Here is a 57,671-nt window from a genome sequence, read left to right on the forward strand (position 1 = left end):
CTGGACGAATTCCATTCTACTGCAAACCTGTCTGCCCGGGCTAAGGGAGCTATCATTGCCTTCCTAGCTACAGCTTCAGCGCTTGCCACATGTACGGGGTTAAATAAAATTCAGCAGGCTCTCGGTGCCACAACCCCTTCTGAAGATCTGGCCAGGATAATTTCCGGATTCGGGGCCATAACAGCGGCTGGTTCCGTAGCCATAATTGATGCTTCAGCCAGAACAACAATGGGTGCCGGGACATTGGCAAAAACTGTAATCACCACAGCGACCGTTGCCATGACTGCCACACTCACCGCCAAGGTTATAGCCAGATTTGGGGCAAACAACGGTGTATCAGCCACCCCATTCTTCACCCGTTTCGGTAAGGCAAGCTTTACGGCATTAACTTTTGCCCTGTTCAGCAGCCTTGCCAATTATGCGGTCTATGAGTTGCCTGTTGGAAAGACTTTATCAGATATTAATAAAACATTGTGGATGAATTTTTACGTGCCTTTAGAGTATCTGAATTCTCTATTTCGGTAATTTCCCCACTATAACCGAAGCTGCCAGTTTTTTATTCAAGACGTGAAACAGCGTCCTGAAGAACTTGCAGCAACTCGGGGTCGTAGCCTTGACTATCCTTGCCTATCAGCAAGTTCTGAAGCTCAGCCAAACCGATTCTGTCAGGGTAGTTATCTAAAATAAACTTAACAATTTCAGTCCTGTTATTCCTTACGGCTGCACAAAATAACGACATGGTGCTTGAACGAGGTTTTGTGTTGAGTAATTCAGGTTTTTTATTAATAATTTCTTTAAATTTCTCAAGTTCACCCATAGCACAAAATACACGAGCACTATCTGCTTCGCTTAATCCCGCTTTCCAATCCAGCTCAGCACTGAACATGGGTCGTTTGATACAAAGGCCAACAACTTTCTCTGCAATATAAGCGGGTGGCTTTGAGTCAATCAGTAACCATGGATTGAATAGTGATTCTTTTAACCAGATTCCTTTCTGATAGAACAGGACAGCTGGCAATATAAAAAAGAAGAGCCTTCCGTTCCCGTCCAGAATGGGATGGCGCCTTTGTATTTCACAACATACACTCACAACCTCCTCAATTATTTCCAGCATTTTATTTTTATCCGTTACGGATTTGTAATAATTTTTTAGTAACTCATCACAATCCGCCTGTTTATTTTTGCTTTTGTATTGAAGTACGAATGAAAGCCAGTTTTCGTCTGTACATTTTCCTTTAAAAGTGAATTTAAAGTAGGGAAGTGCTTCATCATGCTCTGGTACATTTTTTTGTATGTCTTCAATAGAAAAATCATTATTCCCATTTTTTTTCATTTCATCTTCAAAGAAATTATTCAAAAGACATTTAAAATCACTATCAGACAAATTGCTTTCATTGTATATTCGCCCCTTTTTTAACATATCTAGAAAGAAAGCATTGTCTTCATTTTTATTGATACTCACTGGATAACAGCTAACTGGACAGCAGACTGCTGAGCCAATAATTCCAGCAGCCTTATTAAGCAAAGCCATATTAATTTCTCTATCAGGCTGCATTGTTAATTCGTTAATTAAAAACATAAAAGCACTACAGCACCGATCCAGGTAGCCCACTTCATCATTTAAAGAAAACCAGCCTACATTACCTTGACGACGTACTCCTTCTATCATGAGATGGTGCATTGATGTATAAAAGGGTTCTGTTGATGTGCATTCTGCTCCTTTTTGCTCCCAATGACTAAAAACTGCTTTCTGTTTTAAGTAGACAGAAGCGCTTTTAAAAAAATCATCGATTATTTTTTTATGGAACTCACTGTAGATATGGCTTTCGTTAAATCTTTTCACAACGAGTTTCAATATTTGATCCTTTTCCTCACTGTTCAACGCCTCATCACTCAGTAAACACGTCAGTGTCTTTGATGCAAACCGACAAAAATAACGGCCTTGACTTTCAGGACTCAAGTAAGGAAACAGACCATAGGTTGAATAGGAATTTAAAGGTTCCGCTGTTTTAATCAAAGCATTGAAGTAACCAAACAAGTCATTGGCTTTTTCAATAACCTTCTCTGAGTATTTACAAGTGGACGATTCTACAGGTGTTTTTGCCCCGCTAGTCGTGGATACAGACGCTCCCTGAAAGGTTGCCTGCCCTGACATTCCGGATGACTGATCAATCGGACTGCGAGGAATAATAGCCGGAACGGAGAGTCCCCGCACTTCCGTAGAATGGCCGGAGACAGAACATTTCTCATCGTCGCCGTCGGACTCCGAATGTTCTACTGGCTCCTTAGGCCTTATCATTGCTGATTGACAAGAACTGTCACGGTTAGAATTAATCATATTTGTTACTCCTGCGGAAGTACCTGGACACAGGGTTCTCTGGTGGAGCATCCCTTGTTTGAGTGGGCAGTGCCGTTTTGTTGCCTGGTAATATGGGCTTGCCTCTGGCTTTTACCGGACATCATTAAATGGCCGCTTTCGTTTCAATGAAATACGTGGAATAGCGTTCTGGATAACGTCTACCAGTTCGGCTTCATAGTTCTTGGAATAATAAGAGTTCAGCAAATTATGCAGTATATTCTGGCTCGTTTTTTCAGGGTAGTTCTCCAAAATAAACTTAACAATTTCAGTCCTGTTATTCATTGCAGCTGCCTCTAATAAATACATATTACTTGTCCTGAGTTTTGCATTGAGTAACTCAGGTTTTCTATTAATAATTTCTTTAAATTCTTCAAGTTCACCCATAAAACAAAATACACGGGCTCTTTCTTCTTCGTTTAATCCAGCTTTCCAGTCCAGCGGACTACTGAAAACAGGACGCTTGATACAAAGGTCAACCAGCTTAGCAGCAATATAACCGGGCGGTTTTGAGTCAATCAGTAGCCATGGGTCATAAAGTGTTTCTTTTAACCAAATACCTTTCTGATAGAGCAGGACGGATGATAATATAAAAAAGTAGAGCCTTCCGTTTCCATCTCCAATTGGGTGTCTCCTTTGTATTTCACAACATACACTCACAACCTCCTCTATTATCTCCAGCATTTCATTTTTATCCGCTACAGATTTGTAATAATTTTTTAGTAACTCATCACAATCTGCCTGTTTATCTTTACTTTTGTATTCCATTTCGAATGTAAGCGATTCTCTGTCTATATTGTTACTGCTTTCTTTAAAAGTGAATTCGAAGTATGGAGGCTGACTATTATATTCAGGTTCATTTTTCAATATATCATCAATGCAAAAATAACTACTGCCATTTTTTTTCATTTCTTCTTCAAAAAAAATACTCAACAAGCTTTTAAAATCTTTATCAGATAAATCACTTTTATTGTATAATCGTCCTTTCTTTAACAGTTCAGCAAAGAAAGTATTGTCTTCACTTTTATTGACATTTACAGGATAATGGTTTTCGTTAACACATACTAAAGAGCCAATAATTCCAGCGGCTTTATTAAGTAAAGCCATATTGACTTCTATATCAGGATGCATTGTTAATTCATTGATCAAAAACATGAAAGCACTGCAACAGCGATCCAGGTAGCCAACTTCGTTATTAAAACAAAACCAGCTCGTATCATCTTCATGCTTATCTCCTTCGGTCATAAGCTTATGCATCGACGTATAAAAAGTAGCTGTTGATGTGCATCCTGCCCCTTTCGATTCCCAATTGTTAAAAACAGCTTTTTGTTTTAAGTAGATAAAAACACCTTCAAAAAAATCATTGATCATCTTTTTCTGAAAGTCACTGTAGTTAGAGCTCTCATTAAATCTTTTCACAACGAGCCTCATTGTTTGATCCTTTTCCTCGCCGTTTAACCCCTCATCACTCAGTAAGCAAGTCAGTTTCTTTGATACCACCCCACAAACCAGACTACCTGGCCATTCAGGACATAAGTAAGGAAACAAACCATCGGTAGAGTAGGAACTTAGAGCTAATACTTCAATTTCAGTCAATTTATGGAGGCAATCAAACAAGTCGTTGGCTTTTTCAATAACCTTCTCTGAGTATTTACAAGTGGACGATTCTACAGGTGTTTTTGCCCCGTCAATCGTGGATACAGACGCTCGCTGAACGGTTGCCTGCCCTGGCATTCCGGATGGCTGATGAACCGGACTGCGAGGAATAATAGCCGGAACGGAGAGTCCCCGCACTTCCGTAGAATGGCCGGAGACAGAACATTTCTCACCGCCGGGCTCCGAATGTTCTACTGGCTCCTCAGGCCTTACCGTTATTGCCTGAAAGTGACTGCCACAGTCAGAATTAATCATATTTGTGACTCCTGTAGATGCGTTATTGCATAGTACAAACGGAAGCCACTGAAGTTAAAAACAAAGGGGTTAGCAAGGCTAACAAAATGCCGACGACAGTCCCGCCCCCTTACCGGAGTACGCATAATATACTGTTACTGAATGGTGGTTTTTCAGGCATTATCACCCACAAACGACGTTTACTATAGAGATTGCACCGTGTCTGAAAACAAGGACTATTCTGGCTTCAATGCCGCTTTGATGGCATTTTCAGTCTGGGGGCTGATCCCCCTTTATTTCAAACTACTTGCCCATGTTCCTCCCTTAGAAGTACTTGGACACAGGGTACTCTGGTCCACTATTCTGCTGTTCGGCCTGTTGGCAGCAAAACGACAGATGTCCCAATTTATGGACATTCTGAAAAATCCGAAGACGATGGCATGGTTGTCACTGTCTGCCATTCTGGTGGCCACAAACTGGTTAACCTTTATCTGGGCTGTCAGTAATAACCGCCTGCTGGAAACAACGCTTGGATACTTTATTAACCCATTGGTCAGTGTTTTTCTGGGCTTTGTTTTCCTGGGTGAACGCCTGAAAAAAGCTCAATTGCTGGCTGTTTCTCTGGCAACCATTGCCGTTGTGATCCAAACCGTTATGCTGGGCACTATCCCCTGGGTTGCGCTTACGGTTGCCTGCAGCTTTGGCACTTACGGACTGGTTCGAAAAAGAACCGTGGTCGCTGCGGCACCGGGACTGGCCTTTGAAACCCTGTTTCTATTACCGCTAACCCTGGTGTATTTTGCAGTAAGCTATCAGTCTGGAAACTACCACTTCCGTATGGACGATCTGAACACCTCTGCACTACTTAGCCTGGCTGGACTTGCAACAACCTTCCCACTGATCTGCTTCAATATAGCGGCCAAAAAACTACCCCTGTCGACCCTTGGCCTGATGCAGTACATTATTCCCTCCATGTCATTCCTGATTGGTGTATTTTTATTTAAAGAACCTTTCACAAGTGCGCAGCTGATCTGCTTTGGACTGATCTGGGTGGCACTGGTGATCTTCAGTACCGACAGTCTGCGGAAGTATCACCGGGCTAAACCTGAAATCATCCGTTGAGAACCCGTTTCAGACGACAGAGACAGATAAAAGAAGTGGCAGTGAAGCTCAGGATGGATGGGGAATTTGATGGTATTTTCTCAACTGCCTGTTCTTAGTTTTTACAGTACATGCCTTAAAATTTTGCCCAAACCCGATTTAGGCAGAGTGTTCCTGAACTCGACAAGCGAAGGCACTTTATAGGCTGTCAGATACTTTTGGCAGAAATGAATGATGTCTTCCACAGAGAGAACCATGCCACTTTTTTTTACAACGTATAATTTAATCGCCTCCCCGCTTTTTTCACTGGGTACGCCTACGGCAACAGCTTCGGAAATATATGGATGCTTTAAAGCGACTGTTTCAACCTCGGCAAGATGAATTTTAAATCCGGATACATTCACCACATCATTCTTGCGATTGACAATTCTGATGTAATCATCCTCACATAACTGAACCATGTCTCCAGTCAAAAGCCAGTTATCGTCACTGATGACTTTTTTTGTTTCTTTTTTTTTCTGCCAGTACCCTTTCATAACTTGGGGTCCCCGGATCACCAGTTCGCCAACCGAGCCATGAGGAACATCTTCCCCATTGTTATCAACAATCCGAAAACAAGTTCCTCTGAGTGCTATACCTACCGTACCTGGATAGAGGTTGTCAGGAGGGTTCATTGAAATCACAGGGGAGGCCTCAGTCATTCCATAGCACTCGACTGGCACACACCCGGTAATACTTTGCCAACGTTCTGCGATATCAGCAGGCAGAGGCATGCCACCGGACAATGTTATCTTTAAGTGAGAAAAGTCCAAACCAGTAAAATCATCACTTTGACAAAGCTGATTGAAGAGCGTGGCAAGGCCAACCAGACCCGTTACATTAAACCGTTTAAATATGTTCACGACAGCATGGGTATCTCCCGGCTTATCAATAAGCAGGCTGTGGCCACCCGCCGCTATCAATAACATGCAGTGCTTTGAAAAGCCGTAAATATGGTATAAAGGCAAAGGCGCAACAAATTTTTCTGAACCAAAATCAATGATTTCACTCAGGTGGTAAAGCATTTGCTGAGTATTCGAAACGATATTCCGATGTGTCAACATTGCTCCTTTTGGTACTCCTGTCGTGCCACTCGTGTATTGCAGCATCAGTACGTCGGAAGGATCTGCTTTATCGGGTGTAAAAGGTCGCTTATAACGCAAGGCCAATACGTTATGGAAATACACAGGGCCGGGTATAGCAGGAGGAAAAGTTAATTTTTCAGATGAACAGGAAAAAGAATGCTCTGCCTGTTGAGAGCTTAACGGGCAAGGGCTAAGTTCATCAACAATAACTGTAAGCCTGACATCAGTACCAGTACTGATACGCGTAAAAGAATTAATGCCGTTCACTGACGTTACCAAACCTCTGGCCCCGGAGTCTTTTAACTGACGCTCCAGTTCCGGCGCAGTGTACCTCGGGTTGATGTTGACAAGTATCATTCCGGCACGGAGTACACCAAAAACAGCCACAGGGTAGTACAGAGTATTGCTGAGCTGGACAGCAACCCGATCTGAAGCATTAAGATCTGGACACTCTTGTAAAAACTGGGCAAAACAGGCACTGAGGCGATCAACATCACCATAAGTTAGTGTCTGCTCCCGAAAGGTAAAAGCAGGATTATCCCGGAAACGGGAAAAGGAGACCTCGAGCAATTCCGGAAAAGTATCTACAGTCAGCATGTTTGCTCGCTCATGTCTCTAAATGACTGGCTGGGAATAGCGGCTACAATAGGGGAGCCTTTTTTTGGTCAGGCTTATTTAGGGTACCCAACCAGATACGTATGCCATCCTATAAACTGATAGGTACCTGCCTCCCATTCGTAGTGAGCTGAACCTTCAATAGCATTCACCATCTCCAACAACTCCGATACTGTGTAGCAACGCAACACAGAGACAAAAGAGTCCCATGTAATCAATAAAGGCATTAAAGGAATAAGATAGGTGTAAAAAAGACGTTTCCAGGAAAATGGCTTTATAAAAGGGGTTACCAATAGAGTAATAATTGGCATAAAAATGACAAAAGCGGCTGAGAGCCAGTCTCGCCTCAAACATTCGAAAATGATAATTGACTGTCCCTGATTGACCGCATCCTTCAGAATAGCTCTGGCCTCATAAGGTTTAAAATGATGAAAACTGTTAAGCAGGGTACGAATGCCTTTTAGACTGGGAGGAACAGCTAAAGCGTCAACAGGTTCCTGATGGTAAAACATATTCTGTGGCCATTCGATTGCACATGAGATAGTTTTGTCTGCAAACTTATCAGTTAGTATTACTTCGACCGGGTGTTTCATTTCACTTTCAAGCTGTTTTTGAAGGTGATGCCACCCCCCTCCTCCTCCTGAGCAAAGATCAATTATTTTTTTATTACGGTTCGCTTTAATTACTTGCACAATTAAAGCCAGCTTTGGTTTGTAAGGTTTACTCCAATTCATAACCTCTCGAATAAAATCAGTGATCATATGGCGAAAAACCGACGGACATTGAGGTATGTCTGTGAATTCAAAAAGATGTACTCTCTTCATCACAAAAAGCTTCCGAAGCAAAGTTATGAAAAAATGGTTTGCGACGATTCATCATGAAGTAAACATGATGCATCTGCACTTTTCCATCTCGAAGGCGGCTGCCCGACAGCCACACTGCCCCATCGCAAAACCATGGCACGGCAACTGGAGACACTGCCCACTGAATAAATTAAAATAAGATCATCTTCATAAACCTTTCTTTCATAAAGTGCGTGATAAAGATTCACGGCAGGCAGTACAGGGCCTATGTTTCCATATAATGGATAAGTATTCAGCGTTTTGTCATAATCGAGTCCTAAATATCGAACACAATAAGCGGGATACCAGGCTAAAGGGCTACTGAACAAGCAAAATTTTATATCTTCCAACGCCACTTCAGACTGCTGTAATGCAGAGTTTACACAAGCCTCAAAGATTTTTCCCATCGTTGCACCGAGGTGTTCACGAGCACTCTTACCTACTCTCAAACGACGGTATATTTTCCCGTCGACGGGCTCTAAATCAAACCGGACGGCACCGTACGTGTGGCCAGTATGAACTCCATGAGTTCCCATCAACTCCGTGGATTCATTATCTGATACGATAACGCAGGCCGCCGCAGCATCTCCGACCCCCCAGCTTAACGGAGAGGCCAAGTCCACTGTTTTCGAGTATCCGCAAGAGGCTACAACCAATATGCTCTGATATTGCCCTGACTGAATCAACCGATGAGCTGTGATAAATGCGACCGCCCAGCCTGAGCAGGCACTTTCAATATTCCAGGCGTCACCTTTAGAACCTATGTCTGCAGCGATAAGTGATGCGTTTCCGATAACCGCCTCGTCAGGGGGGAAGGTGGCACATAATACAAGATCAATGTCGTCTGGTGATAAGTTTGCCAACTCGATTGCCTCAGCGGCAGCTTTTTTTTCTAGTGTTATCAGTTTTTCATCAGGTGGCAGGAAGCGACGAAATTTGGCCCCACGAAAGGGATCTTGCATGTAAGGAGCCATTTCTGCTTCAAACTCATTCAAGCATCTATCAGGAACATCACCAGACTTCCACATCCAGTTATTTTGCTCCGCCGTTTTAACCGTTTGCGGGTAATTCTGAAGCCAGAAGTCATTCGAAATTTCTTTATCAGGCATAGATATTGTAAATGACAAGGTTCTACTTCCAAACATAACAGCGTTCTCACAAAATTAAATCACGACTCTGCTTTACGGAGACTCTCAATTCGACTTAAAAGGGAGGGACTCATGGCAAGATCAATCTTTACGTCTAACACAAAAGGTTCTTTGGCTCTCATGGCTTCTTTGATTGAATCAGATATACTGTCCGCGCCTGTAATGGTTAGGCCGTTTCCACCCTGTGCTCTGGCCATTGCAACAAAATCCACTTCGTCGAAATCCATTTCTTCATCAATAAGACCTAACTGGGAAAATCCCGATCTGCAGATTCCGTACCCTGCATCATTCAGAACAATCCAAACGACAGGTACTTTATATTTAACGGCTGTCGTTACTTCGTTATGCATCAGGAAAGATCCATCACCAACAACAGCAACTGTTTTCTTCTGCAGTGCCAGGGCTGCCCCAACAACGCCAGCACTAAAGTGACCCATTGCCCCGAAAAAAGAGCTGGTTCTGTAGCGGCGGGGCTCAGAAAAACGAAGGTGGTGGTTCATCCAGAGAAAAGCATTGCCACATTCACTCATTATGAGGGCATCACTGCCATCGACTATCTCTTTTTGTATCGTTGACATCAATCGCAGTGGGCTTACTCTGGCAGGTGAAGCTGATGCCTCTGGTGAGGAAGAACGTGCTGTGTTTACCATCGTATAATTGGTAACAGACGCAATTTTACGACTTTCAAACCATGATGGCTCAAGACGATCCATCAGCATTTGCAAAAAAAGAGCGATTTCAGACTGAATCGCCACTGTCTGACATTGAGGAAAAGCACTGCCCAATACCTCTCGGTCAATGTCTACCTGAATAAAGCCCTGACCAGGCAGCATTCGGTGATCCCAGAAAGAGGTCGCCTCACCAAGGCGGGAACCCAGCACCAGCACCCAGTCAGGTCGTTCATTGACCATATAGTCAATGACGGATTCGTGTCCGCCAATGCCCGTTACGCCAAGATATAAAGGATCATTTTCAGGAAAAATCCCTTTTGCTCTGCAGGAGCTGAAGACTCTGGCTCCGGTCATTCTGGCGAGGCGAATGCACAGTTCCGTATCATTGACTGCTCCGTAACCAAGCCAAATGGCAAAAGTTTCATCCCGGAGCCTGGCTGCACACTGTTCAATCATGGAAGCACTGGCGCAAATGGCGGGTGCTGGCCCATAGTCTTGTTGCCATTGCGTTGAATCAACTTCAATTGATGCTGTTTGTATAGAAGCCGGGAGAGAGATGCGAGCAATAAATCCACCCGGCCCACTCAGCCCGGCAGCCAGACGATGAAAAATAACTGCCAGCTCTTCAGGTGACTCAACCTGCACAGACAGGTCAAATAGCCCGCCACCCGAAAGCAGCCCTGAACAGGGGTAGGTAAAGTGACTGGTTTCCTGGATAGGCCATTTTCCACGCTGGTCAGGACTACTTGCCGCTGACAGCATAACCACTTTGGCTCCCTCCCATTTAGCCGCACAGATACCAGTCAGTGCATTCAGCAGTCCGGGGCCGGTAGTGGTAAAAACAACGGTTGGTTTGCCTTCAGAGAAATACGCTTCTGTCGCCGCAAATCCAGCACCACTTTCATGACGGAACTGGTGGAGCTTTATAGCGCTCTTAATAATACTGTTGTAAAAATAGGCAATGCCTCCACCCACAATACCAAAAGCTCGTCTGACCCCCATACTATGCAGCTGTTCAACAACAAAATCGCTCACATTCATTACAGCGCCTCTTTAGCTTCAACTGTCTGATGAACACCTATGATATTTAAAACACTATTCACAACAGTGATTTTATCACTTATGGAGTATCCGGGCGTTCATTTTACGCAGGCAAACTCCAATGTCGGTTCTTAATAAAAGTCAGCACCGCATGAAGCTCTCCATCGAGAGCCCGGTCTTCCTCTAAAAAAGGACTTACAGTACGGACTGACTCAAGGACACCCTGAATATCCGGGCTGATTTGCTCCAGAGATAACTCTTTCTGGCGAAACCTCAGCTCCAAACCCTGACAGCATACAAGAAGAGAGGCACTGGCCACTTGCTCGGTCAGCTGTAAAACTCTCAGGCAGTCCCGCGCAGCAATCGTTCCCATACTAACCTTATCCTGATTGTGGCATTCCGTTGAGCGGGAAAACGCGCTGGCTGGCATGGTTTGTTTGAGAGCCTCAGCGGTCCAGGCTGAAACAGCGATCTGAACGGCCTTAAATCCGTGATTAACAGCAGCACGTTCACCTTGAGCGCCTTTGAGGTTTGCGGGCAACCCATGATTCAACTTGGGGTCAACCATTTGTGCAACCTGCCGATCCAGTAAATCAGCAATATTCGCCATTACACTTTTCAGAGTGTCCATCGCCAGAGCAATATGACCTCCGTAAAAATTTCCGCCATTAAACAATTCTCCCGTATCAAGAGATACGACAGGGTTATCACAAACGCTATTAAGCTCTGTTTCAATCAACTGTCTGAGCCAGGGAAGAGTATCTTCCAGTGTACCAATGACATGGGGAGCACATCGAATGGAATACCGATCCTGAAGGCGATTGAGATTTTTTTCAGGCACACCACATCTGAGGTCATTGCGCAGCCACCGGGCTACTTTCCGCTGCCCCGGATGAGGTTTGATCTGAAACAGGAAATCATCAAAATGATGAGCATTGCCCAAGGTGACCAGAAGAGCCATAGCACTCAACATGGCTGATAACCTCGACAGGTAGCTGGCTCGCTGAAAAGCCATGCAGGCAAGCCCTGTCATAACAGCGGTGCCATTCATTATGGCAAGAGACTCTTTAGTCGAAAGAATCAGGGGCGTTATGCCCAACGCCTGAAAAACGTCTGTTGTCTTTTTTATTTCCCCATCATAAATAACCTCTCTTTCACCACAAAGCACGGCTGCCACATAAGACATAGGGGTTAAGTCACCACTGGCACCAACAGAGCCTTCTTCCGGGATTAGGGGTACAACACCACTATTGAGCAAACACTCTATTTTTTCCAACACCTCCATACGCACTGCAGAATGGCCGTATGACAAGGAGACCATCAACACAGTAAGGATCGAGCGAGCTGTTTGGGCGTCAAAAAAGGCACCCATGCCACAGCCATGATAAGTATACAGATGCACTGGCAGGTCATTGAAAAGATGCACAGGTACAAGCTCGTTACAAGAATCGCCTAGTCCGGTATTGACTCCGTAAACGAACTGCCCATCAGAGAGAAGCTGACCAAAAAGTACCCTGCCTCTCTCTATGCGTGAAATGAACTGTTCGTCAGAGCTCAGGTTCAGTGTTTCTTCGCCTTTAGCAATCTGTTCAACAGCCTCAATACTCAAAGGTGTGCCATCAATAATAATCACAGTATCACCACCAGCTAAATCGATTCTTCTTAACTTGTACAATAACCATCATCAGATTCTTCAGACTCAGACTCAGACTCATCAGACTCTTCCGAACCAAGAAGCGCTCTTAAGAGAGGAGTACCTGTAACTGCACACCCATTACCTCTATTCTTTTGTTCCCCCAGAATGCACCTGAATCTCGCAATGTAAACTATTGGAATATCCTTATTGGCTTCCATAAATGCGGTCATTGCTTCTTTCGTATTGAGCAACCCTGCAGAAAAAGCAGATCGTAGTCGCTTATAGTAATCTTCTTCATTCAAGTTTATATATAAGTCATGCCTAAACTTCTTTATTGGAGGTTCATCATCATCTTCATCATCATCATCATCATCTCTATTCCTGCGTCCGTTACAATTCAATACTGAATCGCTTGTGGTAATGAAAATGCTGACAACTGGTTGCTGATTGAAAGAAGATTGTACGTCATTCAAAAAAGAAGCCTTTAAAGATAAGGCTTTAGTATTGGCGGTTATTGTAGATAAATCAAAACGTTTTTTAGAGAAAACCTGTTCCGCCAGACTCTGCTCATACAAACGTCCACCTGATAACAAGATGTCTTTACTATCTGAACTTTCATTTAAAAAGCCTATTATAATATTGTCACATACAAGAAAAATGGGCGCTATTGACAAGAGAAGTCGAAAAGAACCTGATGTTAATCCAATTTCGATTTCATTTCCTGAAGCATCAAGAGCCGCCAGAATCAAAAGTAATGAAAATATCGAAGACCTTAACAGACCAAAAGACATGATTTCTTATCCTCAAGCTTATTAAACTTTTTAGTTGAATTTGCTGATAAGGAAGATAACCGATAGAAAGTTTATATTCACAACGCTACTTAAATCATAAGAACAATATAGTAGATATTTTTGAGTCCGCTAACTTTCTTGTTACTCATCAAAATCCATAATAAGACCAGTCACAGAAAAGCAAATTTCCAGTTAAATACCAGATAAAGAGTTCTTCACTGGTTCACTTTTGTAGTAGCGGTCTGTTCCAGCATCTCATCACTAAATGAACGACTATGTTCATGTAAAACAAGAGCAGTCGGCGTCAACTGGTGCAACAGCCGCAACCCGTCAGTCAATTCTGATCTCTCAGCCTAAAAGCATTGGCAAATTCATCGCTTTAAGCGATGATGCGCTTCTGCCATCACCTATTAAACACTGATTCACTTATGACGCTTACACACAGCCAGTCTACACAAGCTTTGCTAACCATTGCCGCAGTGGTCGTTATTCTTGCGGGCATCCGCCTCAGCAGCGATATTATTTCACCGCTGTTGCTGGCTTACTTTATTTCGATGATGCTAAATCCTGTTATCAGCGGACTGGAAAGACTGTATCTGCCAAGAGCTCTGGGAGTTTTGCTGGTGATTTCACTGCTGGTGCTGCTCTGTGCGTCACTGATGGGAATGGCAGGTCATGCTGCCCAGGAGTTTTCCAGAGTTCTGCCGGGTTATCGTCAGGACCTGCTGGAAATGATCACGCGTTTTCAGGGGTCGTTGCTGAAAAGAGGCATCACTGTGGATTTCAGCACTCTGTTTAATACCCTTGATACTCAGTGGCTGTTTAATCTTGCCACCTCGCTTTTTTCCCGCATGAGCAGTGTCACCAGTTACGTCGTGGTGATCTTACTGACCGTAGTATTCATGCTGTTCGAGGTGCCTCTGCTGCAAGGCAAACTTCAGCGTGCGCTGCCCGACCCGGAGCGGCAACTTCTGGATGTTGAACGTTTTGTTTCCAGCGTCAATCGTTATGTGGTTCTGAAGTCCATCCTCAGTGCCATCACCGGTCTGTCCGTGGCAGTAATGTTGCAGATGAAAGGGGTTCAATTCTACGTGCTGGCCGGACTGGTGGCATTTTTTCTTAACTTCATTCCCAATATTGGTTCTATAATCGCCGCCATACCGGGCATCCTTATCACCCTGCTGCAACAGAGCCCCGGCGACGCTGCGCTGGTCGCAGCCGGTTATGTCGCTATCAATATGGTGATCGGCAACCTTGTGGAGCCGAGGGTTCTGGGCAAAGGGCTTGGGCTGTCATCCCTGGTCGTTTTTCTGTCACTGGTATTCTGGGGCTGGCTGTTGGGGCCCATTGGTATGCTACTCTCTGTCCCTCTGACCATGTGTATAAAAATTCTGTTGGAGTCGTCTCACCACAATGGCCTTGCACAATTACTGGGGGCGGGTGACGATATAAGTAATCTTCAAGAGGCATAAGCTATGCAGCAGGATCATCAGGAACAGCAATGGCTTGACTGGGTAGAACAACTGAGAGCCATTGCCCAGAACGGGCTGGCTTATGCTGATGGGCATTTTGATATCGAACGCTACCACCAGCTACAAACAATCGCCCATGATATGACAGCTCACCTCAGTGGTGCCCCCAGGTCTAAAGTTGATCAATACTTTGTCGGAGAAAATGGTTACACCACCCCCAAGCTGGATATACGGGCTGGCGTGTTCAAAGACGACAAAATTCTTCTGGTGAGAGAACGTTCCGATGGTTGCTGGGCATTGCCCGGAGGTTGGGCAGATGTCTGCGAATCACCCGCCCAGGGTGCTGAGCGGGAAACTCTGGAAGAGTCCGGGTATATCGTCAAAGCGGTGAAGCTGGCTGCCGTACGGGATACCCATCGCCACCCCTATCATCCACGCAATGCCCACCATCTTCTGAAACTGCTGTTTCTCTGTGAACTTCAGGGCGGAGAGCCAAAAGAAAACATCGAAATTTCCGAGATTGATTTTTTCGATGTTAAACAGCTGCCGCCCCTCTCTCAGGGCAGAACCATTGCTGAAGATGTTGCCCTGATGGTAAGGCATAAAGAGCACCCGGAACTGCCAACAGAATTTGACTAAAAAGCAGCGTTAAAACTGACAAGCTTTTAAATAAATTTCATCTATCCTGAAGCCCACCTGTAATATTTTAATAAGGTGGGCTTCTTGAAAAACAAAAATTTTAATAAAAACACCATAAAGGTGCTGCTTATTTTTCTGCTGCTTTGGCAGACTGAATTGTGGGCAGGCTTTAGGCGGATTGATGAGACTCAAATTGAATATGATGACCCTAATGAATTCAAGAAAATTTTAATTAAATTTGATGGCTATGTACCAGCTGCCATTCTTGCGAACAAAGCAAAAGAAGACGCTGAATCAGCTGCATCATCAGTTGCATTAAAGTATCAGGGAAAAACCTTGACTGTTCGTGCCAGAGGTAGCAAATTCACGTTTGCTGTTATACCTAAAATTTATACGATTGAGGCCATAAGGTTTCACAATGGAGATACTGGGTTCCTTATACATACAAGGGATAACAGGCATTTCCTGATTCTGGATATTATGATAAGACAGAGATTAGCGCTTGCTATACCTCCACATCATCCAATGCAGCAATTCACTCAACAAGGCTTTCAGGGATTATATGAAACAGGGGCTTTACCAGTTGATACATCAAGTTATTATATGTCTTTTAATCATAATCCGGATTTACTACCCACAGTATTACAGAGTCTCCGTGAGTCAGGAATCCACACCACCGAAAGAGATCTTGATATTCGCTTGAGTTACACTGTACAAGTTCATCAAAACGTCGAATGGCATCCCTCTGAGAACCGTTTTGAGCTTCCTGGTCTTGACTCTTCCAGAGATCCTGACAGCTTCAGGTATACAAGATTAGAAACACAAGCTCTACAGTAACATCATACTTCATTTTCATTAGCAAAAATCAGCCGGGAGTTATCTGACATCCCCATCCTCATAAGAGGCAGCTGAGCATATTGGCGCTCAGCTGCCTCTTATGAATCAGGCAGTACCACCCACCGTAATGTCATCAATCTTCAGGGTTGGTTGCCCCACCCCAACAGGCACCGACTGTCCATCTTTGCCACAGACACCAATACCTGTATCCAGCTCCAGATTGTTACCCACCATGGAAACCTGATTCATAACATCGGGTCCGTTACCGATCAGCGTGGCACCTTTCACCGGTGTGGTTATTTTACCCTTTTCAATCAGGTAGGCTTCACTGGTTGAGAAGACGAATTTACCAGAGGTGATATCCACCTGTCCGCCGCCCATATTACTGACATAGATGCCCCGGTCTACACTGGCGATAATTTCATCAGGGTCATGGGCCCCTGCCAGCATGTAAGTGTTAGTCATTCTGGGCATTGGCAGATGTGAATAAGACTCCCGACGTCCATTACCTGTAGGAGCAACACCCATCAGCCGGGCGTTGAGCTTATCCTGCATGTAGCCCTTAAGAATGCCGTTCTCAATCAGTACCGTACTTTCGGTAGGAACCCCTTCATCATCCATGTTCAGTGAACCACGACGACCACTCAGGGTACCGTCATCGACAATGGTACACAGGGGCGAAGCCACCCGTTCACCAATACGACCAGCGTAGGAAGAACTGCCTTTACGGTTAAAGTCGCCTTCAAGGCCATGCCCTACCGCTTCATGCAACAGAACACCCGACCAGCCAGCAGCCAGTACCACCGGCATACTGCCTGCCGGAGCGTGAACCGCTTCCAGGTTCACCAGAGCCTGACGCACGGCTTCACGGGCAAAACCTTTAGCAGTACCATCCAGCAGAAACTGCTGATAGTCACCCCGGCCACCACCACCGGCGGAGCCTCTTTCGATACGCCCTTCATGTTCGGCAATAACACTAACGTTCAACCGTACCAGCGGGCGAATATCGCCAGCCAGAGTGCCATCGGATGCAGCTACCATCACCACTTCATGGACTCCCGCCAGACTCACGGTCACCTGTTTAACACGGCTGTCCATTGCCCGGGCTTCCTGGTCAACTGCTTTCAGCAAAGCCACCTTGTCTTCCCGGGTCATGGAATCCAGCGGGTTCGCGGCAGGATAAAGTGCCAGCGGCTGGCTACGTCCCCAGGCCTGAACCTGTTGCTGTTGCCCTTGTCGGGCAATGCTGCGAGCAGCACTGGCTGCCTGCTCCAGGGCAGGCACTACAATTTCATTGGAATAGGCAAAGCCGGTTTTTTCACCGCTGATGGCCCGTACACCCACGCCGCCATCAACATTAAAGCTGCCCTCTTTAACAATGCTGTCTTCCAGAACCCAGGCTTCATGGCGGGTGGACTGAAAGTAGAGATCGGCAGCATCAACAGTGTGCCCAAGAATACTGTCCAGCACCCGGGACAGATCTCTGGCTTCAATATTGGCTGGCGCCAGCAGGTGATTCTGCGCCTGTGAAAGAATATCAGTCATAGATTGCTCAGGCTGGTTATGAGTAGGTTTTATAGTACTGCTAATTCTACCTTGAAAAGCGACCTTCAGGCACTAAACTTCTTCCGTCCGGGGAATGCCTCATTGAACAGGCTCTCGATAATTTGCCGTACATACTTTGCAGGCATTTTCCGATCATGACTGCCTGGGAATTGATCATGATATTAAGACGCCGCTGTTTTTTTGCTTACATCATGTTTCTGGTCTGTGTTCTGGTTTCATTTCCATCCCACAGTGCTGAGGAAGAGTTTCGATGGTTTACAACCCCGCTGAAGCCATCAGATGATAGCGGCAATGATAGCGGCAACGATACCGACAACGACAGCGACAACGACAGCGACAGCGATACCGATAACGGCTATTCACCTGACTCTGGAGAACATTATAATAACTTTGTGGTTCGAGGAACCGTAGCAGATGACTCATACGACGCCAATAACCTTATTCCTGAAAACCAAATAACCAATCTGCTGCATGTTTTATCGTATGCCTTAAGCCTCAGACCTGCCAGCGTCGCTGACCGCGATCACCCGTATGAGGAGTTTGCGCCGCTTATGTCAATGCACATGCAGCTCACTACCTTTAATATATTCCCAATGCATAAGCATATTGAACATGCCGATAGCGGTTTAATTTTCGACAGAGTTCATGACGATGTAAAGAACTCCGTGTATGTCAACCTTGGTGCTGCACCGGTCGGGGCAACCGAGCCTTCATTTGAAATGGGTGTAATTTTAAACAGAAGACGAAAGTCAGGAGCCCAGACCTTCATCGAAGCCTCTGAGGAACAGATAGCGCGATGTTATTACAGGCCCCCCAGTTATGAGTATCGTTTGATCGTGACAAGGTACCCATTAACAAGTCATGAAGACGTAGAAAGAGTCATAAATAATGAACACACCTCACATGATCGCGCCCCCATCGAGCTGATATTTGACAATAGTCGTTTGCATGCCGCTATAGGATTGCAAAACGTCAGAGTAATTGGGGATGGAGCAGCCACTGAAGTTCGTCGACAAGAGCCAATACCACCACTAGAGCCAATACCAGCACCAGGGCCAGGGCCAGCTATCAACAATGAAGTACTAATACCTGTTATAAGATCGACTTTTACGGGAAGTTCCGGGATTTTTTAGCCCACGAAAGAGTTGACGACAATATAGTTGACGACAATATCGTTGACGACAATATAGTACAAAGCACCTGCCTACAGGGATGTACACAAACAAGACTTCCAGAGAAAATACCGAACACATTCATACGGTATTCGTCGTTTTATAGATCTCCGGAACCCGACTTTTTAGCATTACCGGAGAATAGCTGGTTCAGGGTAACCGAAGGCTCATCAAAACTGCCGGTAATCCGATAACGAATACTGGCTAACTGGTCAACCTGCCGTCCAAGCAATTTGTCCACCAGGTAGATGACACCCGCCACCTGAGGAGCCGTTCCAAACAACACACTGAGAACAGGCAGGTTTGAAGTCACCGGCAGTGTCACCACCAGGTTGAGGTCCATAACTTCATCCCTCATGTTGACCAAACCATCCAGCTTGAAATCCGATGACGGACCTTCAACGAGCAGGGGGTCTTTAAAGGTAATGATACCATTATCAAAGTCCAGCAGCCCTGTTACCGTATCGAAGCTCACACCGGATGAGTAAAGGTCAGAAAAATCCAGCATTAACCTCCGCTGCAACGTTTCAGTATTAAAGATACCAAAGACCTTAAGCGCCCCTCCCGCGCCACCTTCCAGCTGTTTCAGGATGCCGTTTTTATGGCGCAGTTTTAAAGAACCGTTAAGGGTACTCATATTGACCTCAAGAGGAGACCCCTGCCACTCAAGCGAGGCTTCAATCCGGGTGTCTTTAGCTTCCACCAAAACCGGCAACCCAAACGACTCTTGCAGTTTATCTATATGCTTGCCCCGCAGCGATCCCTGATATCGGGTCTGATGCTGACCATTAATGTAGAGCCAGTCCACGGTTCCGGTAAAGTTATTGCCTTCAATGCGAGACTTTATATCGCTGATACGCTTACCGTCTGGTGCCGGCTGTATAATAAACGACAAATCACCTAAATCACGAGGCCCGACTTTCAGCGAATCAATTCTGACAATCGCTGAAGGTAGCTCTCTGGGGTCGATACTGGTCAACCAGTTTTCCTCTTCCTCTTGCTCTTTCCCTTCCTCCTGTTCGGACAGTTCAGGAAGGTGCAAACGGTTCAAGTCCAGCGTAAAGGGCAGAGATGGACGACTAGGGATTAATAATTGCCCGTCAACAGGTTCACTGTTTACGGTAACCTCAGTATAATTTGCGCCCGGTTTGACCCTGAGCAGTAAGTCATCCCAGGAATATTCGTCATAAATGAGTTTATCGATTTTGACATTATCCATTTCCACCTGGGACAACAGATTAAGCTCGTCTTCACCGGGTGGCTGCCCATCAAAAATGTCAAACCATGGACCAATATCCAGTTCTGGAATAGAGCCCGATACCAGAATTTTATCCGGCTCTATTACTGGTAAAGCACCGTCTTTGCCCAGATGAACCGCAGCGGCTTTGAAGTCAAACTCCGGATCAAACAGAAAACGGGCTTGTCCTACATCACCCAGCCGGGCAAATAACTCATTTCGGTCCCTGAAGACATTCAACCTGATATCCATAGGGTTCTTGTCTTGTGCAGCAATACCCAGAGGCGCTGGCAACTCAATTTCCAGACCTTCGAGGTCACTCTGAATAGAGAGTTGTGCCTGCAGGTCTCCGGAATTTTGCAGTATCAGGCTGCCAGTGTAATCAGCAGCGCCTTCCAGCAGGCTGAGAAAGTCCAGTTCCAGCCAGCTCTGCAGGGAATCGGTAGCCATCTTCCCTTGCCAGTTCAGCTCCATGGTTTCATTGCCCCGATAATCAATGGTTGAAGCAATAGAGCCGCTGACTTTGTTCCCCAGGAATCGGGCTTCTATCTGATCCGCCTGAAGGCCGTTTTGTAAATCATACGAGAATGCACCACGAATCTGGTCAAGCTGCACATCCGGAGATCTTGTCGCAAAGTAACCATTACTGGTTTCCAGACCGATCTGAACACTGACCTTTTCAACATCCTCGATGGGTAAAGCAAGATTGAAATGACCTGAAAAGTCACCATCCATTGCCCAGCCCCTGGCGCTATCATCGGCGTATTCCGCCAGCGGTGTTTCAGTCAGAAGCCGTATAATATCTTTACCCGGTCCCTGAACCTTGCTGTCTAAATGCAGTGTCATCAGCTTATCGTTCAGGTCGAGCGATACTTTTGCCTGCTCCAGCGTCGTATCAAAGGTTTTGCCACGCTCTGCCTCAATCAGGACTTCATCGTCATCAACAAATATCCGTCCCTTCAAATCAGTGACAGCAGGCCAGTCCGGATCATAGACAAACTCACCTTCTTCAACATCGAAAAACAGGTTCCATAACAAAGGTTCTTCTGAATCGCTGTCCAGCGGGCCTTCCATGCTGAAACCACCCTGATGGATAGTTGCACCGACGATGGCGGTTTCCAGCCACTCTGACAGGTCTTTGTCGAGTATATGTACAGGCAGGTATTTTTTAGCAAACCGGGCATCACCATCGGCAATACCTATATCAATATCCAGATAGTTAGGCTCGTTCGCCTTACGACCAAAAGGTATGTCCAGCAACATTTTGCCATTCAACGAGCCTTCGTCGCCGACCACCGAGATATCATCACTCTTCAAACGATAGATGTCGTCCACAACATCCCAGTAGAGCCTGGCTTTGGCTGAATAAAAGGTCCACCCGTCATGAAACAGCTCAGGAAACCCAAGTTTGAAATCTTTGGTTTCCAGATCAAAATAGCCACTCAGGGTATTCATGTGCAGCCAACCAGACACATTGCCCGCCGATGGCGCACCTTCCCAGGCACCCACAGCGACATTGCCCAGTCTGGCTTTAGTGACGATGGAGCCGTCTGCCAGAGGGTCCCGGTCAGGCAGATAACGAATCGTAATATCCCGAAGCGTTCCCGAAGGGTCCAGAGTACTGACCAGGTCAGCCGCTGATTCAGGCAGTAGTCCAGATTCAAGTGCCAGATGTTTAACCGGTACCAGGTCAAGCGTTTTGACGGCAAGATTGATGGTCGTTTCACCCTGATGATGACCACGAACTTCAGCGTTCTTAATCAATACCTGATTCTCACCCTGAGTCACGCGGGTATTATTAAACTCTGTACTCCAGTCCGAAACCACCTGTCCCTGGCTGTAACCCATTGCCTTTAGCTCTGTACTGAAAGAAGCCGGAACTGTAGAGAGTTGCCCATCTGTGCCATAAAACAGGTTCGTTAACGCCAGATCGCCATCAACCTGCCAGTGACCGGTCTGAAAACGCCACTGGCTGTCAGCGTCCAATCGGGCATCCAGCAGCCCATACTGGCTACAATCGTCGGTCAGCAGGCAAAGCCTGGAAAGGTCTGCATCCTTAACAGCCAGCGCACCTGACCAGTCAGAATTCCAGCGATTGGTTCCATTGCCATAAGCCGTAAACTCAACCGAACCCTCACCTATCTTTAGCAGCCACTCCAGTTGCTTCTGCCCGGACTTTTCACTTAATGACAGGTGATGAGTGTCAAATACTACCGGTGCCTGACCGTAAGGGAGCAACTCCAGCTTAATATTGGTCAGGTCGACATAGCCCTGCATGCTGAGCCAGTGCATCGTCGTCTGGAGGTCGAAGAATCTGGACGGCTCCTGCTCTTCTTCCAGTTGCCTGATGCCAAACAGCGACCAGTGTTTTCCAGCATCACCTTCCAGCACAACACTGATGGCACTGGCTTCCAGGTGATCTGCAATCGGGGTGAAATTGAGAAAGGACGCCACGGTGTTCAGTTCCACATTCAACCGTTCGACCAGAAAAGCCGGTCGGTCGGCTTCATGTCCCTGTAAACGTAAGCCTCGCAGTGTCAATGTCGGGTTAATGCCGTCCCATTCGGGTTCGAGAACATCAATAACAAAATCGGTATCCAGCTGATCATTCAGGTAACTGACAACGCGCTCATGAAACAGGGGCAACAGGCTAAAACTGACGCGCACACCAAGCGCCAGCAGAGCCAGTAACAGCAAGCCAGCCAGACTAAGCCTCAAACTCCAGCGTAAAACAGGTTTCAGAAGGGATAGCATCAACTATAAAACCTGTCGTAGTTCATTCTTTGTCTTTCTTTCATACACTCAAAAATGTGTGGCCGATATCGACATAGATAAACCTGACATCGGCCCAGTACGCTTTATTTATCTAATTCAGACAAGAATGACATCAAACTGTTCCTGACTGTACATAGGCTCAACCTGGAAACGAATAGTTTTTTCAATAAACTCTTCAAGGTCAGCCACATTGCTGGACTCTTCATCCAGCAGGCGATCCACCACTTTTTCAGAAGCCAGCACCGTGTAGCTTTTACTGTCATAGGCACGAACCGCCCGGAGAATCTCCCTGAAAACTTCGTAACACACGGTTTCTGCCGTTTTCAGGCTACCCTTGCCATCACAGGTTGAGCAGGTTTCACACAGTACGTTTTCCAGAGACTCCCGGGTGCGTTTGCGGGTCATTTCCACCAGCCCAAGCTCGCTGACTCCGGTAATGTTGGTTTTCGCATGATCTTTCTCCAGAGACTTTTCAAAGGAGCGCTGAACCTGACGCTGATGTTCCTGGTGGTCCATATCGATAAAATCGATGATGATAATTCCACCCAGGTTGCGAAGGCGCAGTTGGCGGGCAATGGCAACGGAGGCTTCAAGGTTGGTCTTGAAAATCGTCTCTTCCAGATTGCGATGACCGACAAATGCACCCGTGTTCACATCAATCGTCGTCATCGCTTCGGTCTGGTCAATAATCAGGTAGCCACCGGACTTCAGCTGAACCTTGCGGCTCAATGCCTTATTAATCTCATCTTCTACCCCGAACAGGTCAAAGATAGGACGTTCGCCCGGATAATACTCAACCCGTCCATCCACCTGGGGGACCAGTTTTTTCACAAACTTGTGGACTTTAGTGAAGGTTGCTTTGGAATCAATTCGAATTTTTTCAATGTCTGGATCCACCAGGTCACGCAATGTGCGCAGGGAAAGCGGCAGGTCTTCGTAAATAACCGCTGGCGCGCGGCTTGCTTTGATGGTTTCCAGCGTGGTGTCCCACAGCCGGTGCAGAAACTGGATATCGGCCATCACTTCCTTTTCACCAATGCCTTCAGCAGCGGTACGCAGAATAAAGCCACCCTTGTCCTGACAGTTTTCCTGCTCAATACATTTTTCTACCAGCTGCCGCAGGCGTTCGCGTTCATCGGCGTCTTCAATACGCAGGGAAATGCCCACATGGTTGTTCTGTGGCATCAACACAAGATAGCGTGCCGGAATGGAAATATGGGTCGTCAGGCGCGCTCCCTTGGTACCCAGAGGGTCTTTGGTCACCTGCACCACCAGCGACTGACCTTCATGCACCAGTTCACCAATGGGGCGCTCCACCTGTTCGTCGGTCCTGTCACTGTTGCGTGGCGCAATCTCACTGGCATGAATAAACGCAGCCCGCTCCAGACCGATATCCACAAAAGCCGCCTGCATACCGGGCAAAACCCTGACAACCTTGCCTTTATAGATATTGCCCACAATACCGCGACTGCGGGCTCGCTCTATATAGATTTCCTGAAGGACTCCATTTTCTACCAGCGCCACCCGCGATTCCATCGGCGTGATATTCATCAGAATTTCTTCACTCATTCCCTTCCCCTTAAGCTGGCATGGCAGTACACATCCAACGCTGTACCGATACCAGAAAAATCAAAACCAATAAAAAACATTACAGGGAATGCCAGGGAGTGATGCCAAATTCGCTTAAAACGTCTGCGGTTTCCTGTAGTGGAAGCCCTACTACACCTGAATAGCTGCCTCGAATCGATTCAACCAGGATAGCTCCGTACCCCTGAATACCGTATGCACCTGCCTTATCTGCAGGCTCACCCGTGGCGACATAGGCTTCAGCCCGTAGCCGGTCGAAAGGTGTCATCTGCACCTGAGTGGTAGAAAGTCGAACGATGGTCTTATGCCCATTGGTTACCGCTATGGCCGTCATCACTGCGTGACAGTTTCCACTTAATGACAACAGCATATCACAGGCCTGTTCAGGATTATTGGGTTTACCGAGTATTTTCGATCCCATGACAACGGAGGTATCGGCCGCCAGCAGGGGTATTTCCGGCAAACCTCTGGCCTGCACCTCCACCCATCCGGCCCGGGCTTTTTCCCCTGCCATGCGGCAAACATAATCCCCCGGGGCTTCATCGCCCCCGGGGGTTTCATCAATTTCAGACACCAGCTGCTGAAAGGGTATGCCAATCTGTTGCAGTAATTCCTGTCGCCTTGGGGACTGGGAGGCCAGATAAATCATATTGCACGCTCAAATTACACGCTCAAATTACACGAAAGTAACGCCGCAGAAATCTCAACACCCCGGACACCCAGGGCCATAAGGCCGCACTGCTGACCGAAGGCAGCAGGTACCATAAAGAGGGAGGCGTTCCACCGAGCAGGACTCGCATCCACAGGTTGAGCATCTGGTATAGCCCGATGATAACCAACACCATGAACGCTTGTTGCCACCAGGGGAACATTCGCAGCCGCCGATGCAGACCCAGCCCGATGACGGCCACCAGTAGCAGTCCCATAGAACTCTGCCCAAAATACGTTCCCAGAAAAACATCAAGAACGATGCCGGTCAGAAAGGCGAACAACAGACCAAAGCGTTCCGGCAGCGCCATGATCCAATATAAAATCACCATGGGAATCCACGCTGGCCGGGCAATGGATAACCAGGCAGGCATCGGCAATATGCTCAACACATATGCCATCAGCAGGCTAACCCACACCACCCAGTGAGCATTGGCTCTCTGTACACTCATGAACCTTCTCCCTGCTGCTCGCCGGTCGTTTGCCCGGTATTTTCCTCTGGCGCTTCTTCCACCGACTGGCCTGGTATTGACTCATGGGGAGTACGGAACACCAGCAGAACAAAACGGCTGCGATTCACTTCTGCCAGCAGCTGAATTTCTACGCTGGCAAACGCATCACCGGGGTTATGGGTGACCTTGCGGACTTTGCCCAGGGGGTAGCCGGCAGGATAACGCTGCCCAAGCCCGGAACTGGTTAACAGGTCTCCTTCCCGTATATCTGCAGTATCAGGAATATGCATCAACTCCATGGAGTCCGGCAGCCCTGTGCCAGCGGCAACAGCCCTGTAGCCCGTCCGGTTGACCTGTACCGGTATCCGGCTGGAGTTATCGGTTACCAGAACCACCCGACTGCTCAGCGGTGTGACTTCAATTACCTGCCCCATAACACCATGGGCATCAACAATCGCCTGCCCTTCAAACACGTCGTTTAAAGAGCCTTTATTGATGGTAACTATATGCCTGAAAGGGTCCGGGTCCACCCCGACGATCTCAGCCACCAGCACCTGTTCATCCACCAGTTCGGAGGAATTCAGCAACTCGCGCAGGCGAATATTCTGTGCCGTCAGGCTGGCCAGCTTCTGGACCTTCTGTTCCAGAATCAGGGTTTTGGCTTTGAGACGGGCGTTATCTTCCATCAGGTCACTGCGGGAAGTCACAATTTCATCGGCCACGCCCCAGACCCGGGAAGGGATATCTGCAAGAAACTGAACCGGTGTTGCAGCGGCCGTCATCCAGTTACGGACAACGGATAAATAATTAAAACTGTGATCAACAAACAATAGCCCCAGAGACAGGAGCGTCAGCAGTACAAAGCGCGTTGCCAGTGATTGTTGTTGGCTGAATATCGGTTTGATAAAAGTGCTCCTTTTATCATCAAAAGCATGAAAGGCATCATGCCATTAACGCACTATTTTTCCTTAACTCCGTTAAACGCGAAAAGGCCAAACAAGCAATCCTGTTTGACCTGTCGCAGGCTGGACAGCCATTCAGGCTTCCAACAGCTTCGGATGGGAAACCCACTCCGATTGTGGAGTCGCCATCAGTCAGTAGACAGCAGATCCATACGATGCTTATCCATCATTTCCAGCGCACGGCCACCACCACGGGCCACGCAGGTCAGAGGGTCTTCAGCAATCAGAACCGGCAGCCCTGTCTCTTCACTGATCAGCTTGTCCAGGTCGCGCAGCAGTGCGCCACCTCCGGTCAACACCATGCCACGTTCTGCAATGTCTGAAGCCAGTTCCGGTGGAGACTGCTCCAGAGCACTCTTGACCGCCTGAACAATAGCACTGAGGGACTCCTGCAGTGCATCCAGAATTTCAGCACTGTTCAGCGTGAAGCTGCGCGGAATACCTTCTGCCAGATTGCGACCACGCACATCAATTTCCAGCAGTTCATCACTTGGGTAAGCAATCGCAATTTCCTGCTTGATGCGTTCTGCCGTGGCGTCACCAATCAGGCTGCCATAATTGCGACGAACATAAGTCACAATGGCATCGTCAAAGCGGTCACCACCAAGACGGATAGACTCGGAATAAACAACACCGCTCAGGGAGATAATAGCGATTTCAGTGGTACCACCACCGATATCCACCACCATGGAACCGCTGGCTTCTTCAACGGGCATACCAGCACCGATGGCTGCCGCCATTGGCTCCTCGATCAGGTATACCTCACGGGCTCCGGCACCCATAACGGATTCGCGGATAGCCCGTCGTTCAACCTTGGTAGATTTACACGGCACGCACACGAGAACCCGTGGGCTTGGTTGAATAAAACTGTTCTCATGCACCTTATTGATAAAGTGCTGGAGCATTCGTTCACACACGTCAAAGTCGGCGATAACGCCGTCTTTCATAGGACGAATCGCTGTGATATTGCCTGGTGTACGACCCAGCATGCGCTTGGCGTCAGCACCAACCGCTACCACACTCTTTTGCGATCCCAGATTGCGAATGGCCACAACCGATGGCTCATTCAGGACAATGCCCTTTTCACGGACATAGACCAGTGTATTGGCGGTTCCCAAGTCGATCGACAAATCGCTGGAAAACAGACCCCGTAACCTTTTCAGCATCTTGTGAGTTACCTTGACTCAAGGCTTTCTTTAAAATGGCGCAAACTCTATCAACGCATGATATTCAGAGCAAGCATCAAATCCTAGCACTTCTTTGTTCTGACAGGGTATTTATCTCATAAATCAGTCTGGTTTTGTATAGAAAACAGCCAGTAGCATGAAGCGCACCTGCACAGTGGAACGGACTCAGGAGGATATACACACTCTCCGGGAACCACTGGATAATTCGCCGTATCCGATCACCAAAAACCAAAGGCATAGTTAATTAACCCTGTCTTAGGAGTCTATCGGACTTAAGTCCGATAGACTCCTAAGGTAAAAGTTACCGGAAAGTTGCTCATGTGAAAACCACTTGGGTCAATAGTTACAAAACGTTTATGTCAGCCTGACCAATTTCTTCGTTGAAGGGCTTATTTCAGAAGGGTTTTAGCAAAAAAATGAACTTTTTTTGCTTTTCCAATTCTAAGGGGTTATCTGAAAATATCTCTATTTCTACCGAAAAGGACCGAGTCAGTGACAACGAAACTATCTTTTATCCTTCTGTTTGCAGGATTTTATGCTGTTGCTTCACCATTGATACCAGAAAATCCCATATCCTTTGCCAATGATATAAGCGACGAAGATTTCAAAAGCAGCTGCAATGGGTACATAACGAACAGTGTTATGGATGATTTTCAAAAAGAAAATTTCTGTTCAGAAATGTCATACCAAAGAAGAAGACTCAAGCACGAGCCTGACTCGACCTATTGGAAGCCTCATAATCGGCTAACGTTTAACCTCAGCTATCGCGGACAGATCTCTGGCAAATACTATGAAGCAAAGATATTTCGAACTAATGAACATAAAAAACTTATTGGTTACATTAAGAAGCTAACTGATGATTATCAGTCAAAAGATAAGCAGGGTTTGATATCGGATCTGAATAAAGCCGGGATTTACTTCTTATTTCCGGTCTTGACCTATACCCTGGACTACCCGGAGCAGTCTGTAGCTATCAGTAGTGGCGACGTACCAGGCACCTACGCAGATGATATAAAGGGATCACTACACTACTCAGATGTCGATGTATTAATCAATATTCAAAGGAATTTTTTTACCAATATAGGTGAAATGGTGGCTATTCTGGACAAACATGTCGGAGCGAACTCACCGGGTGAAAGGTTCGATATACCAAATTTCATTTCATCACAACATGCCCTTTTCCAGGCAAGGAAAAGATATCCTGACCTGTATATTCCCATAGCAGAACTGGAGTCGGGTAAGAACAGCTCATACCGCAACTTTAAAACTTTTGTCTGGTTTATTGGTTATGAAAACTACAAAGTAGTCGAGCGCATAAATTCAAACAATAGATTTGATAAGAAGGATTGGGTAGAGAATCAGAAAGTTGCCAATTTTGCCATCGAGTCTTTTAAAGTTATCAGAGATGCCTACTTCGAATATGTCCGTAAAAATACAGATGAGAATGGTTACTTCCATGGCACAGAAAAGAAACCGCTTATGGCAGAGGTTGACTTTGATGATCTGTTAGAGGTGCTACAATCGAAAGCCCACCATGAGGGCATATACAACGTCATCAAAACTAACCGGGACGTAGGTTTTGATCCGGGCAAAATGAACCTGGACAAACTAAAAAACAAACATACCGAACTTTAAGGTCTGTTAATCACGCAATGTTGCAAAAAGGTGTAAAGGTGCGGAATAAACTCTGAACCTTCATCCCTCCGAAATCCCTACGAAGACAGGGAACCATGATTTGTAGTGTTTTTCCAAAAAAGCCCCCGGGTCTGGAAAACCAAAAAAGTTCATTTTCTGTTTATTATTGTCTTGCCTCTTTTTTGTTGTCTAGACTGGACTTCGACATCACATAACATCAAATCTGAGGTGTTAAATGAAGCTGTTAACTAAAAGAGTTATTGATAAGCTTATTCAATCCGGAATGTTTTCTGTCCTGTTTTTTTCCGTTTGTTTATTGTGTTTCCCTTTGCAGGTTTATTCTGTCAATAAAGAGTGTCCGAACTGTCAGGCAAATTATAATGATGAAGACTTTCCCGACTGTCCGTTATGTAATTCAGAACCCGATCATCAGGAAGTGCCTTCCCAGTCTTTACTTGAGCACATCCAGAATCAGGCTTTACGACTATTCGTTCAGGCCGCGCAATTGCAAGTTAATTTTGTACTTTCCCCTGATAGCGTGTTTCGAACGCTGTTACTGATATTTGGAGCGTCTGCCGGTGAAACCAGGTCAGAACTTAGCAGGTATTTGACAGGAGAGGATGATTCCGCTTCCGGGCAAGGGGCGGTCGCTAATCTGGCAGAGGAGCAGGGCGCGACAGCGGCAGACGGGGAAGGGGCTGTTTACTTATCGGCAAATGCTGTAGTGGTATCTTCTGAGCTTGGTATTAGGGAAAGCTATCGAAACGCGCTTGAGCAGCAGGACAATACTGTTCTTCATGACGGTATTGATTTCTCGAATACTCCTGCTCTGAAAAAATTAGCTGGTAAGCTTAATGAATATTTCTGCAGAGTCACCCGGGGGATGATTCCATCTCCCTGCTCAGCTTCAGACTGGAAAGAAAATCAGTCGGTATTATTTATGAATGCGGTCTACTTTTCGGGGGACTGGGAAGATGAATTTGATAGAAACCTGAACTTAGAGTTTACTTTGGCTAATGGTGAGCGGGTGCATTTGATAGACTCTATGGAGCGGAACATTGAGAATGGCAGATATGCTTATTACGAATTCTGGCGTGCTGCTGCCATTCCTTATCAGGGGGATTATGAGATGGTTTTTGTCTTACCTCCGAATGACACCATGCCCAATGAGGTATCACCAGAAATAATAATTGGGCTGTTCTCATCGTTCCAGACTGTAGAAAAACTTCATGTTGAGATGCCATCTTTTTCGTCCCAATCCAAGGTCAGTTTAAATGCTCCACTGGATCAGTCAGGCCTGTCTAGTTTGTTCACACCAGGAGCTGCAAATTGGGGGGGGATGGTCGCAAGTTCGCCAAGCCCTTTTTCCATAAGTCGTATTACCCAGGATTGCCACATAAGGGTTGATCGAAAAGGAACCGAAGCTGCGGCTTTTACGAGGTCGTATGCTACATTTTTGTCTGCAAGATTCTACCCGAAGGAGATCATTTTTGACCATCCGTATCTTTATATATTACGTCACAAAGAAACAGGCAGGATAATCTTTATTGGGCAAGTTTATGACCCTCAGCCGGAGTAAACGATTTTCGGGCAAAGGAGATGAGCGCAGAATTCGAATCATAACTCCGGGCTTGTGCTTGTCACCGGCGTTCTGGCGTCGAAGGGATTGGGGCAGACTGACTTGACATCCTCCCCGCCCTGAAGGACGGGGATTCCTGTTAGTCACCTAACAGGTTCCTGTTTCACAGTTCGTTGCTCAGGGAACAGCTTGGTTATCGCATAAAAGTTCCACAGTGGGAACTTTTACGGTGACGAGCCAACCCATGTTCCCCAAGTCTCACACGAACTCCGCAGGCTTAACATTCCTCTAGCCCAGAGGTAGGTCTGCAAGAGACAAGAAGAAAATAGTGCATAGGCTTGCTCTACGCAAGCCCCACTTACATCCCCGCACTAAAAGTACGGGGTTTTACGTGGATTCGATAAACCTTGCATAGGTATTGACTCAGGTGGTTTCCACATGAGCAACTTTCCGGCTTCGATCTGGCAAACCAGAAAAAGTATTGTTAAATTTAATCACGCCAACACCTTGAGATTCCTCCCCATAGACCATACATTTAGCGATTATTTTTGGTATTTGCACTGACGCCTGCCTGTCAGTGCAAATACGTTGCCCCAATTCAAGCACCCGATTCCGGAGATCACCATGGCTATTGATGCCTCTGAAATTCAGAAGGTTGCCCATTTGGCACGCCTGTCTATTGATGACAGCCAGGTAGAAGCCACCGCTGGCACCATCAGTAAAATTCTGGATCTGGTGGACCAGATGCAGTCTGTAAATACCGACAACGTAGAGCCTATGGCCCACCCTCTGGACGCAACCCAGCGTCTGCGTGAAGACGTTGTGACCGAACCTGATAATCGCGAAAAACTGCAGAGCTGCGCGCCTTCGGTCGAGGACGGCCTGTTCCTGGTACCCAGGGTTATTGAATGATTGCTGATTCATTGATAGCCGGACTCAACCAGACCAGCTCCTGACACGATGTTCTAACACTCTGTCCTGACACTTTTTGTCCTGACACTTTGCGATTGACAAACACCATGTACGAAAAAACTCTTTCCGAACAAAGCCAGGCATTAGCTGCTGGCGATATTTCCAGTGTCGAACTGACACAGAGCTATCTGGACCGCATTAAGCAGCTGGATGCCGACTACAACAGCTTCATTACAGTCACTGAAGAACTGGCCCTGACACAGGCAAAAAAAGCCGACGAGCGTCGTACAGCTGGTGATGCCTCTGCCCTGACCGGTATTCCGCTGGCTCATAAAGACCTCTTCTGCACCGAAGGTGTTAAAACCACCTGCGGCTCCAATATTCTGGACAACTTTGTTGCCCCTTACGAGTCCACCGTGACCCGCAAGTTCAGGGAAGCCAGTGCCGTGATGCTGGGTAAAACCAACATGGACGAATTCGCCATGGGTTCTTCCAACGAAAACAGCCATTACGGAGCCGTGAAAAACCCCTGGGATACCAAAGCTATTCCCGGCGGATCGTCCGGTGGTTCAGCTGCCTGTGTAGCTGCCCGTCTGGCAGCCGGCGCTACCGGTACTGACACTGGCGGCTCCATTCGCCAGCCAGCTTCTCACTGTGGCATTACCGGTCTGAAACCAACCTATGGTCGTGTATCCCGTTACGGCATGATCGCCTACGCATCCAGCCTTGACCAGGCAGGCCCAATGGCAAAGACCGCTGAAGACTGCGCCCTGATGCTGAATACCATGGCAGGCTTTGATCACCGCGATTCCACCTGCATGGATCGTGAAGTACCGGATTACACCGCCACTCTGAACGACTCCCTGGAAGGCATGACCATTGGCCTGCCAAAAGAGTACTTCTCCACAGGACTGGACGCTGCGGTTGAACAGCGCATCCGTGATGCCGTTGCTGAATACGAAAAACTGGGCGCTACAGTAAAAGAAGTCAGCCTGCCAAACCTGGAGCTGTCCATTCCATCCTATTACGTGATAGCCCCGGCAGAGGCTTCCACCAACCTGTCCCGTTTCGACGGTGCGCGTTTTGGTCATCGCTGTGAAAACCCGGCTGACCTGATGGATATGTACAAGCGCAGCCGCAGCGAAGGTTTTGGCGAAGAAGTCAAACGTCGTATTCTGGTAGGCACCTATGCCCTGTCTGCCGGTTATTACGATGCTTACTACCGCAAGGCACAGCAAATCCGTCGTATGATTCGTGACGATTTCATGAATGCCTTCGAACAGTGCGACATCATTATGGGGCCAAACGCTCCAACGCCTGCGTTCAACATCGGCGAAAAGAGCGATGACCCGGTAGCCATGTACCTGTCCGATATCTATACACTGTCTGTTAACCTGGCAGGTTTGCCGGGTATGTCGGTACCTGCAGGTATCGTTGAAGGCCGTCCGGTGGGTCTGCAGATGATTGGTCGCCATTTCGATGAAGGCCGTCTGCTGAATGCTGCACACCGCTTCCAGCAAGTCACCGACTTCCACAAAGCCAGTCCTTTTAAAGCCTGATACTGAGGTAACATACAATGCAATGGGAAACAGTGATCGGGCTGGAAATTCACGTACAGCTCGCAACCAAAACCAAAATTTTCTCCGGCGCGTCCACGGCGTTCGGTGCTGAACCAAACACCCAGGCCTGCGCCGTTGACCTGGGTCTGCCGGGTGTACTGCCTGTCGTGAACGAAGAAGCCATTAACATGGCCCTCAAATTTGGTCTGGGTGTTGATGCAGAGATCAACCGTGTCAACGTATTCGAGCGTAAGAACTACTTCTACCCGGACCTGCCAAAAGGCTACCAGACCACCCAGCTGGACAAACCTATCGTTGGTGCAGGTCATGTCGACATCACCCTGAAAGATGGCTCGACCAAGAGCATTCGCATCCATCATGCGCATCTGGAAGAAGACGCAGGTAAAAGTCTGCACGAAGATTATCACGGTATGTCCGGTATCGACCTGAACCGTGCAGGCACGCCACTGATCGAAATCGTGACCGAGCCTGATCTGCGCAATGCGGAAGAAGCCGTAGCCTTTGCCAAAAAACTGCACTCCATCGTCACCACGCTGGGCATCTGTGACGGTAACATGTCCCAGGGTTCCATGCGTTTTGACGTTAACGTTTCTGTTCGTCCAAAAGGCCAGGAAGAATTCGGTACCCGTACCGAAACCAAAAACCTGAACTCTTTCAAGTTCATGGAAGCGGCGATTCTGAAAGAAGTGGAACGCCAGATAGATGTGCTGGAAGATGGTGGCAAAATCGTTCAGGAAACCCGCCTGTACAACGGTGACACCGGCGAAGCCCGCTCCATGCGTAGCAAGGAAGAAGCCAATGACTATCGTTACTTCCCCTGCCCGGACCTGCTGCCAGTAGTAATTGAAGACAGCCGTCTGGAAAAACTGCGGGCTGACATGCCGGAAATGCCGGATGCGAAGAAGGCTCGTTTTATCAGCGAGTTTGGACTGAGTGATGTAGACGCAGATATCCTGTCCGGCGATCAGGCGACAGCCGACTTCTTTGAAGCCGCCGCTAAAGGCAGTGATGCCAGGCTGGCATCCAACTGGGTACTGGGTGAAGTGTCCCGATCCCTGAACACCAATGAAATCGCCATTGCTAACAGCCCGGTCACTGCTGAGATGCTGGCAGGCCTGATCGTCCGTATCAAGGACAACACGATTTCCGGCAACATTGCCAAAAAGGTGTTTGAAGCCCTGTGGAACGGTGAAGGCAAAGACGCTGACGAAGTCATTGAGAAAAAAGGTCTGAAGCAGGTCACCGACACCGGTGCCATTGAAGTCATGATCGATGAAGTTCTGGCAGCCAATGTCCAGCAGGTCGAGAACTATCGTGCCGCACCTCCTGAAAAGCGCGGTAAGATGATCGGCTTCTTTGTGGGGCAGGCAATGAAGGCTTCCAAAGGCAAGGCTAACCCGGGAATGGTTAACCAGATTCTGAAGAAGAAGCTGGATAGCTAAAACCGCTATAACGATGTGCTTTTTTACAGGCGCATCGTTTATTTCCCTCTTATTCAGATTAATATCATTCACCCCCCATTGCGTAAACGGTCTCTTATAACGGTAACTTGATCATGTTGACTTTCAATAAGGTACCCTGCAGCAACAAGTTAGTCATTGGCTGTGGCTCCCGGCATCAGCATCCAGGTGAGCATTTAGGTTGCGATACCCTGGATATCAGCAGTGAAATGGAACCCGGTATCTTAGGTGACATCACCATAAGCTGCCTTATGCACATGGAAATGTTTGAGCGGTACCAATTTATTTTATGTGAAGCTTTACCTGATAAACTATTTCGGGAACCCTTTTTTTATGAAAATCTTGACTTTTTCTCTCAAAAGAATGGTTTAATAATTTTCTTTTCAATTTCCTACCCCTCACTCACCTCATTAGCCAGCTACGCATCCCTTTATTCATGGAAACTGGATTTCATGGATTTATCTAACCGATATTTATTAAGCCCCTTTGAATACGATGAATATTTTAGAATGGCTAATGATCTGTATTTTAATCACAAGTCCAAAAGCATGATTTCATACATTGCAAAAAAGTGAGAATGTTTATTTCAATTATCTTCAGGCTCATCATCCTCTGACTCGACTTTCGGTCATTTAACCAGTGAACTCTCGTATTCTGGTTGCTTATAAACATCTGAACATCCGTTATCTCAATCAGGTTCGTACAGATCGATATCTTCCATCACCTCCTCCAGACATTCCTTTACTGCTTTAATAGATGGGCGGTCTTCAGGCTTTATACAACAACAGGGATACGCCACATCCTTCAAAATTTTAATGTATTGTTCAACAGCAAATTCACCCCATTTTATTACAAAACCTCGTAGCAATGGCTGCTGCTGACTTCCCCGTGCCAACTCAATGAGATACTGAATGTCTTTCCTGTTTTCAAGATATTTACTCAGTAAAACCTCAATCATTAACAGGCCAACACCATACATTTGCCCTCTTTTTGTTACTACCCCTCCTGCTCTTATTTCTGGAGCCAGATGATAACACTGAATAGCACCGGAGGGCTTTGATTCAGGTTCTATTTCAAACAGAGAACCAAAATCAATAAACTTCAAATCACCCTCTTCATTAAACATCAGGTTCGAACCTTTCAGATCAATATAGAGAATATTTCTCTCATGCAAGTACTCCAGCACATCAAGAATGCACATCAGCATATCGGTAAATCCACGAACAGATAAAAGGTAGTGAAATCGTTCAAAAGGCTGAGAGTCCAGTATAAGCTCTTTAAAGCTATGAGACAGGTATTCCAGATAGAGTATAACCAGTTTTTCAGTCCTGTTTTTTTCATGGCCAATCAACGTCACTATTCCCTTATGTTCAAGCTGCAAAAGCTGCCTTACTTCTTTAAATAGACTTTCAAAGAGTTGATCGTCAGTTTGGTTTGTAACTGATTTCCTTACTTTAGCAACAACCTTTTTCTGTACACCCTGAATTCGTATCATAAGTGCATAACCTCTGTAACCAGAGGATTGTTTCAGAACCTTTGAAGTGAATCAGAACTCAGGGGTATTCTGTAAAGCAACCAAACCATACAGAGGAAGCCAAGGATGGCCTATACACACCTGAGCTCTGAAGAGAGATATTATATCGAAACTGAACTCAAAAATGGGACTTCACAAAACAAAATTGCTAAAAAGCTTGGCCGTTCACAGCCTACCGTGTCGCGAGAAGTAAACCGCAATAAAGGGCAAAGAGGGTACAGGCACCAACAGGCTAATCGCACAGCTCGGCAGCGGCACAAAGATAAGCCAAAAGCTATTAAGCTGACAGACGACATTAAACAACGTATTTCAAACGATATCCGTTCAGATTGGAGTCCTGAACAAGTGGCTGGAAGGCTTGAAAAGGACGGTGTAATCAAGCTGCATCATGAGACGATTTATCAATTTGTAGCGGATGATAAACGGCGCGGAGGCTCGCTCTATAAGCACTTGAGGCACCAGAAAAAAACTTATCGAAAGCGATACGGTTCAGCTCATAACCGAACCGGTATACCAAATCGGGTTGGCATTGAAGAACGCCCCGAAGTGGTCAACAACAGAGAGCGAGTTGGTGACTGGGAAGCTGATACTGTAATAGGTAAAAATCATAAAGGAGCCATCGCTACATTAGATGAACGAAAAACCAAGCTTCGCCTTGCTGTCCCTCTACCAGGCAAGAAGGCAAAAGCGGTTAAACAGGGAATAATTGACGTACTCAAGCCTCTGAAAAGGTTTGTAAAGACAATAACATACGACAATGGAAAGGAGTTTGTTCAGCATGAATCAATTGCCAAAGCTTTAAAATGTGACAGCTACTTTGCTGCCCCCTACCATTCTTGGGAAAGAGGCCAGAATGAGAATGCTAATGGTTTGCTAAGGCAGTATTTCCCCAAGTCGATGGAGCTTAATGGCGTGACAGAAAAAGATGTCATCATTGCAGTGGATAAGCTGAACAACAGGCCAAGAAAGTGCCTGGGCTACAAGACTCCTTATGAGGCATTTAAAGAGTCAACTGGAATAGATGCAAGAAAAGTCATGGGTTATGCACTTATGACTTGAATTCAGGCACCCTCTTTTACGCACTGCAACAGGAAAGCATTACTAAATGTACCACTCCCTATTAGACGGGCTTCACTTCGCCAACACTCTACCATTGGTTTTAACGAACGCTCGCCTGGCGTTGCATTGGAAGACTGCTGGCTTGTTTCCTGCGTTTGGGTGGTTGTACCACTTTCTTCTTCAGGCTGACTGTCTTCCTGATTACTGCCAGCTTCCGGCTGGTCGTTAATGGTACTGCCTTCGCCAGACGGTGAATGTCTTACATAGTTCTCATAACTCACTGACCACGGCAATGTATTGCAGGCACAAAATGGTCGTGCAAAGAATTTAATCGAGTGTTCATCATCTTCAGAATCTGCACCAGCTTCTTCATCACCCCATAAATCAGTGATCAAATAACTATTGTTTTCATGGGAAGGCTCTTCAGCAACAAAGTTATCATCGGATATCTCTATTAACGTTGAATCTACTTCTTCGGGCATGGAGCGCATATAGGCAAATGCCAGCAAAAGCAAAGGTTCCAGTAAATTTTTTCCATTACCAGGATAGAATGCACCTGATAAGACGATAGCTCCGGAAAGCACACATTCAGTGATCATAGAAACCGGAAAAATAAAGTATAAAGCCTATCAGGTTAGCTAATAATTATTTTTGAGCCACCTGACAAGGGTGATTGGGGAATAATTTGGTCATGAATCGAGGTAGTTGTTGCTGAGGTAGTTGTTGCTGAGGTAGTTGTTGCTGATCTGCCAGATGGATGAGCAATGGTCTTATGTTGGCAACTAACCCCTTCCTGAATTTACTGCTAGATTTCTGGTTGAATATTCATACAGTCAAAAAAGGAAGTAAAATCATGCGTACAGCGTACGTCTTTTTCACGCTGATCATTCTGTCAACCTCTGGTTATCCTTTATCAGGTTTGGCAGGAGGGGTGATTTTATCAGAGCGAACGCTCTGGAACTATCCTGAAGTCATATTGGAAAGCTCTTCTGAAGCACCTCAAAAGCAATCCACTGAATTATTGACATCATCACTATTTGAGCCTTATAAAACAGACATAAAAGTTATTCCGGGAGGGAGTAAAAAAAATCAACGCCCTCAGTTACAACGTTATGACAGTCAAGGCCTCAGCTCAGACGAAGAGGATTACGATCTGGACTCCCAACAGGCTGAACCTTTTTTCAGAGATCCGCATTTTGAAGATTTGAATAGCCGTTTGAATGCCGCTTTGAATAAGCTTGATAACTGGCTAAAAAAACATCCGGATACTGTTCTGGTTCTTGAGCTGGATATTGATGGGGTAATGATTCATTTTCTGGCTCCACCCACTTTAGGAAAACCATTCAGCATCCCTGAAGACCAGCAGAAAATACTGGACAAGCTTGATACGTTCATCAGGCAACACCCTAATATTTACCTTTTCTACAATACTGCCCGGCCTGACTTGTCATTTGAGCGCCCTGTTGCAGATCACGCTTCAGAAACAACCCGGAGACATTGGTTTTCACTTCGCAGAATACAAAAAGATCAGAACTCTCTTGGAACAATTCAGGCGAAGGCAGATGGACCCTATGGGGATACAATCACATACAAACTACCTGCCGCCAAAGCCATCATAACAGGTGGTGGTGGTCATATTGAATTTGCGTCTGAAAGTTTTGCAACGGATCAGGACCTGATAGAGATCAATGCCGCCCTGGACCAGTGGCGTAAGGATGACTTAATTGCATTGCCCGATGTACTGTCCAGCTACGTAATCAGTGAACACTATCGCCGGAGTGGTTCGGAAAGAATGCTACCCATCCTTCTCAGCCCCAGAACTAACAGCAGCCCATTGGTCACAGGGCCGTTTAATACACTCCCCATGATGCAGTTCATAAAACTTTATGATCAAAAAATGGAGGAAGCCTTCTTTTACAGCTTTAATGGAGTCGCCCTGAACAAAGGCACTGCCGCCCGGCTGTTACTGAGCCTCCTGCATAAGAAACAATTTCTTAAAGGAAAAAAAGGTCTGCTGGTAGCCGCTGGTGATTCATTCTACGATGCCCCAATGATAAATCCTGTCTTTGAAGCCGCTACCCTTGAAGTCGTTACCTGGGACCAGATGACAGCCCGGGAAAACCGCATCAGGAGCGACATCGTGAGTACCGAGGTACCCCAGCTCCCTCCCGCTACAAATTTTTTACTGGAGGGAGACCTGGTCTGGCTACTGGGGGTTAAGGTTTGCAGCCTGAACGAAAGAAATTATAATCTTTGCAATTTAACAAACCCTGCCCTTAACCAGACCCTTTCGAATCCAAAGATAGTGACGGCTAAAGGATTGGAGCTGGACTTAACCGTCAACCTGTTTGAGAAGATTACTGATGCCCTGAACCAATATCAGGCCACATCAGCTCTCTAGTGCAGCTAAGCGCTAAAAACCATGCAGGCAGCACTAGTATTTTCAGCAAAGTATCGCCGGAACGTATTCACGAGGGAAATGACCGATCAACTTCGTGAGATCTTTTCAGAAACCTGCCCGCAAATGGAGTGCCACTTTCAGAAAATTCGTTAAGACTTCTAAACGATCGTCACAGCAAGGCTAGCGCCTTGCGCTGGCTAGACCCGCCTCTAAAGAAGCGGGTTTGCGCCAGTGTTTCGATCAAAAAGCATCACAAGTCCTACTCAGGTTTGCCGCCTCAATCCACTCATTATCAGGCTGGTTATATTTCGAACTGGAATAATTTTCAATAAATAGCTTATTCAGTTCGAAGCGTAAACTGGGGTTAACAATTCTATAATGTTGATGGAAGGTACCTTCGGAGTATTTAGAATCCAGTGAAATAATAGTGTTCAGTGAATTCTGGTTTTTATCGAGATATATTTTGGCTACCAACTCGTCGTTTCTCCCTTGTATAACCTGATAAATTTCCAGAGGTTCTTCATGTTCATTATATTCTCCAATTCTTGTAAGAGTAATGCTGGCTGCTGATAGTTGGTAATCATTTTTTAAAAAATCAGCCCTATCACCAAGTTGAATTTCAAATCGGTAATCTGAATCACCTCTTTCAGGTAAATTTACATCTGAAGCGGTTCCCTTCACAGAGGAACTCTTACCACCCTGACCCAATAGAGTTTTTTTATGATCACTTACTTTTCGAAAAACAACATGCTCACTATTTGCCAAATCCGGACTAAGGGTGTAAGTCAGATCAGCAACTTCTATTTTTTCCACGCCTAATGGCATCGCTTCAATTATTTTTTGAAACTGTGATTCATAAATTCCAGAAGAATCAATTGATTTTTCAAATACAGAGGCAGACCATGAATTCACAATGCTTTCAGATTCATTCAATAAAGGACTGTCGACACCCTGATTTCTCTTGATGATTGAAAGAAGTTTCCTGGACTTATATATTTTAGAAGCATGACAGGAGAGAAGCCTTGCCTGATTTTCCTGATGATCACAAAAATAGTCTTCCACTCCACTACCCTTTTTGAGTAAACATGCTTTTTTTGCAGAAATAGCAATATCGTCAAACCCACCCACTTCTGTCGGCTCAACATGTGTACCTTCAGAAAAATCATTAAATGTTTCTATTAAAACAATATCAGGCTTGTCATCTGAATTGTGCAACACCTGATCCCACGCAAACTCAAAAGTATTAACACCATTTTCAGATCGCATTAATATTTTTTTTGTTCTATTCCACGCTGCATACCTTGTATCCATTCCGGGTGAAACTGACTGAACACGTAAAGGGATTCGATCTTTATGCCTTTTGTTAAGCTCGTTAAGACTATCAACCGTTCTCTTAATATCTTGATGGTTGCCAAACCCGTCAAAATTTTGCTTGATAAATGTTTTACTACTTGTCGTTGCCCGTCGCTCCCTTGGAACAATCCATGGCAGATTACCAACAACCTCTGGGATCAATGATATATTATGCCTCCAGCTGCTACTATCTGCTTCTCCCATACGCCAGATAAACTGTGGATTACGTTCAAAGGTATTCGTATTAAAAAAATCGGATAAACGTGATCGCTTCAGGGACTTGTGTCTAATTCCTAAATCTAAAACAAACAGTAAAGGTTTTCTATCATAAGTAATTCCATCATTATTTTGATAGAATTGAGAAACTATTTTAGTAATTTGCAAACGGTAGTTGTTCTTCCAATATTCTTCTGATTTATTAGTCGTAAACCAGCTAGGTATCCACAAGGGAACGACAGGAAAGGTATCTCCACCTTCTTTTTGAAGTCTTTGTAAAACTTTTCTTTGAGATGTTATCGCTTTGTCGGGCGTACTCGCATTATTATTATACCCCCACTCCACAATGAAGCCATCAATATTGCCAGCCCTGGCTACTAAAATCTGCCATTCATGATAGTGGTCGTTACCAGCATAAGTTGACCCAACCATCGTTCGATCATTAGTTCCAAACCCGAGATGCCCATCCAAAAGTAAATAGGGTTGGTCTCCATAACGATCTTTTAACTCGAAACCATTGCCAAACAAATAATCTCCCTTATTCATTACTTTTTGTGAACCTACACTATTATTAGCATGAAAAACGGCAAGGACAATCGGTTTACCACGCACGAATTCAAACGCCAGGCTCTTACCAGAAAACATCATAACCAGAGTTGTAAATACGGTAATAATACATGACATCAGACATTGAGAAAGACATGAATAATGTGGATACATTTTATTTAACCTTTTGAGAAAATACACTTTTCTTTATCCTGAACAAAGTTAATTAGAAATGTTTTCCATCTCTGAAAAGACGGCTGGACAGTCAAAAACATACCGTTTGAAAGAAAGATATAGATCAATTCTGATTTCAGGGGAAAAGCAGTACTCAACCTTTCACCTGAAATCAGTCACTTTCACCATTCAACCGGACGAACAAAGGCATCCTTTCCTGCATATTCCGCCATATCACCCAGCTCTTCCTCAATCCGCATCAGCTGGTTGTACTTTTCTATCCGTTCGCCACGGCAGGGCGCACCGGTTTTTAGATGTCCGGTTCCCAGTGCCACAGTCAGGTCGGCAATAAATGTATCCATGGTTTCACCGCTACGATGCGATACAAAAGCCCCCCAGCCGCAGCTATGGCAAAGATGCACCGCATCCACGGTTTCTGTCAGCGTTCCGATCTGATTCAGTTTAATCAGGGCCGAATTGGCGGCTTCCTGCTCTATCCCCCTGGCAATGTATTCAACATTGGTGACGAAGATATCGTCGCCTACTATCTCAACCCGGTCGCCCAGGGCCCCATTAAGCACAGGCCAGCCCTCCCAGTCGTCTTCTGCCAGACCGTCTTCCAGCAGAATGACCGGAAAAGCATCAACCAGCTCCCGATAATAGTCAGTCATTGCTTCAGCGGTGAGTGAGCGTTTCTCGGTATGAAGCTGATATTTGCCGTCCCTGTAAAACTCAGACGACGCTGGATCAATACATAACCCAACGTCCTTGCCCGGTTTCAGCCCTGTTTTCTCAATGCCGGCAACCATCAGTTCCAGAGGCTCCCTGTTCGAAGTGACCTGAGGCGCAAACCCGCCTTCATCTCCAACACCGGCATGATGACCTTTCTCCAGCAATACAGCACGAAGGGCATGGTAAATTTCGCTGGCCCAGCGCATGGCATCGGTAAACGTATCGGCTCCGTAAGGTGCAATCATATATTCCTGAAAGTCAGCCCCCTGCCAGCGACTGTGAACGCCGCCATTCATAATGTTCAGGCAGGGAACTGGCAGAAGGTTAGCGCTGATTCCGCCAATATACTGATAAAGAGGTAATTGTACGGCGGTCGCCGCTGCTCTTGCCGCCGCCAGAGAGACGCCCAGAATGGCATTGGCACCTAAACGCGATTTATCCCGGGTACCATCGAGTTGTATCAGCTGATTATCAATCCAGGACTGATCCCGGACATTAGCCCCGTAAAAATGCTCATTTATTTCTGTATTGATCAGTTCAACGGCCTTTTGTACCCCGTTGCCTGAATATCGCCCCTCTTCATCGTCCCTCAGTTCAACAGCTTCTCTGGAGCCTGTGCTGGCACCGGACGGGACGGAAGCCCTGGCTGCCACGCCATTGATCAGGCTGCACTCCACCTCAACGGTAGGGTTTCCTCTGGAATCAAGAATTTCACGGGCATGCAGACCGTTAATTTCGAAATCCATGAGCGTTACCTCCACATAGAGAAAGTTAAATATAGAAGGAGCAGCTGACAATTGGTAAATAATTAATTCTGGCTCCTCCGGCTTCCTGCTTTATAGTCGACGACATGCAGTCACCGTCTGAGCTATCTCCCACCGACAGGAATTCACTCTGTCAGCCAGACTAACAGTCTGGTTATACAAGCTTCTCAAAGTACTCTGTAGGATTGGCACCAGTAAAGGAAAAGCCCCCATGGAAGGAGTAAATCATGGCACTATCCATTAATCTGGAAGACCACTACAACTACACACTGGTAGAGATTGAAGGCAAGGTTGACGCCAGCTCGGCACAGATGCTTGACCGGGCGCTGGAATCTGCCACGTTTGAAGGTAACCGTCATCTGATCCTGGACTGTTCCCATCTGTCCAGCATCAGTTCAGAAGGGCTGCGTGTGCTGATGAACGCCAGAACTCAGCTGGCACGGTTCCACAGTCTGACCCTTTGCAACGTGTCGTCTGCCATTGCCTCACTGTTCAGGCTCTGCGGTATCACCCGGTACATTCAGGTCGTCGGAGGCGTCGATGAAGCAGAAGCGCTGCTTTATGAGAAGGATACGGGACTGGGAAAGCTATAGAACCATACCAAACAGCATGGCAGGACGCTGGATGGGCTATGCCATTTTTGCCGATACAGCAGTTTCCCCCATGTTCGAATGTCGGTCTGTGTATGAAATGTGTTCAGAGATTGCCAAAAGACTGGGCGTTGAAGAGGCTTACACTGAAGGTCGGGATCAGGAGGTTCTTCCCTGTTTTAAGTGGGTAGTTTTCAACGATGTACGCCAGTGGGGTACAAGTCCAAGCCTCCAAGATGAAAGTAGATCGCTGTCTTATATCTTTCACGGTTTCGAAAGCCACAAGCCCGATTCTTCAAACTCTGAATCTTGCTGTTCACTCCCTCTGCTCGACCGTTATTAGCCTCAAGGACAATAGCGTTGATGATACCCCACAAGTGCTCTTTGACCGTTCTGGCAACTTCTTTTATGGGCTCAAGCCGACATCTCTGCGCCCAGCATAGCCACCTCTTCCAGGCCTTGATTGCCCAAGCTCTGGACTTGTAATTCCATAAGCTCATTGCCATTTGCCGGATGGCCCAGGCGCGAGCTGTTTTAAGTGTCGAGTTTCTCAGTGGTTCGAAGTTATCCCACTGCTCTTCAGACATGTTTTCAGGGTTAGTCAGCCAGTCGTAGCGAGTCCCCTTAAGCAGCTCTACACCTTGGTTTACAAGGGCTTTGTTCTCTTCTATCCGAACCTTGTTGACAGCTTTACCCAGAGACTGAGCAACGTGAAACTTATCAAATGCAATCTTCTGATCTGCGTCTGGAACATTCTCACTGACTGACTTGATGTAAGCCTTGGACATGTCCATCGTCACGCATTCGATCCCCTCTTTATGGTCATAGGGCAGTGTGTCAAAGTACTCGTTGAGACTGTCACTTTTACGGTCATCAGAAACGTGAATAACAACGCCTTGGTCGTGGTCAGTGACCACTGTGACGTATTCATGATGCTTTTGAAATGAGGTTTCATCAACAGCGATTCGTTTTGGTGGCTTAGCATCACGACGAGCCAGTCCTCTCTTCACTGCACGCTGCTGAATACCGTCTATGGCATTCCAACCAAGCTTCATTTGTCGTGCAACTGCCTTCGTAGTTGCCTCCTTTAGCCAGTCAATAACAAGGGCTTCAAACAGAGCTGTATATCGAGAGTCAGATTCAGCCCAGGGCACATTGATGGCTAACACCTTATGCTCAGGGCACTGGGTCCGTGGAACCCTGGCAACTAGAATAGTCTGAAACTGACAGGTATCCAGATGACGCCACTTCTGAGTGATGTGGTCGTAGCCAGAGCAGGGCTTATCGCAAACACTGCATTTGCAGGCCTTTTTACCATTGTGTTCAATGAATACCCGAACCTGTTGATCCTGTAATGACAATTCAACTTCAGAAACGAACCAAGGAGACTCAATACCCAGTATTTGAGAATAGAGTTGCTTATCACGCATCGGTGCATCCTTGCATTGAGTGCTTCAGAATATAATAAATCACCCACTCAAATTGAGGAAGAGCCGATCAGGAAGCATGGCTACGTCATATCTATGTTCAGGCACAGCGTAACAACAAAGACCTGCCAGACTTTAATACGTTTCGAAAAGTCGGCATTGTGAAACAGGTGAATCCAGGCGAGCCTGCCGTGGCTTATAAAGCGTTTCGTGAAGATCCGGAGGCTAACCCTCTGGATACACCTTCTGGCAAGATTGAAATCTATTCCGAACGTCTGGCTGAGATTGCTGCCAGCTGGGTACTGAAAGAAGACGACATTATTAAGCCATTGCCTGAATACGCACCTTCATGGGAAGGGCACGAATCAGCATTGACTGAAAAATACCCTCTGCAGCTGTTTGGCTTTCACTATAAAGCCCGTACTCACTCAACTTACGGGAATGTAGCGCTTCTGGCCGATGCCTGTCGACAGGAGGTCTGGGTTAATCCAATTGATGCAGAACAACGGAGTATCAAGGACGGTGACATGCTCAAAGTCTGGAATGACCGTGGTGAACTGCGAATTCCGGCAAAAGTGACTGAACGAATTCTGCCCGGCGTCATCGCTATGGGGCAGGGAGCCTGGTATAAGCCGGACCGTAAAGGTGTCGATCACGGTGCCTGTATCAATACTCTGACCACACAACGCCCATCGCCATTGGCAAAAGGCAACCCACAGCACAGTAATCTGGTAGAGATCGCCAAGGTATAAGGGATAAGTAAATCATGACTCAATACGGATTTTATATTGATACTGCCCGCTGTACCGGGTGTAAAACCTGCAAACTGTCGTGTAAAGACGATAACGATCTTGATACCGGTGTGAACTGGCGTCGTATTTATGAATACGGCGGTGGTCGCTGGCTGCAGGATGAAGACGGTTCCTGGGAGCAAAACATTTTTGCTCACTATGTCTCCATCAGCTGCAACCACTGCTCAGAGCCTGCCTGTGCCAAAGCTTGCCCAACTGGAGCCATGCACAAAAGGGGACAAGATGGTTTAGTCGTGGTAAACGGCGACGTTTGTGTTGGCTGTCGTTACTGTGAAATGGCTTGCCCTTATGGCGCTCCACAGTTTGATCCGCAGAAAAAGGTCATGACGAAGTGTGACGGCTGCTTCGACAGGGTCGAACAGGGCAAAAAGCCCATTTGCGTAGATTCCTGCCCACTGCGTGCCATTGAATTCGGACCGATTGAAGAACTGCGCACCCGCTATGGCGACAGGGCAGACATTGCTCCACTGCCGGAAGCGTCCCTGACCCGACCTAATCTGGTCATTCGTGCCTCTAAAAATACACGCCCGTCCGGTGACATATCCGGGCGGATTCTGAACGTACGGGAGATTTAATCATGGATCAGTTATCTCTGGTATTTTTCACCGTACTGGCGCAGGTCGCCGTTGGTATTTTTATTTCGCTGGGTCTGTTTGACCTGCTGGCAAAACCGGATGCCAAAACACTGAACAAGTCGTTTATTGCGGTCTGGGTTATTCTGGGCGTTGCCGCTTTAGCCTCCATGACCCACCTGGCTCAGCCATTGCGAATGTTCAATGTTCTGGCTGGTGTCAGGCATGGCTCGCCACTGAGTCTGGAAATAGTGGCCCTGGCACTGTTTGGCGGTACAGGTGTGGCTTTCACCGCCATGCGCCTGTTTAACATTGCCCGACCTCTGCAGAAATGGCTGATGGTGGTTGCAATGATTCTCGGTGTTGTACTGATCAGAGCGATTGCCAATGTTTACACACTGGCAACAGTACCCTCCTGGAACTCTGGATGGACGACCTTTCAGTTCCTGATGACCGCTGCAATCGCTGGTTCGGTGGGCGCTGCAGCCCTGCTACGTCTGGAATCCGGCACTCTGGGCAGTGTTCAGGCAGCCGCAGACAAAGCTCTGGCAACAACGGGTTGTATTCTGCTGACCGTTGCAATGGCAGGCTACGCCGGTTATCTGTTCTGGCTGGGTCAACTGCCTCTTCCAGTGAATGTCTTTATGGTGTCTGACTCTCACCTGAGCCTGCTGATCGCCCGTGTTGCCCTGCTGACCGCTGGTGTACTGGCCTGGGCTGTTTCGGCAATGCGTGGCTCTAACCAAAACATGGTTGTTGCCACTACGTCTCTGGTTATGGTGGTTTCTGCTGAACTGCTCGGGCGTATCTTCTTTTACGATGTCATGATCAGTGCAGGAGCAGGGATGTAAAGCCCTGACTAATGCGTAAAAGGTGCCGCTGTTTAAACGACACCCTGAAAACGATCAGGATAACGCTATCCAGGTCGTTTTCAGCTCTGTGTATTTATCAAAGGCATGTAACGATTTGTCACGCCCGTTACCAGATTCGCTCAAGGCTTTATCTGGGATTTAGTGATTGCACGACGGTAGGCCGCATAGATAGCCGCTGCCATACACTCTTCCTTTTGGATTTTTTCGAACACATTAAAGCTATTGGTGCAGTAATCAGCACTGCGAGTATTATTCTGGCTACTTTCCTCCGCTGCAACTCTCTTCCAAAAAGTGTTCCTCGCGGGGTAAGATGAAGTCTGAAAGCCTGTAACTTTTGCCTGAGCGTGTCGATATGCTCTGTTGCTCTTCGCCAGCGGTTGAGTCTGTAAACAGTTGAACTGCCATCTATAGTACCGGCGAGTATTCTGCGGATAATAAGCCACCTGAGTTTCCGTTAACAGATTGGCTCCTGTCATTAACCCAAGTCCCAGAACTATTAACTGACGAAGTCTATACATATACCAAGAGTATCGGTATGTAGCAGGGGGGGGATGAAGGAAAAGGAAACGCAAAGCCAGAAAATACGCCACATTTGCGACAGCATTACCTGCTACATATACTGCATCAACTGAACGCGGAGGGTCAGGGTGGCTTAAAGAATTCCACGGGTCTATAGAGAGTAGTGGATCATACAGGGTTTTGTAACGCTGTTCTGTATGTGCAGTATGCAATTGCGGGATTGTGTCACGGGGAATTTTAATACCTTTTTGTTGATAATTATCCTGTTGATTATTATCAGACCTGAATTCGTATCATAAGTGCATAACCTCTGTAACCAGAGGATTGTTTCAGAACCTTTGAAGTGAATCAGAACTCAGGGGTATTCTGTAAAGCAACCAAACCATACAGAGGAAGCCAAGGATGGCCTATACACACCTGAGCTCTGAAGAGAGATATTATATCGAAACTGAACTCAAAAATGGGACTTCACAAAACAAAATTGCTAAAAAGCTTGGCCGTTCACAGCCTACCGTGTCGCGAGAAGTAAACCGCAATAAAGGGCAAAGAGGGTACAGGCACCAACAGGCTAATCGCACAGCTCGGCAGCGGCACAAAGATAAGCCAAAAGCTATTAAGCTGACAGACGACATTAAACAACGTATTTCAAACGATATCCGTTCAGATTGGAGTCCTGAACAAGTGGCTGGAAGGCTTGAAAAGGACGGTGTAATCAAGCTGCATCATGAGACGATTTATCAATTTGTAGCGGATGATAAACGGCGCGGAGGCTCGCTCTATAAGCACTTGAGGCACCAGAAAAAAACTTATCGAAAGCGATACGGTTCAGCTCATAACCGAACCGGTATACCAAATCGGGTTGGCATTGAAGAACGCCCCGAAGTGGTCAACAACAGAGAGCGAGTTGGTGACTGGGAAGCTGATACTGTAATAGGTAAAAATCATAAAGGAGCCATCGCTACATTAGATGAACGAAAAACCAAGCTTCGCCTTGCTGTCCCTCTACCAGGCAAGAAGGCAAAAGCGGTTAAACAGGGAATAATTGACGTACTCAAGCCTCTGAAAAGGTTTGTAAAGACAATAACATACGACAATGGAAAGGAGTTTGTTCAGCATGAATCAATTGCCAAAGCTTTAAAATGTGACAGCTACTTTGCTGCCCCCTACCATTCTTGGGAAAGAGGCCAGAATGAGAATGCTAATGGTTTGCTAAGGCAGTATTTCCCCAAGTCGATGGAGCTTAATGGCGTGACAGAAAAAGATGTCATCATTGCAGTGGATAAGCTGAACAACAGGCCAAGAAAGTGCCTGGGCTACAAGACTCCTTATGAGGCATTTAAAGAGTCAACTGGAATAGATGCAAGAAAAGTCATGGGTTATGCACTTATGACTTGAATTCAGGAGAATCAGCTATCTCCAGAGACCATGTAAAAACACCCTGCACTTCGCGTTCCCGCAATTTATGATTATTAATCAGAGTACTGCAGGCCTCAGTGTTAGATTCATCCTGCTCTATTTTGAATCCTTCCAGGAAAAACAACCCCAGCGTTCCAGAAGTTATAAAGCCTTCCTCGTCAAGAATAAGTTCCTCATAGGAGTGATAGGCACCGGGATTTTCCATCATATTCAGGTACTTCAATATGGAGTTTGCAGGATACCCCTCAAGCTTGCCATAAGGCACAATTGATCGTGACAATATCAGTCGATCCTGTTCGTCTCTCCAGTAAGCCCAACAACTAATCGCCTTGAATTCCTTATGGTCTGCAACTATCACGGCATCGTTCTGTTCCACAAAACCATTGAGCCCAAAAACCGGCAGACAGCAAAAAAGACAAACTGTAAAAACAAAACGGCGCAGGAGAAAAGAGTGCATGACCTTACCAGAGTTGAATATAACGTCACTAGCTTAGTACTGAAAAGCATTAATATCTAAATACTCTTAGCAACCGCCCTCCGGTCATCACGCCTTGACCATACCAGCCAACGTCTGATCCGTGGCATTCAGCGTTGACGCGACACTGGAGACAGCAGCAGTTTTTCATCAATCGGAATAAAATTTGTGGCTGCATCGATCAGAGAGCCTGCTGTTAAAGCCGGCACCCCGAAAACATCTACACTGGTTTCAAAACGATCCTGTAACTTTTTAACAACCAGGTCGAAGTCGCCATCACCTGAGGCCAGAATCAGTCTGTCAGCCTGTGCGCCATATTCAATGGCATCCAGCGTGATGCCAACATCCCAGTCTCCTTTGGCGGAACCATCACTGCGCTGAATAAACGGTTTCAGCTTCACCTCAAAGCCAATGGCTCTCAGGATTCTCTGAAACTGTCGCTGTTTTTCATCCCCACGGTCAATGGCATAGGCAATAGCCTTGATAACCTTGCGCCCCTGAGTGGCTTCAGCCCAGAAAGCGTTGTAATCAAAATTGCACTGATAAAAACTTCTGGTGGTGTAGTAAATATTTTGCACATCAACCAGCAGTACAACAGTTTCCATCAATAAGACCTTATCATTAGTGTTTATGCAGATAGTTCAGAAGCATAGCAGGAAGGCGCACGATGAATGAAGTCTGTTGTCCCCATAATGCCAATGATCAGGTTTACTGTTCTCATTAGCCTTGTTAATCAGGCAGCATCAACCGAGTTAATGGATTCATACAGTTTTTCCAGTACCGGAACGGCTTCTTCAACCGCCACAAACTGGTCAAAGATATTCAGCTTGGCGTACTTGCCATCTTCTCTGACTACACAGCCAACTTTATCAGCAATGTAACTCAGGTACTCCCTGTCTTCCTGCTTTGGAGTCAACGCCCGCAAATCAATTTTGAACCGCTCAGACGCTGTATGCCTGCGCTTCACCCGGATAAGCACACCATTGCAGTCCAGCTGCAGGTTGGTCATACGATTGTCACGCTCATCCAGCTCATCCCTGAACTGAATGTCCAGATTACGCTCAAATTCTTCCCGTAAATTTTCAAGGTATGGCACAACCCCAAACATTTTGCCCTGTTCTCGGCTCATTATGATTACCCACTCACGGTAATTTTTTTGGAAACTCGATTTTTACTGCATTTCTAAAGAATGAATATGATATGGGTCATACAATGATGAAAAACGAATAACATTTTAACTATTGGAATCAAAAGAATTTCTACGCTGTTTTAATGCGTGTTGAATGACGTTAATTCAAGTTAATTAAAGCTCAATGATGACAAACTTTTTAATAAAGACATCGGTTAACCAGCAATGGAGTATTTGATTCAGGATTATTTCTGAATCAAATACTCCATTGCTTCTTATACTTATTATCAGCGTGCATTTATACTGCACCTTAACGGACAATGGTCCAATATATTTGACATAAATCAATACCATCCACAGATATTTTGCCGTTTTCCCCAACTCCTTATTTTGCATAAAAATTCAATAATCTCACTGACCTGATCAATGCAGTCTCTTTTTAACACGACAACACATCCCTGCTCTGCATTGCCCGCTGCCCTGGCAGCCTATTAAAACAGGAATTTTTATGAGTACAGCGGTCAACGCAATGGCCAACAATAAACAGAAAGGCGCACTTCAGCGTTTTCTGGATATTATCGAGCGAGGCGGTAATGCCCTGCCTCACCCGATCATCATGTTCTTCTACTTTGCGGCAGGCACCGTTGCCCTGTCTGCTGTCCTGAACATGCTGGGTGTATCGGTCACCTACAATGCCATGGACCGGGCTACCGGCGAACTGATGCCAACCACCGTGACCATTCAGAGCCTGCTGACAGCAGACGGCATTCGTTTCATGTTTACCAATGCCATCCGCGCCTTTACCGGTCATGCGGCGCTCGGCACCATTCTGGTTGCCATGCTGGGCGTAGGGGTTGCAGAGTCTTCCGGTCTTATCAGCGCCATGCTCAAGCGTGTTGTACTGGCGACACCTAAACGACTGATTACACCTATTCTGGTATTCGCCGGTATTATGTCCAACGTGGCATCCGACGCTGGCTATGTTGTTCTTGTGCCTCTGGGTGCCATTGTCTTTATGAGCTTTGGCCGTCATCCGCTGGCGGGTATTGCGGCTGCATTTGCCGGTGTATCCGGTGGTTTCTCCGCTAACCTGGTGATTGGCTCTATCGACCCCCTGCTGGGTGGTATCACTACTGAAGCGGCACGTATTCTTGACCCGACCTATATGGTGACTCCGGTCGCAAACTATTACTTTATGTTTGTGTCGACGTTCCTGATCACCATCCTGGGTACTTTTGTTACCGATAAGATCGTTGAACCCCGTCTGGGTCAGTATAACGGTGAGATGACGAAACAAGCTGACCAGATGACGCCTGAAGAGCTGAAAGGCCTGAAACGTGCCAAATGGGCTTTCCTGACCCTGGCAGGCATTGTGGCTGCGTTGGTACTGCCAGAATCTGCGCCTCTGCGCGATCCGGCTACTGGCGCCATTCTGGGTAACTCTCCGTTCATGCAGTCCATTATTGTTGTTCTGACGGCTGCTTTCCTGATTCCCGGCATTGCTTACGGTTACGGTGCCAAAACCATTACCAGCCCTGACGATGTCGTTAAAGGCCTGGTGAAGGCAATGTCTTCCATGGGCAGCGTGCTGGTGATTATTTTTGTCTCCGCACAGTTTGTGTCTTACTTTGCCTACTCAAATCTTGGCATTGTGGCGGCGGTTTCCGGTGCAGACATGCTGCATGGCATTGGCTTTACGGGCATTCCGCTGGCAGTGGCCATGGTGGTTCTGGCGGCTGTCACTAATCTGTTTATGGGCGGTGCCAGCTCCAAGTGGCTGATTATGGCTCCGGTGTTTATCCCGATGTTCATGCAGCTGGGCTTCAGCCCTGAATACACCCAGGTGGCTTACCGTATTGGTGACTCCACCACCAACATCATTACACCACTGATGACGTATTTCCCGATCATTGCCAGCTTTGCAGCGCGTTATGAAGAGAAGAATGGTCCAAAAATTGGTATTGGTACTATGATTTCCATGATGATGCCGTACACCTTCTTCTTCCTGGGTGGCTGGATTGTGATGTTTATTATCTGGAGTGTACTGAACCTGCCTCTGAGTCCTGGTGCTGCGATGATGCTGTAAACAGCCATCTGATTGAATAGCATTCACTTAATAAAAACGCCCATGATCATTCTGGTCATGGGCGTTTTTATTGGAAGGTCGACTTGATAATGCAGTTAACCAGACATCAGGATTCTACTTCTACGGACTGAAAGCGATCCTCTTGCTCCGCATGAGGCAGTAGCAGGTTTAGCAATACCGCAGTAATCGCACACAAAGAAACGCCACGCAGGCTGAAATCTCCAAAGCTCAGAGCCATATTGCCAATACCGAACACCAGTACGATGGAAACAATCACCAGATTGCGGGCTTTGCCCAGGTCAACCTGAGCCTTGATCAGAGTGTTCAGGCCCACCACTGCAATAGAACCAAACAGCAGAATCATAATGCCACCCATCACCGGTGTCGGGATGGTCGCCAGCAGTCCACCCACTTTTCCGATAAACGCCACCGCAATAGCGATCACGGCTGCCCAGGTCATAATCTTTGGATTAAACGCTTTGGTCAGCATCACGGCACCGGTGACTTCACTGTAAGTGGTATTAGGCGGACCACCAAACAGTGCCGCTGCAGACGTAGCCAGACCATCACCCAACAGAGTGTTCTGCAGGCCTGGTTTTTCCAGGTACTTCTTCCCGGTCACAGAGCTGATCGCCAACATGTCACCTATATGTTCTATCGCAGGCGCAATAGCGACCGGAATCATAAACAGAATGGCGTTAATGTTACCGACATTCACCACCCAGCATGACATTTTCCTAATACCTGCTATCTATTATCAGATAAGCAAATATCAAGAAGCCTTGTTATGCCTCCTATTCAATACCGCTCTCAGGTCATGGATCATCTCGGTCTAGTGGCTGGAATGTGCAAAGAGCTGGGCATTGCCGACCATATCGACAGGCGCGCGCCCAAAGTATCTGACGAATGGAACATCTCCCACGGTGAGGCCGTTGTCGCGATGATTATCAATGGCCTCGGCTTTACGGGGCAGTCTCTCCACATGTTCCCTCAGTTCTTCTCCAATAAACCCCTCGATAAACTGATCAGAGAGGGGATTGAGCCCGAGCACATAAACGACAAAGTTCTTGGAAGAACACTGGATGAACTGTTTGAACTGGGTGTCAGTAAAGTCTATTTTGAGCTGGCTATCAAGGTGGCTACGCATCTCAAATTGCCATGTGATGCACTCAACCTTGATGGCACAGGATTTCACGTCGATGGCCGTTATAACAGCGAGGAGGAAGTCAGTGACGAAGACCTCAATTGCATCAGGCTTTGCAAGGGCTACAGCCGAGATCATCGTCCTGATCTGAACCAGGCCATATTGCTCCTGCTGACCGAAAACCGGGCAGGCATTCCGATGTTTATGAAAGCAGCCAGCGGTAATGTGACGGACAAGACCAGTTTCAAACAAGTGGTTTCTGAGCATATAAAGAGCTTCAAAGCGGCACTTAATGCCCGTTACTTCATCGGTGATGCCGCATTGTATGTGGCTGAAACCGTTCAGGAACTGAGTCAGCAGGATCAGTTGTTTATCTCCAGAGTTCCTCTCAACATTGGTGCAGCCAAAGAACTGGTTCAAAGTGCGCCATTGCGCTCAATGGTTGAGGTTGAAGGGTTTGAGCATTACGAATCTGTAGAAACTCTGTCTGACTATGCAGGTGTCGTACAACGTTGGGTACTGTTTCGAAATAATCAAAGCCAGAAAACAGAACAGAAGACACTGACAAGGCGTATGCAGAAAAAGTCCCTGAAGGAATTCAAGGAACTTGAGAAATTGGGCAAGAAGCCATTCTGTTGCGAATCGGATGCCATGGAAGCTTTCAAGCTATGGCAAAAACAGTCCGTATACTGCCAGGCTGAACCTGAGATCATCGAGAGTCCCTGCTATAAAACCAAAGGCCGTCCTGCTGATGGGACAGTTCCCGACCACTATGAATATTATGTGACAGGCTCCTGCGCGGTTGCTGTACAGACTCGTCGTGATGCAGAAGCATCGTTGGGTTGTTTTGTTCTGGCAACCAACGATACAGATACAGCCCGGCTTGACGCTGGCGAACTACTGAGGACGTATAAATCCCAGCAGCAGGTTGAGAGAGGTTTTCGCTTCCTGAAGAGCCCTGATTTTCTGGTGTCTTCACTGTATCTCAAAAAACCTGAGCGTATTGAGGCCCTGTTAATGGTGATGACACTCTGCCTTATGGTCTATGCTGCAATTCAGCATCGAATCCGCTATGAACTGAAAAGGCAGAGCCGAACGTTCCCGGACATGAAGAAGAAACCAGCCCAGAACCCAACGGGCAGATGGGTTTTCCTGTGCTTTGATGGGATTCATGTGCTGTCGGTTAACGGGACGGAGAAACACATGGTTGGAATATCGGAGAGGCAATCGACGATCATTTTTATTTTGGGCTCAACGTACCAAGAAATTTATTCCTGAATAGGGTGGTGAATGACGGATGTTATATTCCGGAAGGCTGAAGTTTGGCATGCCAATCCATGCGGCTTCGTGCATGGCGGTAAAGTCTACAACGCCCATAAAAACAGCCGTAAAATAACCAGCCGCAACACCGCATAAAATGGGGATTAACTTCAGAATACCACCCGCCACTGTCGACACCAGCAACGTTGTCAGCAGCGAAACACCCGCCAGAATAATGGAGGTGGTTTCATTGATAGAAGGGTTAGCCGTTCCGTTTGCCATGCTGATGGCTGTTGGTGCCAGCCCCAGGCCAATCACCATGATCACAGGACCGACCACAACCGGTGGGAACAATCGGTACAGGAAACCACTGCCACGAACACGGACAATCAGGCTCAATACAACATAGAAAAAGCCTGCCGCCATCAGGCCGCCCATGGTCGCAGGTAACCCCCATTGCCCGACACTGAATGTAATCGGTGCAATAAACGCAAAAGAAGATGCCAGAAAAATAGGCACACTACGGCGAGTGACCAGCTGGAAAATCAGGGTACCAACGCCTGCCGTAAAGAAGGCTACATTCGGGTCCAGCCCGGTCAGGATAGGAACCAGCACCAGTGCGCCAAAAGCAACGAACAGCATTTGTCCACCCATTAGCACCTGACGCCCCAGTGGCATATCGTCTACCAGAGAGTTTGTCTCGGTCATAATCGTTCCCTTCAAGTCAGCAAATTACTCATTATTTTTCTATCGCGAAAATTTTTTCATCTCCGGGGGGGACAAAAAAATATTTCATTCATCCATGGCTGTTTGATGGCTTTTATTTCACCATTCTTTTCAGCACCCATAAAAAAAGGCCTTCCGGCCTTTTTTTTATGGGTTATTTGGTTCCGAAGATCTTGTCTCCGGCATCACCCAGCCCCGGCATAATATAGCCATGCTCATTCAGGCAATCATCCACTGAAGCAGTGTACAGTTTTACATCCGGATGCGCTTCCAGCAGTTTTTCGATACCTTCAGGTGCAGCTACCAGAACCAGACAGCGAATTTCCTGACAGCCCGCTTTTTTCAGCATATCAATGGTCGCAATCATAGAACCGCCTGTAGCCAGCATCGGGTCCAGCACCAGAGCCATACGCTCATCAATATCTTTTACCAGCTTCTCAAAGTAAGGTACTGGTTCCAGAGTTTCCTCGTCACGGTACAGACCAACAACGCTGACCCGAGCGCTTGGAACGAGGTCCAGAACACCGTCCATCATCCCCAATCCGGCTCGCAGGATAGGTACGATGGTAATTTTCTTGCCTTTGATCTGCTGGACCTGAACATCACCTGCCCAGCCACTAATGGTGACATCTTCCAGCTCCAGATCTTTGGTCGCTTCGTAAGTCAGCAGTGAACCTACTTCATTTGCCAGGGTACGAAAACCCTTGGTGCTGATATCACGCGTACGCATAATACCCAGCTTATGCTGTACCAGAGGGTGCTTAATTTCCTGTACACTCATGCCAAAACCTCGACCAGTGTGGTGTCTCTCAATTCAATCCGGTGTCATTCACCTTTCTCCTGCCCGAATAGCATTATTCTGGAAAATTTCCTGAAGAGTTCAGCAAAG

Annotated in this window: 48 protein-coding genes and 1 pseudogene (1 of these 49 cut by a window edge); 23 read left to right on the forward strand and 26 right to left on the reverse strand. The window is 46.7% G+C overall.

Annotated elements, in window-relative coordinates; translation table 11 throughout:
- Positions 1 to 525, forward strand: partial view of a hypothetical protein gene (locus NX722_RS15995; protein ID WP_262563827.1) — the end only. Its footprint begins 561 nt before the window's first position; only the last 525 of its 1,086 coding nucleotides appear in the window; its start codon lies off the left edge, out of view; it ends in the stop codon at positions 523 to 525.
- Positions 526 to 556: 31 nt separating this feature from the next.
- Here NX722_RS15995 and NX722_RS16000 read toward each other — a convergent pair whose 3' ends face one another.
- Positions 557 to 2,338, reverse strand: a complete 1,782-nt coding sequence (locus tag NX722_RS16000) for a hypothetical protein (protein ID WP_262563828.1) — start codon at positions 2,336 to 2,338, stop codon at positions 557 to 559.
- A 111-nt stretch (positions 2,339 to 2,449) separates the two neighbouring features.
- Complete coding sequence (locus tag NX722_RS16005) at positions 2,450 to 4,267, reverse strand: hypothetical protein (protein WP_262563829.1); 1,818 nt, start codon at positions 4,265 to 4,267, stop codon at positions 2,450 to 2,452.
- A gap of 198 nt (positions 4,268 to 4,465) precedes the next feature.
- On the opposite strand from NX722_RS16005, the gene rarD reads away from it, so the two are divergent.
- Positions 4,466 to 5,368: an EamA family transporter RarD gene (gene rarD / locus NX722_RS16010; RefSeq protein ID WP_262563830.1), complete on the forward strand. Its 903-nt coding sequence runs from the start codon at positions 4,466 to 4,468 to the stop codon at positions 5,366 to 5,368.
- A gap of 101 nt (positions 5,369 to 5,469) precedes the next feature.
- Here the strand turns inward: rarD and NX722_RS16015 are convergent, their stop codons facing one another.
- From NX722_RS16015 to NX722_RS16040, 6 genes are all read right to left on the reverse strand, one after another.
- The gene (locus tag NX722_RS16015) at positions 5,470 to 7,068 is read right to left on the reverse strand and encodes an AMP-binding protein (protein ID WP_262563831.1); all 1,599 of its coding nucleotides are present in this window, start codon (positions 7,066 to 7,068) and stop codon (positions 5,470 to 5,472) included.
- Positions 7,069 to 7,142: 74 nt separating this feature from the next.
- Positions 7,143 to 7,910, reverse strand: a complete 768-nt coding sequence (locus NX722_RS16020; RefSeq protein WP_262563832.1) for a hypothetical protein — start codon at positions 7,908 to 7,910, stop codon at positions 7,143 to 7,145.
- A gap of 23 nt (positions 7,911 to 7,933) precedes the next feature.
- On the reverse strand, positions 7,934 to 9,037 hold the full coding sequence (locus NX722_RS16025) for a 3-oxoacyl-ACP synthase III family protein (protein WP_262563833.1): 1,104 nt from the start codon (positions 9,035 to 9,037) through the stop codon (positions 7,934 to 7,936).
- A gap of 59 nt (positions 9,038 to 9,096) precedes the next feature.
- Positions 9,097 to 10,788, reverse strand: a complete 1,692-nt coding sequence (locus NX722_RS16030) for a thiamine pyrophosphate-binding protein (RefSeq protein ID WP_262563835.1) — start codon at positions 10,786 to 10,788, stop codon at positions 9,097 to 9,099.
- Positions 10,789 to 10,891: 103 nt separating this feature from the next.
- A complete protein-coding gene (locus NX722_RS16035; protein WP_262563836.1) occupies positions 10,892 to 12,421 on the reverse strand; it encodes an HAL/PAL/TAL family ammonia-lyase in 1,530 nt (509 codons plus the stop codon).
- A gap of 29 nt (positions 12,422 to 12,450) precedes the next feature.
- The gene (locus NX722_RS16040; RefSeq protein WP_262563837.1) at positions 12,451 to 13,215 is read right to left on the reverse strand and encodes a hypothetical protein; all 765 of its coding nucleotides are present in this window, start codon (positions 13,213 to 13,215) and stop codon (positions 12,451 to 12,453) included.
- A gap of 265 nt (positions 13,216 to 13,480) precedes the next feature.
- Here NX722_RS16040 and NX722_RS16045 point away from each other — a divergent pair, with 265 nt between their 5' ends.
- The 4 genes from NX722_RS16045 to NX722_RS16060 all read left to right on the forward strand — a co-directional run bounded on the left by NX722_RS16045 (position 13,481) and on the right by NX722_RS16060 (position 16,163).
- Entirely contained in the window at positions 13,481 to 13,636 is a 156-nt protein-coding gene (locus NX722_RS16045) for a hypothetical protein (protein WP_262563838.1), read from the forward strand.
- A 7-nt stretch (positions 13,637 to 13,643) separates the two neighbouring features.
- On the forward strand, positions 13,644 to 14,687 hold the full coding sequence (locus NX722_RS16050) for an AI-2E family transporter (protein ID WP_262563839.1): 1,044 nt from the start codon (positions 13,644 to 13,646) through the stop codon (positions 14,685 to 14,687).
- A gap of 3 nt (positions 14,688 to 14,690) precedes the next feature.
- Positions 14,691 to 15,326 (forward strand): NUDIX hydrolase, encoded by a 636-nt coding sequence (locus NX722_RS16055; RefSeq protein WP_262563840.1) that lies wholly within the window; start codon positions 14,691 to 14,693, stop codon positions 15,324 to 15,326.
- An 84-nt stretch (positions 15,327 to 15,410) separates the two neighbouring features.
- Positions 15,411 to 16,163 carry a hypothetical protein gene (locus NX722_RS16060; protein ID WP_262563841.1) on the forward strand — a complete coding sequence of 251 codons (753 nt, stop codon included), beginning with the start codon at positions 15,411 to 15,413 and terminating at the stop codon, positions 16,161 to 16,163.
- Positions 16,164 to 16,268: 105 nt separating this feature from the next.
- Here NX722_RS16060 and tldD read toward each other — a convergent pair whose 3' ends face one another.
- Complete coding sequence (gene tldD, locus NX722_RS16065) at positions 16,269 to 17,708, reverse strand: metalloprotease TldD (RefSeq protein WP_262563842.1); 1,440 nt, start codon at positions 17,706 to 17,708, stop codon at positions 16,269 to 16,271.
- Positions 17,709 to 17,863: 155 nt separating this feature from the next.
- Here tldD and NX722_RS16070 point away from each other — a divergent pair, with 155 nt between their 5' ends.
- Entirely contained in the window at positions 17,864 to 18,862 is a 999-nt protein-coding gene (locus NX722_RS16070; protein WP_262563843.1) for a hypothetical protein, read from the forward strand.
- A 139-nt stretch (positions 18,863 to 19,001) separates the two neighbouring features.
- On the opposite strand, the gene NX722_RS16075 is transcribed toward NX722_RS16070, so the two are convergent.
- The 6 genes from NX722_RS16075 to NX722_RS16100 form a co-directional block, all read right to left on the reverse strand.
- Positions 19,002 to 22,892, reverse strand: coding sequence for a YhdP family protein (locus tag NX722_RS16075; protein WP_262563844.1), 3,891 nt, complete (start codon positions 22,890 to 22,892; stop codon positions 19,002 to 19,004).
- A 117-nt stretch (positions 22,893 to 23,009) separates the two neighbouring features.
- Positions 23,010 to 24,482 (reverse strand): ribonuclease G, encoded by a 1,473-nt coding sequence (gene rng / locus NX722_RS16080; RefSeq protein ID WP_262563845.1) that lies wholly within the window; start codon positions 24,480 to 24,482, stop codon positions 23,010 to 23,012.
- Between the two features lie 79 nt (positions 24,483 to 24,561).
- Positions 24,562 to 25,149 (reverse strand): Maf family protein, encoded by a 588-nt coding sequence (locus NX722_RS16085; protein WP_262563846.1) that lies wholly within the window; start codon positions 25,147 to 25,149, stop codon positions 24,562 to 24,564.
- 22 nt (positions 25,150 to 25,171) lie between these two features.
- A complete protein-coding gene (mreD, locus tag NX722_RS16090; protein WP_262563847.1) occupies positions 25,172 to 25,660 on the reverse strand; it encodes a rod shape-determining protein MreD in 489 nt (162 codons plus the stop codon).
- Positions 25,657 to 26,565 carry a rod shape-determining protein MreC gene (gene mreC / locus NX722_RS16095; RefSeq protein ID WP_322740977.1) on the reverse strand — a complete coding sequence of 303 codons (909 nt, stop codon included), beginning with the start codon at positions 26,563 to 26,565 and terminating at the stop codon, positions 25,657 to 25,659. Before mreC ends, mreD begins: the two co-directional genes overlap by 4 nt.
- Positions 26,566 to 26,750: 185 nt before the next feature.
- A complete protein-coding gene (locus tag NX722_RS16100; RefSeq protein WP_262563848.1) occupies positions 26,751 to 27,788 on the reverse strand; it encodes a rod shape-determining protein in 1,038 nt (345 codons plus the stop codon).
- A gap of 513 nt (positions 27,789 to 28,301) precedes the next feature.
- Here NX722_RS16100 and NX722_RS16105 point away from each other — a divergent pair.
- From NX722_RS16105 to NX722_RS16130, 6 genes are all read left to right on the forward strand, one after another.
- A complete protein-coding gene (locus NX722_RS16105; protein WP_262563849.1) occupies positions 28,302 to 29,444 on the forward strand; it encodes a hypothetical protein in 1,143 nt (380 codons plus the stop codon).
- Between the two features lie 235 nt (positions 29,445 to 29,679).
- Positions 29,680 to 31,023: a serpin family protein gene (locus NX722_RS16110; protein ID WP_262563850.1), complete on the forward strand. Its 1,344-nt coding sequence runs from the start codon at positions 29,680 to 29,682 to the stop codon at positions 31,021 to 31,023.
- Positions 31,024 to 31,647: 624 nt separating this feature from the next.
- Positions 31,648 to 31,935, forward strand: a complete 288-nt coding sequence (gene gatC / locus NX722_RS16115) for an Asp-tRNA(Asn)/Glu-tRNA(Gln) amidotransferase subunit GatC (protein WP_262563851.1) — start codon at positions 31,648 to 31,650, stop codon at positions 31,933 to 31,935.
- Between the two features lie 107 nt (positions 31,936 to 32,042).
- Complete coding sequence (gene gatA, locus NX722_RS16120; RefSeq protein WP_262563852.1) at positions 32,043 to 33,494, forward strand: Asp-tRNA(Asn)/Glu-tRNA(Gln) amidotransferase subunit GatA; 1,452 nt, start codon at positions 32,043 to 32,045, stop codon at positions 33,492 to 33,494.
- Between the two features lie 17 nt (positions 33,495 to 33,511).
- Complete coding sequence (gene gatB, locus NX722_RS16125) at positions 33,512 to 34,957, forward strand: Asp-tRNA(Asn)/Glu-tRNA(Gln) amidotransferase subunit GatB (RefSeq protein WP_262563853.1); 1,446 nt, start codon at positions 33,512 to 33,514, stop codon at positions 34,955 to 34,957.
- A gap of 113 nt (positions 34,958 to 35,070) precedes the next feature.
- Positions 35,071 to 35,550, forward strand: a complete 480-nt coding sequence (locus NX722_RS16130) for a hypothetical protein (protein ID WP_262563854.1) — start codon at positions 35,071 to 35,073, stop codon at positions 35,548 to 35,550.
- A gap of 113 nt (positions 35,551 to 35,663) precedes the next feature.
- Here the strand turns inward: NX722_RS16130 and NX722_RS16135 are convergent, their stop codons facing one another.
- The gene (locus NX722_RS16135) at positions 35,664 to 36,470 is read right to left on the reverse strand and encodes a protein kinase domain-containing protein (protein WP_262563855.1); all 807 of its coding nucleotides are present in this window, start codon (positions 36,468 to 36,470) and stop codon (positions 35,664 to 35,666) included.
- A gap of 105 nt (positions 36,471 to 36,575) precedes the next feature.
- Between NX722_RS16135 and NX722_RS16140 the strand changes: the two genes are divergently transcribed.
- Positions 36,576 to 37,568, forward strand: coding sequence for an IS30 family transposase (locus NX722_RS16140; RefSeq protein WP_262563592.1), 993 nt, complete (start codon positions 36,576 to 36,578; stop codon positions 37,566 to 37,568).
- Positions 37,569 to 37,570: 2 nt separating this feature from the next.
- Here the strand turns inward: NX722_RS16140 and NX722_RS16145 are convergent, their stop codons facing one another.
- On the reverse strand, positions 37,571 to 38,167 hold the full coding sequence (locus tag NX722_RS16145) for a hypothetical protein (RefSeq protein WP_262563856.1): 597 nt from the start codon (positions 38,165 to 38,167) through the stop codon (positions 37,571 to 37,573).
- 254 nt (positions 38,168 to 38,421) lie between these two features.
- On the opposite strand from NX722_RS16145, the gene NX722_RS16150 reads away from it, so the two are divergent.
- Positions 38,422 to 39,969, forward strand: coding sequence for a hypothetical protein (locus tag NX722_RS16150; protein WP_262563857.1), 1,548 nt, complete (start codon positions 38,422 to 38,424; stop codon positions 39,967 to 39,969).
- Positions 39,970 to 39,990: 21 nt separating this feature from the next.
- Positions 39,991 to 40,122 (forward strand): transposase, encoded by a 132-nt coding sequence (locus tag NX722_RS28915; protein ID WP_404831012.1) that lies wholly within the window; start codon positions 39,991 to 39,993, stop codon positions 40,120 to 40,122.
- Between the two features lie 87 nt (positions 40,123 to 40,209).
- Here the strand turns inward: NX722_RS28915 and NX722_RS16155 are convergent, their stop codons facing one another.
- Positions 40,210 to 42,258: a glycoside hydrolase family 71/99 protein gene (locus NX722_RS16155; protein WP_262563858.1), complete on the reverse strand. Its 2,049-nt coding sequence runs from the start codon at positions 42,256 to 42,258 to the stop codon at positions 40,210 to 40,212.
- Positions 42,259 to 42,440: 182 nt separating this feature from the next.
- Positions 42,441 to 43,736, reverse strand: a complete 1,296-nt coding sequence (gene eno, locus NX722_RS16160; protein ID WP_262563860.1) for a phosphopyruvate hydratase — start codon at positions 43,734 to 43,736, stop codon at positions 42,441 to 42,443.
- A 245-nt stretch (positions 43,737 to 43,981) separates the two neighbouring features.
- On the opposite strand from eno, the gene NX722_RS16165 reads away from it, so the two are divergent.
- Entirely contained in the window at positions 43,982 to 44,347 is a 366-nt protein-coding gene (locus tag NX722_RS16165; RefSeq protein ID WP_262563861.1) for an STAS domain-containing protein, read from the forward strand.
- A 191-nt stretch (positions 44,348 to 44,538) separates the two neighbouring features.
- Here the strand turns inward: NX722_RS16165 and NX722_RS16170 are convergent, their stop codons facing one another.
- Entirely contained in the window at positions 44,539 to 45,774 is a 1,236-nt protein-coding gene (locus tag NX722_RS16170; RefSeq protein ID WP_262563604.1) for an ISL3 family transposase, read from the reverse strand.
- A gap of 188 nt (positions 45,775 to 45,962) precedes the next feature.
- Here NX722_RS16170 and NX722_RS16175 point away from each other — a divergent pair, with 188 nt between their 5' ends.
- From NX722_RS16175 to NX722_RS16190, 4 genes are all read left to right on the forward strand, one after another.
- Positions 45,963 to 46,523 (forward strand): molybdopterin dinucleotide binding domain-containing protein, encoded by a 561-nt coding sequence (locus NX722_RS16175; RefSeq protein WP_262563862.1) that lies wholly within the window; start codon positions 45,963 to 45,965, stop codon positions 46,521 to 46,523.
- A 14-nt stretch (positions 46,524 to 46,537) separates the two neighbouring features.
- A complete protein-coding gene (locus tag NX722_RS16180; RefSeq protein ID WP_262563863.1) occupies positions 46,538 to 47,158 on the forward strand; it encodes a DMSO/selenate family reductase complex B subunit in 621 nt (206 codons plus the stop codon).
- 2 nt (positions 47,159 to 47,160) lie between these two features.
- Positions 47,161 to 48,006, forward strand: a complete 846-nt coding sequence (locus NX722_RS16185; RefSeq protein WP_262563864.1) for a dimethyl sulfoxide reductase anchor subunit family protein — start codon at positions 47,161 to 47,163, stop codon at positions 48,004 to 48,006.
- A 942-nt stretch (positions 48,007 to 48,948) separates the two neighbouring features.
- Complete coding sequence (locus NX722_RS16190; protein WP_262563592.1) at positions 48,949 to 49,941, forward strand: IS30 family transposase; 993 nt, start codon at positions 48,949 to 48,951, stop codon at positions 49,939 to 49,941.
- On the opposite strand, the gene NX722_RS16195 is transcribed toward NX722_RS16190, so the two are convergent.
- From NX722_RS16195 to NX722_RS16205, 3 genes are all read right to left on the reverse strand, one after another.
- Positions 49,931 to 50,419 (reverse strand): hypothetical protein, encoded by a 489-nt coding sequence (locus NX722_RS16195; protein ID WP_262563865.1) that lies wholly within the window; start codon positions 50,417 to 50,419, stop codon positions 49,931 to 49,933. The genes NX722_RS16190 and NX722_RS16195 overlap by 11 nt on opposite strands.
- 128 nt (positions 50,420 to 50,547) lie before the next feature.
- Complete coding sequence (locus NX722_RS16200) at positions 50,548 to 51,042, reverse strand: LabA-like NYN domain-containing protein (protein WP_262563866.1); 495 nt, start codon at positions 51,040 to 51,042, stop codon at positions 50,548 to 50,550.
- Positions 51,043 to 51,170: 128 nt separating this feature from the next.
- A complete protein-coding gene (locus NX722_RS16205; RefSeq protein WP_262563867.1) occupies positions 51,171 to 51,566 on the reverse strand; it encodes a hypothetical protein in 396 nt (131 codons plus the stop codon).
- Between the two features lie 508 nt (positions 51,567 to 52,074).
- Here NX722_RS16205 and NX722_RS16210 point away from each other — a divergent pair.
- A complete protein-coding gene (locus NX722_RS16210; RefSeq protein ID WP_262563868.1) occupies positions 52,075 to 53,652 on the forward strand; it encodes an AbgT family transporter in 1,578 nt (525 codons plus the stop codon).
- A gap of 106 nt (positions 53,653 to 53,758) precedes the next feature.
- On the opposite strand, the pseudogene NX722_RS16215 reads toward NX722_RS16210, so the two are convergent.
- A pseudogene (locus NX722_RS16215) lies at positions 53,759 to 54,358 on the reverse strand (uracil-xanthine permease family protein); the annotation flags it as partial.
- Between the two features lie 81 nt (positions 54,359 to 54,439).
- On the opposite strand from NX722_RS16215, the gene NX722_RS16220 reads away from it, so the two are divergent.
- Entirely contained in the window at positions 54,440 to 56,074 is a 1,635-nt protein-coding gene (locus NX722_RS16220; RefSeq protein WP_262563869.1) for an IS1634 family transposase, read from the forward strand.
- Here the strand turns inward: NX722_RS16220 and NX722_RS16225 are convergent.
- Both NX722_RS16225 and upp read right to left on the reverse strand, forming a co-directional pair.
- Complete coding sequence (locus NX722_RS16225; RefSeq protein WP_262563870.1) at positions 56,048 to 56,764, reverse strand: uracil-xanthine permease family protein; 717 nt, start codon at positions 56,762 to 56,764, stop codon at positions 56,048 to 56,050. The two genes, NX722_RS16220 and NX722_RS16225, sit on opposite strands and share 27 nt — an antisense overlap.
- A gap of 172 nt (positions 56,765 to 56,936) precedes the next feature.
- Positions 56,937 to 57,563 (reverse strand): uracil phosphoribosyltransferase, encoded by a 627-nt coding sequence (gene upp, locus NX722_RS16230; protein WP_262563871.1) that lies wholly within the window; start codon positions 57,561 to 57,563, stop codon positions 56,937 to 56,939.
- Between the last annotated feature and the right edge of the window lie 108 nt (positions 57,564 to 57,671).

It is taken from the genome of Endozoicomonas gorgoniicola (genome assembly GCF_025562715.2).
Classification (GTDB): Bacteria; Pseudomonadota; Gammaproteobacteria; order Pseudomonadales; family Endozoicomonadaceae; genus Endozoicomonas_A; species Endozoicomonas_A gorgoniicola.

Excerpts from the sequence above, each read along its gene's own strand:
- NX722_RS16020 (WP_262563832.1), bottom strand. The coding sequence starts at position 7,910 with ATGAAGAGAGTACATCTTTTTGAATTCACAGACATACCTCAATGTCCG.
- mreD (WP_262563847.1), bottom strand. The coding sequence starts at position 25,660 with ATGAGTGTACAGAGAGCCAATGCTCACTGGGTGGTGTGGGTTAGCCTG.
- NX722_RS16055 (WP_262563840.1), top strand. The coding sequence starts at position 14,691 with ATGCAGCAGGATCATCAGGAACAGCAATGGCTTGACTGGGTAGAACAA.
- NX722_RS16050 (WP_262563839.1), top strand. The coding sequence starts at position 13,644 with ATGACGCTTACACACAGCCAGTCTACACAAGCTTTGCTAACCATTGCC.
- NX722_RS16085 (WP_262563846.1), bottom strand. The coding sequence starts at position 25,149 with ATGATTTATCTGGCCTCCCAGTCCCCAAGGCGACAGGAATTACTGCAA.
- NX722_RS16205 (WP_262563867.1), bottom strand. The coding sequence starts at position 51,566 with ATGAGCCGAGAACAGGGCAAAATGTTTGGGGTTGTGCCATACCTTGAA.
- NX722_RS16185 (WP_262563864.1), top strand. The coding sequence starts at position 47,161 with ATGGATCAGTTATCTCTGGTATTTTTCACCGTACTGGCGCAGGTCGCC.
- NX722_RS16100 (WP_262563848.1), bottom strand. The coding sequence starts at position 27,788 with ATGCTGAAAAGGTTACGGGGTCTGTTTTCCAGCGATTTGTCGATCGAC.
- NX722_RS16180 (WP_262563863.1), top strand. The coding sequence starts at position 46,538 with ATGACTCAATACGGATTTTATATTGATACTGCCCGCTGTACCGGGTGT.
- NX722_RS16070 (WP_262563843.1), top strand. The coding sequence starts at position 17,864 with ATGACTGCCTGGGAATTGATCATGATATTAAGACGCCGCTGTTTTTTT.
- upp (WP_262563871.1), bottom strand. The coding sequence starts at position 57,563 with ATGAGTGTACAGGAAATTAAGCACCCTCTGGTACAGCATAAGCTGGGT.
- NX722_RS16210 (WP_262563868.1), top strand. The coding sequence starts at position 52,075 with ATGAGTACAGCGGTCAACGCAATGGCCAACAATAAACAGAAAGGCGCA.
- NX722_RS16130 (WP_262563854.1), top strand. The coding sequence starts at position 35,071 with ATGTTGACTTTCAATAAGGTACCCTGCAGCAACAAGTTAGTCATTGGC.
- NX722_RS16030 (WP_262563835.1), bottom strand. The coding sequence starts at position 10,788 with ATGAATGTGAGCGATTTTGTTGTTGAACAGCTGCATAGTATGGGGGTC.
- eno (WP_262563860.1), bottom strand. The coding sequence starts at position 43,736 with ATGGATTTCGAAATTAACGGTCTGCATGCCCGTGAAATTCTTGATTCC.
- gatA (WP_262563852.1), top strand. The coding sequence starts at position 32,043 with ATGTACGAAAAAACTCTTTCCGAACAAAGCCAGGCATTAGCTGCTGGC.
- NX722_RS28915 (WP_404831012.1), top strand. The coding sequence starts at position 39,991 with ATGCAGGCAGCACTAGTATTTTCAGCAAAGTATCGCCGGAACGTATTC.
- NX722_RS16005 (WP_262563829.1), bottom strand. The coding sequence starts at position 4,267 with ATGATTAATTCTGACTGTGGCAGTCACTTTCAGGCAATAACGGTAAGG.
- rng (WP_262563845.1), bottom strand. The coding sequence starts at position 24,482 with ATGAGTGAAGAAATTCTGATGAATATCACGCCGATGGAATCGCGGGTG.
- NX722_RS16190 (WP_262563592.1), top strand. The coding sequence starts at position 48,949 with ATGGCCTATACACACCTGAGCTCTGAAGAGAGATATTATATCGAAACT.
- NX722_RS16165 (WP_262563861.1), top strand. The coding sequence starts at position 43,982 with ATGGCACTATCCATTAATCTGGAAGACCACTACAACTACACACTGGTA.
- NX722_RS16000 (WP_262563828.1), bottom strand. The coding sequence starts at position 2,338 with ATGATTAATTCTAACCGTGACAGTTCTTGTCAATCAGCAATGATAAGG.
- tldD (WP_262563842.1), bottom strand. The coding sequence starts at position 17,708 with ATGACTGATATTCTTTCACAGGCGCAGAATCACCTGCTGGCGCCAGCC.
- NX722_RS16225 (WP_262563870.1), bottom strand. The coding sequence starts at position 56,764 with ATGACCGAGACAAACTCTCTGGTAGACGATATGCCACTGGGGCGTCAG.
- gatC (WP_262563851.1), top strand. The coding sequence starts at position 31,648 with ATGGCTATTGATGCCTCTGAAATTCAGAAGGTTGCCCATTTGGCACGC.
- NX722_RS16075 (WP_262563844.1), bottom strand. The coding sequence starts at position 22,892 with ATGCTATCCCTTCTGAAACCTGTTTTACGCTGGAGTTTGAGGCTTAGT.
- NX722_RS16140 (WP_262563592.1), top strand. The coding sequence starts at position 36,576 with ATGGCCTATACACACCTGAGCTCTGAAGAGAGATATTATATCGAAACT.
- NX722_RS16110 (WP_262563850.1), top strand. The coding sequence starts at position 29,680 with ATGAAGCTGTTAACTAAAAGAGTTATTGATAAGCTTATTCAATCCGGA.
- NX722_RS16195 (WP_262563865.1), bottom strand. The coding sequence starts at position 50,419 with ATGCACTCTTTTCTCCTGCGCCGTTTTGTTTTTACAGTTTGTCTTTTT.
- NX722_RS16170 (WP_262563604.1), bottom strand. The coding sequence starts at position 45,774 with ATGCGTGATAAGCAACTCTATTCTCAAATACTGGGTATTGAGTCTCCT.
- NX722_RS16220 (WP_262563869.1), top strand. The coding sequence starts at position 54,440 with ATGCCTCCTATTCAATACCGCTCTCAGGTCATGGATCATCTCGGTCTA.
- NX722_RS16145 (WP_262563856.1), bottom strand. The coding sequence starts at position 38,167 with ATGATCACTGAATGTGTGCTTTCCGGAGCTATCGTCTTATCAGGTGCA.
- NX722_RS16025 (WP_262563833.1), bottom strand. The coding sequence starts at position 9,037 with ATGCCTGATAAAGAAATTTCGAATGACTTCTGGCTTCAGAATTACCCG.
- NX722_RS16135 (WP_262563855.1), bottom strand. The coding sequence starts at position 36,470 with ATGATACGAATTCAGGGTGTACAGAAAAAGGTTGTTGCTAAAGTAAGG.
- NX722_RS16040 (WP_262563837.1), bottom strand. The coding sequence starts at position 13,215 with ATGTCTTTTGGTCTGTTAAGGTCTTCGATATTTTCATTACTTTTGATT.
- NX722_RS16200 (WP_262563866.1), bottom strand. The coding sequence starts at position 51,042 with ATGGAAACTGTTGTACTGCTGGTTGATGTGCAAAATATTTACTACACC.
- gatB (WP_262563853.1), top strand. The coding sequence starts at position 33,512 with ATGCAATGGGAAACAGTGATCGGGCTGGAAATTCACGTACAGCTCGCA.
- NX722_RS16155 (WP_262563858.1), bottom strand. The coding sequence starts at position 42,258 with ATGTATCCACATTATTCATGTCTTTCTCAATGTCTGATGTCATGTATT.
- NX722_RS16150 (WP_262563857.1), top strand. The coding sequence starts at position 38,422 with ATGCGTACAGCGTACGTCTTTTTCACGCTGATCATTCTGTCAACCTCT.
- NX722_RS16015 (WP_262563831.1), bottom strand. The coding sequence starts at position 7,068 with ATGCTGACTGTAGATACTTTTCCGGAATTGCTCGAGGTCTCCTTTTCC.
- NX722_RS16045 (WP_262563838.1), top strand. The coding sequence starts at position 13,481 with ATGAACGACTATGTTCATGTAAAACAAGAGCAGTCGGCGTCAACTGGT.